The sequence below is a fragment of the Janthinobacterium sp. GW821-FHT03C10 genome, from assembly GCF_059420865.1.
Window position 1 is genome coordinate 909,929 of the sequence record NZ_JBWKUN010000001.1, and the last position, 55,158, is coordinate 965,086.

Consider the following 55,158-nt stretch of genomic DNA (forward strand, 5'->3'; position numbering starts at 1 on the left):
CGCGTGGATGCCATGCAGGGCGCGGCGGTACGGCTCGTCGACGCGGTGCGGCGACGCGTCGGCCGAACGCTCGGCCAGCGCGCGCAGCGGCTCGCTGCAGGCATTGAGGATTTGCGCCAGCGACAGTTGCGAAGCGAGCTTGCGCAATTCGCCGAGGTAAAAATCGAGCACCTTGTCCGCCTGCGTCTGCAGGGTGCTGCGCAGGATGTCGGCCGTGACGAAGGGATTACCGTCGCGGTCGCCGCCTATCCAGCTGCCGACCTTCATAAAATTGGGCAATTCCGCATCTTCCCAGCGGGCATCGCGCTGGGCCAGCATCGTTTCCAGCGAGGAATACAATTTCGGCAGTTCGCGCAAGATCGTGTGGTCGTAGAACGACAGGCCATTGGCCACTTCATCCATGACGGACAGCTTGCTCGTGCGCAACAAACGCGTTTGCCACAGGGTGACGATGCCGCGGCCCAGAGCTTCTTCGTTCTGCTCCGCCTCTTCCGGCGTCATTTGCACGCGGTCGCGCTCGCTCAACAGGCGCGCGATGGCCATCTGGCAATTCTGGATGCTCTTGCGCTGCACTTCCGTCGGATGGGCCGTGAACACGGGGCTGACAAACGCATCTTCAAAGAAAGTTTCCAGCGCATCGGCCTTGCCCGCGTCAAACACATTGCCGACGGCATGGCTGAGACTGCCCTGGCGCGGCGGCGAACCGGCGATCAAGTGGGCGCGCGTGCGGCGGATGTGGTGTTGATCTTCCGCAATGTTGGCCAGCAGCGAGAAATAGCTGAAAGCGCGCGTCAATTGCGTGGTTTCTTCCTGCGACAGCGCTTGCAGCGCATCGGACAGCTGCGCGCGCGCTGCTTCATCATTGTCGCGGCGGAAACGGATGGCCAACTGGCGCACATGTTCGATGCGCTCGAAGGCGGGGTCGCCCAGATGGTTGCGGATGGCGTCGCCCAGCAGACGGCCCAGCTGGCGGATATCGCTGCTCAGCAGCTCGTCTTTCACTTCATTCATTTGCATGGTATTCATTTCCTGGGGCGGCCACGGCGGCACCGCACAGATTGCGTAGTACGCGCTCCCCGGCCCGGGAAACGCCCATCATCCGATTTTTGTAGTAAATTTACCTTATTGCTTCACCATCCTCTTGATTTTCATCAATAAAATCCATGCCCAAAGGGCTCGGCAGGGGCTTGCGAGCTGTTTGCCATGGCAACAATATGAAAATTTACTACGCATTTAGGCGAAAGGCAATCAACTTTTGTCTTTCGAGGCTGAAAAGTGACGGCGCAACACACAGGGCCCGCGCTCTCCTGTATGCTGCGGATGAAACAAGGATGTAATCCACATCTTATGAACGATGCCCATGCGACTGACTGCCTATACCGACTACACCCTGCGCACCCTGATGTACCTGGGCGTGCACCGCGACCGCCTCGTCACCATCCAGGACATCGCCGACCTGCATGCGATTTCGAAAAACCACCTGATGAAGGTGGTGCACCAGCTGGGCCTGTCGGGCATCGTGGAAACCGTGCGTGGACGCAACGGCGGCCTGCGCCTGGCGCGCGACCCGGCCGAGATCAATATCGGCACGGTGGTACGCGAGACGGAAAGCGATTTCTTCATGGCCGAGTGCTTCAACAAGGAAAACAATACCTGCCCGCTGACGCCCGATTGCCTGCTGAAAGCCAAGCTGGGCCAGGCCACGGCCGCCTTCCTGGCCGTGCTCGACACGGTGACCCTGGCATCGATACTCGAAGCGGCGCCGGGCGCACCGGCGCTGGCGACCGGCGTGATTCCCCTGCGCGTGGCAAAGTAAGGGTCAAGTAAGCGCGCCAAAAACAACAATGCCCGGCGAACCGGGCATTGTTTGCTGCAGCAACTACCAAAACATCAATGCGCGCTGGCGCCTGCCGCGCCGATGCCCGTTTCCGAACGCATTTGCTGCGCTTCATAGCCTGCACGGTCGATGTGCGCGCGCGGGCTCTTGTCGAGCACCGAGAACAGCCAGATGCCGACGAAGCCCGCCGTCATCGAGAACAGCGCCGGCGAAGCGTACGGGAACAACGCTTCGCCATGACCGAGCACGTCGACCCACACGGACTTCGACACCACCGTCAGCGCCACGGCCGTGGTCAAGCCCAGGAAACCGCCGATGGTGGCGCCCCGCGTGGTGCAGTCTTTCCACAGCACCGACATGAACAGCACGGGGAAGTTGGCCGAGGCGGCAATGGCGAAGGCCAGCGAGACCATGAAGGCGATATTCTGCTTCTCGAACGCAATACCCAGCACCACGGCGATGATGCCCAGCACGATGGTCGTCACGCGCGACACCTTCAACTCGTTGGCGCCCGTGGCCTTGCCCTTCTTGATGACGGTGGCATACAGGTCGTGCGACACGGCCGACGCGCCCGACAGGGTCAAACCGGCCACGACGGCCAGGATGGTGGCGAACGCGACCGCCGACATGAAGCCGAGGAAGACGTTGCCGCCCACGGCCTTGGCCAGGTGCACGGCCGCCATGTTGTTACCGCCTAACAATTTACCGGCAGCGTCCTTGAACTCGGGATTGGTGCTCACCAGCACGATGGCGCCAAAGCCGATGATGAAGGTCAGAATGTAGAAATAGGCGATCCAGGTGGTGGCCCAGAACACGGATTTGCGCGCTTCCTTGGCGCTCGGCACCGTGAAGAAACGCATCAGGATGTGCGGCAAGCCGGCCGTGCCGAACATCAGGGCCATGCCGAAGGAAATGGCCGAGATCGGGTCCTTGATGAAGGAACCGGGGCCCATGATCGCTTCCTTGGTGGCGTGCACGTCCACCGACTTGGCGAACAGCGCTTCCGGACTGAAGTTGAATTGCGCCAGCACGGCCACGGCCATGAAGGTGGCGCCGCCCAGCAGCATCACGGCCTTGATGATCTGCACCCAGGTGGTGGCCGTCATGCCGCCGAACAGCACGTAGATCATCATCAAGGTACCGACCAGGACGACGGCGATCCAGTATTCGAGGCCGAACAGCAGCTTGATCAGCTGGCCCGCGCCCACCATCTGCGCGATCAGGTAAAACGCCACGACGACGAGAGTACCGGAGGCCGAGAAAATGCGGATCGGCGCCTGCTTGAAGCGGTAGGCGGCCACGTCGGCAAAGGTGTAGCGGCCCAGGTTGCGCAGGCGCTCGGCCATCAAAAAGGTGATGACGGGCCAGCCGACGAGAAAACCGATGGCATAGATCAGACCATCGTAGCCGTTCAAAAAAACGGCGGCGGAAATGCCGAGAAACGATGCGGCCGACATATAGTCGCCCGCGATGGCCAGGCCATTCTGGAAGCCCGTGATGCCGCCGCCGGCCGTGTAGAAATCGGAAGCCGACTTGGTCTTCTTGGCCGCCCACTTGGTGACGAACAGGGTAAAGATGACGAAGACGGCGAACATGATGATGGCCGTCCAGTTGGTGGGCTGCTTGACCGCCTGGCCCAGGTCGGCGCCGGCTGCGAACGCGGCATTGCTGGCCCCCAGCAAGGCCAGCGCGCTCAGGCTGGCCACGCCGCGCAGCGCATGCTTGGCGGCGCTCATGCCTGCACCCGTGCCTGGATGGCGCTGGTCAGGTCGTCGAATTGCTTGTTGGCGCGGCGCACGTAGATGCCCGTGATGACCACGGTAAACACGATGACGAACAGGCCGATCGGCATGCCCCATGTCATCACGCCCGCGCCCGTTTTGGCGGCAAGAAATTCCTTGTCGAAGGCGATGAGCAGGATGTAGCCGTAATACACCAGCATCATCAGGCCCGTCAGAGCCCAGCCGAAGCGCGAGCGCACCTTGACCAGCTGATGGTAGCTGGGATCGCGCTTGATTTGTTGCACCAGATCGTCATGCATGTGTTGCCTCCGTTATATGTAAAAACCTGCTCTTTTATTGTCGAGCTTGCATTCACGATACGGTGCGAGGCTTACCCGCCCCTTACGGCGGCGTTTTTTTCTCGCCGGAGCAACACCAGGCCGACAAGGTCAGTTCAGCGCGGCAGCCGGTCCGAAGAATTCATGGTGCGTCTGCCGTTCCGGCACGCCCAGTTCGCGCAGGTATCGCTTGACGGCCCGCATGAACGGCTGCGGCCCCAGGAAATAGGCATCGACGTCGCGCGATTCAGGCAGCCAGTGACCGAGCCGCTCTTTATCCAGCAAGCCGACGGCGTCCGGGGCGTCTTGCTCACCTGCATGTTCCGCGTAGCAGTAATAGCGCTGCAGCTGCGGGTGCCGCGCGGCCAGTTCGTCGATCTGCGCGCGGAACGCATGCACGCCGTGGTGGCGCGCCGCGTGGATGAAATGCACGGGACGCTTGCCGCGCAGGGCCGCCGTCAGCATGGCCAGGGTCGGCGTGATGCCCACGCCGCCGCTGATCAGCACCAGCGGCTTGTCGCTCTCGGTCAGCACGAAGTCGCCCGAGGGCGGCGTCAGCTGCACCGTGTCGCCCGCCTGCACGTGGTCATGGAAGAAATTCGACACCTTGCCGCCCTCTTCGCGCTTGACGCTGATGCGGTAGGTCTGTCCATTGCTGGCGGCCGACAAGGAGTACTGGCGGCGCATGGGCACGCCGTCGACCGTGACCAGCACGCCGATGTACTGGCCTGGCGCAAAGTCGAGCACGGGCTGGCCGTCGGCGGGCGCCAGCAGGAAGGACGTGATCTCGCCGCTTTCCACCGTCTTGCCGCGCACGGTGAAGTCGCGCGCGCCGCTCCAGCCGCCCGGCGCGGCCGCTTGCGCCTTGTAGATGCGCCCTTCCTCGCCGGCCAGGATGTCGGCCAGCTGGCCGTAGGCCGCGCCCCAGGCGCCGATGACGGCGTCGCTGGCGACCTCTTCGCCCAGGACTTCGCGGATCGCCTGCAGCAGGCTGGCGCCCACCAGCGGATAGTGCTCGGCGCGGATCTGCAGGGCCACGTGCTTGTTGACGATGGTGGCCACCAGGTCGCCCAGCGCTTCCAGCTGGTCGATATGCTTGGCGTACATCAGCACGCCATTGGCCAGCGCGCGCTGCTGGTCGCCGCTGTGCTGGTGCGCCTGGTTAAAGTACGGCAGCACCTCGGGATGGTCGCGGAACAGATTCTTGTAGAAATGGCGCGTCAGCGCTTCGCCGCCCTGCTCGAGGATGGGGACGGTGGCCGTGATGATGGCGCGTTGTTCTGGGGTCAGCATGTAAAACTCCTGTATCTATTAGTAAGCGGTTTCAGGCCAGTGTTTCAACGGCCGGGTATAACTCGTGGTCTTCGCGGCGCATGCGCTGGAACAGCGCGTGCAGCACGGTATTGGCTTCGCTGCGGAAGGCTTCCGGCTCGGCGGCCAGGCGCACGGGCGTATTCCAGCGGCCGGCGAAATCGAGGTAGGCGCCGGCGATGCCGTGCATCTCGTGTTCGTACCGGCGGCCCAGCTGGGCCACCCTGGCCACGCCGGACGCCTGCGCGGCCGGATACAGGTAGCGCTGCTCGACGGCCAGGTGCAGCTTGATCAAGCCGCTCATGGCGACGATCTGTTCGGCGATGGCCTGCGCCTGCGCGGCGACACCGCCGCGCGCCAGCCGGCGCAAGTCATCGATGGCGGCCAGGATGGCCAGGTGCTGCTGTTTGAATTTGTCGATATTCATGGCGTGATTCTCTTGTTGAGTGCTGCCAGTGTAGCGGAATCCGCTTAAACATGCAAATAATCTACATCTTTAATGGTCCAGGTGAAGACGTCAATGTTTCCGGCAGGAATGTGCATCGACATGCGCCACTATGTGCGGCACAGAACACAAGCCACGGCCATGTCTGCCTATAATTTATTCATCTCAGCGCGGGCCCGTTTGCGGCCGTGCCGCACCCTCCACTCCAGCGAAGGATCAGTATGAACATCAAGACGGGCATGGGCCAGGCGCAGCAACTGGCCGGCATCATCAACGAGCACCACACGGAACTGCTGGACGGCTGGATGGCCGGCCTGATCGCCCGCCTGGTGCGGCGCGACAAGATCGCCGAAAACGAGCTGCGCCAGCAGGCATCGCAATTTTTGCCGCTGCTGGCGGGCGCGCTGGAAAGCGGCGACTCGTTCGACATTGAAGGCGGCGCCTGGGACGACACGCGCCAGCTGCTCGCCGAAATATCGCAGTCGCGCGTGCGCCAGGGCTATTCGCCGATCGACACGGCCAGCTTCATGTTCGCCCTCAAGGAACCGCTGTTCGCCTACCTGCGCAAGGCAATCACGGCGCAGCCGGAGCAGCTGGGCGACGCCATCGTCAGCACCAGCAAATTGTTCGACGAGCTGGGCCTGCTGACCATCGCCATCTACCAGAAGGCGCGCGAACAGGTGATCTTGCGCCAGCAGCAGGAATTGCTGGAACTGTCCACGCCCGTGGTGCAGCTGTGGCAAAACGTGCTGGCCCTGCCCCTGATCGGCACCCTCGACAGCGCCCGCACGCAAGTGGTGATGGAAAGCCTGCTGCAAAAGATCGTCGACACGGGCGCCCTGATCGCCATCATCGACATCACGGGCGTGCCCACCGTCGACACGCTGGTGGCGCAGCACCTGCTGAAAACCATCGCCGCGGCGCGCCTGATGGGCGCCGACTGCATCATCAGCGGCATCCGCCCGCAGATCGCGCAAACCATCGTGCACCTGGGCGTCAACCTGGAAGACGTGATGACCAAGGCCACCCTGGCCGACGCCTTCGTCGTGGCCCTGAAGCGCACGGGTTCCAGCATCACCTACCAGCAGCAACAACACTGAGGCGCCTATGGAAAGAATCCCCATTTTACGCATGGGCCGGCTGCTGCTGGTGACGATCCAGGTGGACATGCATGACCGCCTGGCGATGACCCTGCAGGACGACCTGACCTCCCGCATCGTGACGGACCGCGCCACGGGCGTGCTGATCGACATTTCCGCGCTCGACATCGTCGACTCCTTCATCGGCCGCATGATCAGCAACACGGCGGCGATGGCGAAAATCCTCGACGCCCGCACCGTCGTCGTCGGCATGCAGCCGGCCGTCGCCATCACATTGGTGGAACTGGGGCTGACCCTGGAAGGCGTGAGCACGGCGCTCAACGTGGAGCGGGGCATCAAGCTGCTGGAACGGAGCGGCGCATGACGGGGGTGCCGTGCTAGGCGCGCAGGCACAGGAGCGGGCGCAGGCCGGTGTGCAGCAGATCCTGCCCCTGCACAGCGACGAAGACGTCGTGCGCTTGCGCAAGCAGGTGCGCGACAGCATGGTCGCCATGGGTTTTGGCCTGATCGAACAGACCAAGATCATCACGGCGGCCAGCGAACTGGCGCGCAACACCCTGCGCTACGGCGGCGGCGGCGAAGCGCGCATCGCGCGCGTCTGCGATGGCGCGCGCCAGGGACTGGAACTGCGCTTTGTCGACGCGGGACCGGGCATCGACGATATACCCCTGGCGCTGACCGATGGCTACACCAGCGGCGGCGGGCTGGGACTGGGGCTGGGCGGCGCCAAGCGCCTGGCCGACGCATTTCACATCGACACGGCGCCCGGCGCGGGCACCACCGTCACCATCGCGAAATGGAAGCTGTTTTGAACCACCAGGAACCACAGCCTGACATTCTCAGGCAAAGAAGTTTTCCCATCGGCGAACCGAGCGAGATCGCCGCGGCCCGCCGCGCCGGCAACGAACTGGCGCGCCGCATCGGCTTCGACGACGTGCGCACGGGCCAGCTGGCCATCATCATCAGCGAAGCAGCCACCAACATCGTCAAGCATGCGCAGCGCGGCGAGATCCTGCTGCGCAAGGTGCTGCGCGGCGGCACCAGCGGCATCGAGGTGCTGGCCATCGACAACGGTCCCGGCATGTCCAACGTGCGCCAGCACATGCAGGACGGCCATTCCACCACGGGCACCTACGGCGTGGGACTGGGCGCGATACGCCGCCTGGGCCAGGAATTCGACCTGTACACGGCGCCCGGCAAGGGCACGGTGCTGATGGTGGTGGTCTGGGGCCAGCACGCCAGCAGCGCCATTCCCGCCCACCCGAACTGGCGCATCGGCGCCGTGTGCCTGCCGCTGGCCTCGGAACAGGTGTGCGGCGACGCCTGGAACGTCGTGTGCGAAGGCCATGAACTGAGCCTGATGGTGGCCGATGGCCTGGGCCACGGCCCGCTGGCGGCGCGCGCGTCGGAACGCGCCAGCGCCCTGCTGGAACACGACACGCCCGGTTTGCCGCCCCTGCCCGCCCCCTTCATCGAACTGGCCCACGGCGCGCTGCGCACCACGCGCGGCGCGGCGCTGGCCGTGGCGCACATCGACAGCGCGCGCCGCGAACTGCGCTATGCCGGCGTGGGCAACATTGCCGCCTGCGCCTTCGACGCGCAGCAGCGCCGGCATCTGCTGTCGCATAACGGCATCGTCGGCAGCAATCTGCGCAAGGTGCAGGAATTCTGCTATCCGTGGCAGCTGGGCACGACCCTGATCATGCACTCGGACGGCCTGCACACGCGCTGGGACCTGGAACAGTATCCTGGCCTGGCGCAATGCCACCCCAGCCTCATCGCCGCCGTGCTGTACCGCGATTTTTCGCGCGGGCGCGACGACGTCACGGTGGTGGTGCTGCGCGAACATGAGGAACATCAAGCTGTAACGGCAGAAGGGACAGGTGCGGCATGACACAACGCATATTGACGGCCCATATCGGCAGCGAACTCGATGTGGTGGGGGCGCGCCAGCGCGCGCGGCAGATCGCCGCCCTGTGCGGCTTCGGCGTGCAGGACCAGGTGCGCATCGCCACGGCCGTGTCGGAGCTGGCGCGCAACGTCTACAACTACGCGGGCAGCGGCAAGGTGCATTTCGCCATCGATGGCCAGACGGCGCCGCAGGTGCTCAGCATCCGCATCGAGGACCAGGGCCCCGGCATCGCGCAGCTGGACCGGATACTGGCCGGCACCTACCGCTCGCCCACGGGCATGGGCCTGGGCATCCTGGGCGCGCAGCGCCTGATGGACCGCTGCCATATCCACAGCGCGCCCGGCGACGGCACGCAGATCACGCTGCACAAGCTGTTCCCGCGCGACGCGCCCCTGCTCGACGGGCAAAGCATCGGCACGCTGTCCGGCAGCCTGCAGGCGCTGCCATCGGATATCACGCTGGCCGAAGTGCAGCAGCAGAACCGCGAACTCATGAGCACCCTGGCCGAACTGAAGACGCGCCAGGAAGACCTGCTGCAACTGACGCGCGAGCTGGAAGACACCAACCGGGGCGTGGTGGCGCTGTTCGCGGAACTCGATGAAAAAGCCGACCACCTGCGCCGCGCCGACCAGATGAAATCGCGCTTCCTGTCAAACATGAGCCATGAATTCCGCACGCCGCTCAGCTCCATCCGCGCCCTGTCCAAGCTGCTGCTCGACCGCATCGACGGCGAGCTGTCGGAGGAACAGGAAAAGCAGGTGCTGTTCATCCTGCAAAGCGCCGTCAGCCTGAGCGACCTGGTGAACGACCTGCTGGACCTGGCCAAGATCGAGGCGGGCAAGGTCGACGTGCATGCCAACAGCTTCCAGGTGGCCGACCTGTTCAGCGCCCTGCGCGGCATGCTGCGCCCGCTGCTGGTGTCCGATACGCTCACGCTCACCTTCATCGATCCCGATCCGGCGCTGCAGATCCATACGGATGAAGGCAAGCTGTCGCAAATCCTGCGCAACTTCATCTCCAACGCCCTCAAGTTCACCGAGGCCGGGGCCATCGTCGTCAGCGCCACGCCCTTGCCGGAGCAGGACGCCATCCGCTTTTCCGTCTCCGACACGGGCCTGGGCATCGATGCCGAGGACGTGCAGCTGATCTTCGAGGAATTCAGCCAGGTGGAAAACCACATGCAGCGCAAGGTCAAGGGCACGGGCCTGGGCCTGCCCCTGTGCCGCAACCTGGCCACCCTGCTCAATGGCACGGTGTCCGTGGAAAGCACGCCAGGCCACGGTTCGCTGTTTTCCGTCGTCCTGCCCGCCAGCTACCATGCGCCCGAGGGCAGCCTGCCGCCGAGCGCGCCCGCCAACGACAATGGCAACGACCAGCGCATCGGCGTGCTGGTGGTGGAAGACAATCCGCCCGTGCGCCTGCTGTATGAAAAATTCTTGGCCGGCAGCGAATTTCGCGTCGTCCCCGCGCGCAGCGTGCGCGAGGCGCAGGAACGCTGGGAACAGCAGCGCCCCGCCGCCGTCATCCTCGACATCCTGCTGCACGGCGAAACGGCCTGGCACTGGCTGGCCGAGCTGAAAAACGACCCGCTGCGGCGCCAGGTGCCCGTCATCGTCGCCACCGAGATCGACGACGTGCGCAAGGGCCTGGCCCTGGGCGCCGACGCCTATTACGTCAAGCCGCTGTCGCGCCAGCAATTGCTGGCGACCCTGCGCGCGCTGATCGGCAACCAACATCACCGGCAAGAGCCGGTTCCGCCGCAAGGCACAACCACCTGGGACAATGCGCATGCTACCGGATAACAACAGCGATGCTCTGATCCTGAACGTCGATGACAGCGATGGCGCACGCTACGCCAAGTCGCGCATCCTCAAACGCGCCGGCTTCAAGGTCATCGAAGCCTCGAACGGCGGCGACGCGCTGCTGCGCGCCCGCCAGGACCGCCCGAACCTGATCCTGCTCGACGTCAAGCTGCCCGACATCAACGGCCTGGAAGTGTGCCGCCAACTGAAGGGCGGCGCCGAGACGAACACCATTCTGGTGCTGCAGACGTCGGCATCGTGCATCGGCACGGCCGACAAGATCCGCGCACTCGATGGCGGCGCCGACAATTACCTGGTCGAGCCGATCGAGGCCGATGAACTGATCGCCAACGTCAAGGCGCTGCTGCGCCTGGGCCGGGTCGAGCGCGCGCTGCGCGACGTGGACCGCCGCAAGGATGAATTCCTGGCCACCCTGGCCCACGAATTGCGCAATCCGCTGGGCCCCATCCGCACGGCGCTGGCCCTGTTGTGCAAGCTCGATCCCGTCGTGCCGGCCGTGCAGGACAATGCGCGCCGCACCATCGGCCGCCACACGGACCACCTGGTGCGCCTGGTGGACGACCTGCTCGACGTGTCGCGCATTTCGCAGGGCAAGATCTCGCTGCAGTGGGAAAGCGTGAGCCTGCCCAGCGTCATCCGCAGCGCGCTGGAAACGAGTTCGCACAGCATCGAGGCGCGCGGCCATGCGCTCGACGTGCATCTGCCCAAGGAAGAACTGTGGGTCTGCGGCGACGCCGTGCGCCTGTCGCAGATCGTCGCCAACCTGCTGCTCAACGCGGCCAAGTTCACGGCGCCGGGCGGACGCATCGCGATTTCCGCCGCGCGCGAAGACGACAATGTGCGCATTCGCCTGAGCGACAACGGCATCGGCATCGCCGCCGCCAGCATCGACAGCATCTTCGGCCTGTTCGAGCAGAGCGGCCATTCGCCCGACCGGGTGCAGGATGGCCTGGGCATCGGCCTGTCGCTGGTGCGCACCCTGGTGACCTTGCACGGCGGCCAGGTCAGCGTGCACAGCCCCGGCGTGGGGCTGGGCAGCACCTTCGAAGTGATCCTGCCCCTCGACGCCAACGTGCCAGTGCCGGCCGCCGCGCCGGCACCCGAGGCGGCCAGCGGCGGCAGCCAGCGCATCCTCGTCGTCGACGACAACTGCGATGCGGCCGACACCCTGGCCGAGCTGCTGGAAATGTACGGCCACACGGTGCGCACGGCCTACACGGGCGCGCAAGCGACCGAGCGCACGCTGGAATTCAAGCCCGACATCGTCTTTCTCGACATCGGCCTGCCCGACATGAGCGGCTACGACGTGGCCGGCAAACTGCGTCAGCTGCCGATACCGCAGCAATTCCAGCTCGTGGCGCTGACCGGCTATGGCCAGGAACACGACCGCCAGGCGGCCCTGCAGGCCGGGTTCAACGAGCACTTCGCCAAGCCTGTCGATTTCGGCAAGCTGGCCATGCTGGGGCTGCATATCACGCCATGAGCGGGGTGGCCGGCTGCCTGTTGCCGAGGCGTCGGCTATAATCGGCGGCCGGCGATGGCGCCGCATCGCATCCGCCGCGCCGGGCACCCCACCATTGGAACCATCACATGAAAACCCGCACGCCGCTGCTGCGCATCACCATGATACTGGGCGCCCTGCATGCCCTGCTGGGCTGGCTGCTGCTGCCAGCGCTGCCCGTCGGCCTGGCCGGCTGGTTGCTGGGCGGGCTGCTCCTGCTGGCGTCGACCATGCTCATGCCGATGACCATCTTCGCCCGCGCCGTCACCAACGATGCGCGCCTGGCCGACCGTTTGAGCTGGGCCGGCTCGCTGTGCATGGGCTTTTTTTCCTCGCTGTTCGTGCTCACCGTGCTGCGCGAACTGCTGATGCTGGTTCCCGCCGCCCGCCCGCATGCGCAGGCCTCCGCCGTGGCGGCGCTCGCCCTGGCGCTGCTGGCCACCGTCCTTGGCTTCGTCAACGCCCGCCGTGTGGCGCGCGTGCGCGAAGTGACGGTGCCGATCGCCGGCCTGCCGGCCGCCCTGCAGGGTTACAGCATCGTGCAGCTGAGCGACATCCACGTGGGTGCCACCATCAAGCGCGCCTACGTGGACGCCATCGTCGCGCGCGCCAACGGCCTGCAGGCGGACCTCATCGCCATCACCGGCGACGTGGTCGACGGCACGGTGGCGCAACTGGGCAGCCATACGGCGCCGCTGGGCGAGCTTCGGGCGCGCCACGGCGTCTTCCTCGTCACGGGTAACCACGAATACTATTCGGGCGCCGCGCCGTGGGTGGCGGAATTCCGCCGCCTGGGCTTGCGCGTGCTGATGAACGAACATGCGGTGCTCGAACACGACGGCGCGCGCCTGACGCTGGCCGGCGTCACCGACTTCAATGCGGCAGCCTTCGATCCGGATCAACGCAGCGACCCGCAGGGCGCCATCGCCGGCGCGCCGGCCGATATCCCCCGCATCCTGCTGGCGCACCAGCCGCGCAGCGCGCCCGAGGCGGAAGCGGCCGGCTACGACCTGCAATTGTCGGGCCACACGCACGGGGGACAATTCTGGCCATGGAATCTGTTCGTGCCGCTGCAGCAGCCTTACGTGGCGGGCCTGCACCAGCGCGGCCGCCTGTGGATTTATGTCAGCCGCGGTACCGGTTACTGGGGTCCGCCCAAGCGCATCGGCGCGCCGGCGGAGATTACGAGATTAAGGCTGGTGGCGGCCTAGCCGCTAATCGGCCCAACTGGCCATCCACGCCTCGTAACGCGCCACCACCGCCGGCGGATTCAAACTCGCCAGCGCGCCTTCCACCGGCTCGCTGTCGCTGACCTCGAACAGCAGCACGGCTTGATCGCGCTGCGCGCCCGTGCCGAAACAGCCTTCGGTGTCGAGCTGCGCCAGCGCCGCGATGCAGGCATCGAACACGCCGGCGCGGAAGGTGGCGAATGCGACGTCGAACGGCAAGCCGCGGTGCGCCTGCAGCAGCAAGCGGTAGGCGCTGTCGAAGTAGGCGCCGCCCTCGTCAAACGCCCACTCGGCCGGGTTCCACAGCATCTCTTCGCCGTATTCCGAGGCGGCCAGCGCTTCGCGGCTGTTCGCCATGGGGCCGATGGTCATGGCGCTGTCGTCGCTCACCAGCGCGAAGGCGTCGATGTGCTGCTCGGGATGCGCACGGCGCACGGCATCGACAGCCAGGCGCGCGGCGTGCGCCACCAGGGTTTGCAGCTGCGCGAAATCGAATACGGCCGGATCGATGAGGCTCGTGCGCGCCAGCGCGTAGCCATCGGCCAGCGCCGCCTGGCACCGAGCGGCGTACGCGGCATGCGCCTCGGCTTCGCTGGCGTAGTGCGTGCGCGTCTCTGCGCCCCAGGTCATGGCCGCGCCGCTGGCCGTCCAGACGGTCGAACCGAATACGCGCGCTTCCTGGAAGTGGGCCGGCTGATCGCCGTCAAAGGTGTAAAACAGACTGTAGTTATCAGGCATGAGAATTTTTCTTTGTTTAATCGGGCCGCATCTGCGCGGCGAAATCGCGCTGGCGGAACTGCTCCAGCAAAAAGTCGACGAAGACGCGCGTCTTTGCGGGCAGCAGCTTCTTGCTCGCATAGTACACGGACAGGGGGCCGGAATCGGCATGCCAGCCGGGCAGCAGGCGGATCAACGCGCCGCTGCGCAAGTGGGGCAGCGCGTGCGGCATGGGCAGCAGCGCCACGCCGACGCCCATGATGGCTGCCTGCGCCATCGCGTCCGGGTCGTCGAAGATGGCGCGCGGCCGGCATTCGGCCACGCCTTCGCCGCCCGAGCCGTCGCGCAGTATCCAGCTGCGCAATCTGCCGCTGCCGGCCGAGCGGCGCGCCACGCCGTCGAGTTGCGCCAGGTCCGAAGGATGGGCGGGCATGCGTTTCCCTCGCATGAAGGCGGGCGACGCCGTGGCGACGACGAGGGCGTGGCCCAGTTCACGGGCCACCACGCCGGGCGTCAGCTCGATGCCGCCGCCGATGGCCACATCAAAGCCCTCGCCGATCAAGTCCACTTGCCGGTTGTCGAAATGGCAGTCGGGGATGACGCCCGGATAGCGCGCGATGAACTCGCCCAGCAAGGGCACCACGTAGCTGCGCCCGAACGACGGCGCCATGCTGATTTTCAGTATACCGGCCGGCTGGCCGCCCTCTTCCGCCACGCCGGCGATCGCCTCGCGCAAGGTGGACAGGGCGCCGGCTATCTGCTGCAGGAAGCGCTCGCCCCCTTCCGTCAGGGTCAGGCGGCGCGTGCTGCGCTGGAACAGCCGCAATCCCAGGCTCGCTTCCAGCCGCGCCACGTTCTTGCTGACGGCCGCCGGCGTCAGCCCCAGGCGGCGCGCGGCCGCCGAAAAGCTGCCCAGTTCGGCGGACAGCACAAACGATTGCAAATGATTGAGGGCGTCCATGCGCCTATTCTACCCGCTCATTTGATCGTTTTAGTTGAAAGTGATTGTAGCAATTCATGGCTAGCGCGGCAGGAATGAAGCATGGATACTGAATTCCTCGACTCCTCACACAGAAAGCCCATCATGCAAACCCAAAGCAACCATACCCAGTCACTGCAGAACAAGATCGCCTTTGTGACGGGCGGCTCGCGCGGCATCGGCGCGGCCATCGTGCGCCGCCTGGCCAGCCAGGGCGCCAATGTCGTCTTCACCTATCAAAGTTCGGCCGCCGAAGCGCAGGCGCTGGCGGCCAAGGTGGAAGCGGCCGGCGGCAAGGCGCTGGGCGTGCAGGCCGATGCGGCCGACGCCGCGGCCCTGACGGCGGCCATCGCCAAGGTGGCGGCGCAGTTTGGCCGTATCGATATCCTCGTCAACAACGCGGGCGTGTTCCTGCCCGGCGCCATCGATGATTTTTCGCTGGCGGACTTCGACAAGACGATTGCCGTCAACGTGCGCGCCGTGTTCGTGGCCATCAAGGCGGCCGTGGCGCACATGCCAACGGGCGGGCGCATCATCAACATCGGCAGCACGAATGCGCACCGCATGCCGTTCGGCGGCGCGGCCGCCTACGCGATGAGCAAATCGGCGCTGAGCGGCCTGACGCAAGGCCTGTCGCGCGATCTGGGTCCGCGCGGCATCACCATCAACAACGTGGAACCTGGCCCCGTCGCCACCGACATGAACCCGCCCACGGGCGACTTCGCCGACCTGATGCACGGCCTGATGGCACTGCCCCGCCACGGCACGGCCGATGAAATCGCCGGCATGGTGGCCTACCTGGCCAGCGACGAAGCGGCCTTCGTCACGGGCGCGGGGCTGAAGATCGACGGCGGTTTTGCCGCCTGATCCAGCCCGAACATCAGCGAACGGTGCGCCGCCACGCCCGCCATGGCGCCATCGGCCACCGCGAACGCCACGCTGCCGGCCATGCGGCCCGCGTCGCCGCAGCAAAAGACGCCGGGCACGCTGCTGGCCTTTTGCTCGTCGGTGCTCACGAACGGGCCCATGGCACCCTCTTCCAGCGCGCAGCCCAATTCGCCGGCCAGGGAACTGGCCAGGCGGGTGCGGGTGGCCACGAACAGGCCGGCCATCGCATGGCGGCTGCCGTCGGCCATGACCACGTCGGCTACGCCGTCGATCCGCGCCACGGGCGTGCGCACCAGCTTGACGCCGCGCGCGGCCAGTTGCGCCAGCTGCGCCGCATCGGGTTCGAACGCGCCATTCAGGAAGAAGGTGACCGTGCCCCAGTCGGGCAGCATCAGCGCATGGTGCATGGACAGGGGCCCCGTGGCCAGCACGCCGATGGCGCCCTGCTGCAGTTCATAGCCGTGGCAATAGGGGCAGTGAAAGACGCTGCCGCCCCAGCGCTGGGACAAGCCATCGACGGGCGGCAGCTCGTCGATCACGCCGGTGGCCAGCACCAGGCGGCGGCCGTGAACGACATTGCCGTCCGCCAGGGTCACGTCGAAGCCATCGTCATCACGGCTGGCCGCCGCCTGCACGGCCGTGCCGTCCAGCCAGGTGACGGTGGCATACGCCAGCAGCTGCGCCTTGCCCTCGGCGGCGATGGCGGCCGTCCCGCTGCCGTCCTGGGTCAGGAAACCGTGGGAATGGCTGGCGTAGCGGTTGCGGCGCTGGCCGCCGTCGATCACCAGCACGCGGCGGCGGGCGCGCGCCAGTTGCGTGGCGGCGGACAGGCCGGCGTAACTGCCGCCGACGATGATGGCGTCGAACGGAATGCCGGGCGATTCAGGAATGGGCATGCAGTGCTCCTCGATGTATGGCGTATTCTTGGCTGAAACGGTCGGCCAGGTCGGCCAGGGTGACGGCGCCGAAGCGCCGGATCAGCAGCGCCTCGGCTTCGTCGAAGGCGCCGGCCAGCGACTGGTTGACCACCTGCTCCACCAGACAGCCCGGCTGGTCGACGCGGTTGCCCATGGCGAAGATGGTGGGCGAACCGACGGCCACGTAGATGTCTTGCAGGGTCACGCGGTGCAGATCGCAGACGATGCGCCAGCCGCCGCCATGGCCCTTGACCGAGGCCACGTAGCCGCGTTCGCGCAAGCCGGCCATCACGCGCCGCACCAGCACGGGGTTGGTGTCCAGGCAGCCGGAGAGTTCCCCGGACGTCATCGGGCGTCCCGCGTGGGCCATGTGCAGCAGCACATGGAGGATCGATGATAGTTTGCTGTCGCGTCTCATGTAACTCATGATAGTACATAATTTCCGCATATGCAAACGAGTTGCAATTGAGGGGCAAAAAAAAGGGCCAGACTTTCCAGTCTGGCCCCGGCCTTTGCTGCGGTTGGACGCTTACGCCGCCTTGCGACGCCGTCCCCGCCACCACAGCAGCAAGGCCAGCAGCACCAGCACGCCGACGATGATGCCGGCGCGGGCCAGACCGATCAGGTTCGACGGTGCGCCGCCGTTGCGCAGGGTCGTCACCTGCTGCGCCGTCACCTTGACGTCAGGGTTGCCATACATCTTCTGCACGTAATTGCCGAGGGTGACGATCTGCTCGTCCGACAGGGTCTGGCGGAAGGCGGGCATCAGGTGTCCCGCAGTATGATTACCCTTGCCATCCTGCCGCTCCACCCCATCGAGGATCGCCATCACCAGATTGTTGCTGTTGCTGCGGCCCGTCACCGAGTTGTGGAACAAAGGCGGCAAGCTGCCGTCGAAACTGCCCTCGCCCCTGGCCTGGTGGCAGCTGGCGCACTGCGCATCGTACAGCTGCGCACCCGACATCCTGTTCAGGTTTTGCGGCAGCGGCACGCCGCGGATCGCATTGAGCTCATCGCCCGCCTGGCCCCATTGCGTCACCGGTTTCGTATCCGCCTTGTCGCGGATGGCGGGCACGCTCTTGATGTAGTGCGCGATGGCGCTCAGGTCTGCGTCGCTCAGGTGCTTCAGGCTATGGTCGATGGCTTCGGCCATAGGTCCGGCAGCCTGCCCCCGGTGCGCGGCGCGGCCCGTGCGCAGGTAATCGACCAGGTCTTGCTGGCTCCAGCTGCCGATGCCGCTGTTGGCGTCCGAGGTGATGTTCGGCGCAAACCAGGTACCCAGATCAAAGCCGCCCAGCTGTTTCGACAGCTGCTCGGCCATCAGCGCGTTGCGCGGCGTGTGGCAGGTGCTGCAGTGGGCCAGCCCTTGCGCCAGGTAGGCGCCGCGGTTCCACTCCATGCTCTTGGCCGCATCAGCCACGAACGGCTTCTTGTCGAGGAAGAGCCAATTCCAGCCCGCCATCGACAGGCGGATGTTGAACGGGAACGGCAAGTCCGTCTGTGTTGCCGGCGCCGTGTCCACCGCCAACACGCCATGCATGAAGTAGGCGTACAGGGCGGCCGTGTCGTCATCCGTCACCTTGGCGTAGGCCGTGTAGGGCATGGCCGGGTACAGGTGCGCGCCGTCGGCCCGCACGCCATGGCGCACGGCGTCGGAAAACTGCCTGAGCGTGTAGTTGCCGATGCCGTGCGTTGTCGACGGCGTGATGTTGGTGGCGACAATGGCCCCCAGCGGCGTGGCCAGGGCCAGTCCGCCCGCCATCGGCTTGCCGCCAGGGACGCTGTGGCAAGCGATGCAGTCGCCCGCCGTCGCCAGGTAGCGGCCACGTTCGATGGCCTGCACGTCGGCGCCAGGGGCGTTCGCCGCCAGCACGGGCAAGGCCAGTGCCAGCAAGGCGGCGCCGGCCGCCATTCTGAAGGTCGCCATCATGCCGTTCCTCCCTGCTGTTCGTCGAGGATATGCTTGACGGTGCGCAGCGCCACGGCCAGGCCGTTTTCCGTCGAATTGCAGGTGCCGGACGTGGGCAGCACGCCGGTGCTGCACAGGAACAGGTTGGCATGATCAAACGTGCGGCCCCACTGGTCGCACACGGCCTTGGCCGGATCGGAACCCATCGACAGGGTGCCGCAGATGTGCTGGTTGTTGGCGAACACGCCTTCCTTGCTGTGGCGCAGATTGGTGCCGCCCATCAGCCTGGCGATCTGCTCGAAATCCTGCTTCGAGCGCTCGTGGCCCCGTTTCGTGTACTCGTCGATCGCATAATGCGCCTGCGGCTTGGGAATGCCCATGGCATCCTTCTCGCTGCTGAGGGCAATGCGGTTTTCCGGGTTCGGCAGCACTTCCAGCACGTTTTTCAGGCTCATTTCGCGCGCCGAGCGGAAACGCAGCTGCTGTTCGAATTCGGCGCCAAACACGCCCTTGCCGATCAACTCCCTGGTCGCGCCATCGACGCGCGAGATGTTCGTGAAATCCAGGCGGTATGGCGAATGCTGGCTGCGGAAGTCGCCGTCGCGCATGGTGTTGATGGAATTGGGACTTTGCGGACCCCGGCCCAGCCACAGGTCTTCATCGGCGTCGAAGGTGATCGAGGTGCTCGGGTGGTCCATCAGGTTGCGGCCCACCATGTCGCTGCTGTTGGCCAGGCCGTTCGGGTACTTGTCCGTGGCGGAAACGAGCAGCAAACGGGGACTTTCGATGCCGTTGGCGGCCAGAATGAAGGTCTTGGCCGTGACCCGGTGACTTTTTTTATCCACGTCGTAGTACAAGGCGGCCGTGATGCGGCCCTGCGCGTCGTGTTCCAGCTTGTAGACATTGGCGTTGCAGACGATCCTGACGCCCGCGTCTTCCGCCTGCTGCGCGGCGATGCCGCCGTGGTATTGCGCGTCGATGGGGCAGATCGGCTGGCAGCTGTTGTTGCCGCAGCAGGCCGGACGGCCATCGTAGCTGACGCTGTTGCGCGCCACCGTATTGCCGACCACCTTGAATGACGGGTCGAGGCGCTCGCGGATGCGGCGCATGGCGTACGGCTCCGTCACGGAGTCCATCGGGAATGGCTGCCTGCGCGGCGAACCCGTGTTCTCCGCGCCCGAGACGCCCATGATCTCTTCCGCTTCCTGGTAGAACGGCTCCAGGTCTTCATAGCTGATGGGCCAGTCGACGCCCACGCCATACAAGGTGTGGATGCGGAAATCGTTCGGCACGTTGCGCCACGCCTGCGCGGCCCAATGCCACGAGGTGCCGCCGAACTGGCGGATGTATTCGGCCGGATACGGATACGGCCCCGCCTGCACCAGGTAGCCGTTATCCTTCGGCTGGTAGATCGGGTGCGGCGCCGTGGCCACCGACGGATACGGCGACATCCAGTCGCTGCGGCGCGTCGTGTTGCGGAAACGGGCGACGATTTCGCCGCGCGACACGCGCGGACCCGCTTCCAGGATCAGCACCGAGGCGCCCGCCAGCGCCAGCTTGCGCGCGGCCAAAGAGCCTATGATGCCGGAGCCGATGACGAGGTAATCGGCAGAGAGTGCTTCAGCCATGATGGCTCCTTAAATTGGTTTTCTGGCCCAGCTGCCGTAGGCGCCGTAGGAATACGTGGGGGGTTTGAGGACGTCGGCCACGACGGCCGCGTTCAGCGCCTGCTCGTAGGCGACGCAGACGGCCGCTTCGCCCGTGCCGACGATGCCCAGGTACCAGGCGCTGGCGATCTGGCGCGGCAAGGCCGCCAGCGGCGACTGGGCCGGGTCGAGCGCATCGAGCGCTTCCTGCAGGCCGGCCGCCTGCAAGCCCTGCGCATTGATCAGGGCCAGCAGCGCGCGCACATTCGCGGGGAAGGCGGCGTCCTGCGCTACCAGCGCGTCATACAGGCGCCGGGCCAGCACGGGGTCGAGCACCTGGCGCCCGACCAGCATGGCCGACACGCCCAGGAAGGCGCCCTGCTCCGCACTGGCGACCGGTTCGGCCAGCGCCCAGGGAATCAGCGCCGCGGCCGAAGCCGACAGCAAGCCGGCCAGCACCATGCGGCGGCCGGGATTCAGGGGGCCGCGGCCCTCCTTGTTGTGTGTAGCGTCCAATTGAAGCTCCCGTGAGTTCAGCAACCGTTCAGAAAGAATGCTTGAGACCGACCATCACCACCGTCTGGCCGCCGTTCGACGACGGCGTGCCGTTTTGCGAATCGCCGACCGAGGCGACGGCGTCGACGATGGCGCCGTTCTGGCCCAGGGTCTGGCCGCGCGCCAGCTGGCGCGCTTCGATCAGGTAGATCGCCGTGCGCTTGGACAGCGCATAATTCTGTTCGAACGACAGCTGGCGGTAGCGCGCGCGGTCCGACACGCCGTTGGCGCGGCTGGCGTAGGTGTCGCTGTAGCCGGCGCTCAGGAACCACTGCGGCGTCCACTGGTAGCTGGCGATCAGGCCGGCCGTGTTGAAGATGGCCGTGTCGCGGAACGTGGAATGGCTGCCCGCCTGGTATTGCACGTTGCTGGCGTTGGCGCCCACCATCCACTTGCCCATGGTGTAGCGGGCGCTGGCGGCGATGAATTCGATGCTGTCGGCCGAGGCGTAGCCCTGGTTGATGGCCGAGATGCCGAAGCTGGCCGAAGCCTTGTCGCTCCAGCCAGTACCGTTCTCGCCATTTTTCAGTTTCAGGTAGCCGAGCGCGAATTCCGCCGGCGAGGTGCTGTACTTGACGGCGGCGCTGAAGCTGCTGCCCGCGGCATTGCCGTCGGCCGCTTCGCCGAAGCCGTATTGCGCGCTCGCTTGCAGGCCGCGCCACGCTGGCATGCTGTAGGTCAGGGAATTGCTGATGCGCACGGTCGTATCGAGGCCGTCGATATCGCCCGGGTGTGCGCCGGTGGCGCCCGTCAAGACGTTGCTCGATGCCAGCGAACCCACGAGCAGGTAGTACGGCGTGTACTGGCGCCCGGCCGTCAGGCTGCCGTAGGCGTGTGATTGCAAGCCCACGTAAGCCTGGCGGTTGAACAGGGCGCTGGCCGAACTTTGCGCGCCCGTATCGCTTTCAAAGCCGTTTTCCAGCAGAAACAGCGCCTTCAGGTCGCCGCCCAGGTCTTCCACGCCCTGGAAACCGATTTTGCTGGCGGACAAGTTACCGCTGCGCATGTAGGTGTTCGAATTGCCGCCCTGGTTGCTCGCGTACGCGGTGGCCGCGTCGACCACGCCGTAGATGGTGACATTGCTTTGGGCGCAAACGTTTGCGCCGATGAGCGTGGAGACGGCCAGCGCCGCGGCGCGCATGCATGGTGTGTTCATTTTTTTTCCTGACTTTCCTGTTTTATCTGGCGAAATACGGGCGTGGCGCCGCGCTGCAGCCCCTCCATTGAGAAGGGCATCCGCTGTTCTTCTTGATCTGGATCAAGTGAGGCAAATTATACGCTTATTTACTCACATGTAAGTGATTGACTGTAAGGCGTAGTCTTATAGCAAAACTGACAGCGGCGCGGGCACAAGCCCGGCAGGATGCGGCAATGCGTGGAACGGGCATGGCAAAAGCGGCGGCGGCGCGTGTCGAAAAACACGCGCCCGATGGATGCTCAGGCAAGGAAAAGTTCGGAGTTCAGCGCAGGATGGCGGGCGCCACCGGCAGGGTTTCGAGGGCAATAAACGCTTCCAGCGCGCGGCGCATGTCTTCGAACACCTGCTTGCCGTACGCCGCTTCCAGGTGGGCATATTGCAGGTCGATCAGCTTGCCCATCTGCAGCAGCAGGCTGGCGCCCGCTTCCGACAGGTGCACCTTGCGGCGGCGCTGGTCGCCTTCGAACTTGCTGCGTCCGATCAGGCCGATCTCTTCCATGCGCGCCAGGATGCCGCTCATGCTGGGGCTGGAAATCTGGCAGATCTCGCACAGCTCGCGCGGTTCCAGGGTGGGGCTTTCGTTCAGCGCACGCATGATGCGCCACTGCTGCTCCGTCACGCCGAAGTGATTGAGGATGGGGCGAAAATGCTGGAGCAGGCTGTCGCGCGCCTTCAGCAGCAGTTGCGGCATGTTCGGATAACGGATCGGTAGCTGCAAGCGGAACTCCCTGGGTGGCCGGCAAATGAGCGTCATTATACGGCCGGCCCAGGGCCAACGGCGGACTGGCAACGATGTATTTTTCGCTACGTCCGCCCTGCCCCACGCCCATCTCCCCGCCCGTCTCCCCGCCCCTCTGCCTCCTCGTGCGCATGCCGCTGCACGGACCACAGCACGCCCGCTGTCAGCAAGACCATCGCGCTCCACTCCAGCGGGCGCGGCATGCGCTGCGCGTAGACGAAACCGTACAGCAGCGCGAACAGGGTCTCCGACAGGATCAGCTGGCCCGACAAGGTGACCGGCACCCGGCGCGACGCCAGGTTCCACAGGTAGTTGCCGATCACGGAAGCGCCCAGCGCCAGCAGCAGGCACACAAGCCAGAAGCGGGGCCAGTCGCGCGCAGGACTGCCATCGACGCCGCCCGCCGGCTGCAGCGCCAGCATCACGGCGCCCACGACCAGCGCGATGACGCCGCTGGCCAGGCCATACAGCATGGCCCACTCCGCGGCGCTGACATGCGCATGGCGCTTGAGGAAACGGGCATTGTCGAGCGCATACCAGGTCCAGCACGCGAGCGCGCCGATGGCGCACAACACGCCGGCCAGCTTGTGCGCCAGGCTGGCGCCGTCCGCGCCCGCGCCGCCTGCATGGCTGAAGATATCGACATTGATGCAGGCGATGCCCGCGGCCACCACCAGCAGCGGCAGGGCCAGGCGGCGCAAGGGCGGCGCGCCGTGGTCCTTGTGGCCTAACAGCGTCACGCTCAGGGGCAGCAAACCGATGATCAGCGACGTGGGCGCCACGCCGGCCAGTTTGACGCCATACGCCAGCAGCAGGTAATACACGACATTGCCCGCCAGCGCCTGGCGCAGCATGGCCAGCCAGTCGCCGCGCCGCAGCCGCCGCAGCAGGGGCAAGAGGCGCGGCAGCATCAGGCCGGCCGCCAGCGCGCCGTAACAGAGGTAGCGGCCCACCATCAGCTCGGCCGGAGAAAAATCCGGCAGCAAGACGGGCACAATGAAAACGGCGCCCCAGAAGGCGCCGGCCAGCAAACCAGATACGATCCCACGCCACATGCAGCCACACCCGCGTCATCACTCGAGGACGCCAGTATAGGGTATGCGGCGCGGCGTCGCCCGCCGTCAGCCCCTGGCTTTTCTCTGCCCGGGGATGAAGTGTTCGCGCACGGCCTTGGCCAGCAAGTCCGGCGGCAGCAAGCCCTGTCCCAGCAGGAAGTTGTTGAAGGCCAGGCGGTCGAATTGGTCTCCCAGCGCCAGCTCCGTTTCCGCGCGCAGCTGCAGGATGCGCGTATAGCCGTAGAAATAACTGCCCGCCTGGCCCGGCATGTTGAAGGTGTAGCGGTCCAGCTCCTGGCGCGCCATCGGTTTCGACAGCATCACTTCGTCCGTCAGGATGCGTCCCGCCTCTTCGCGCGTGACTTGCCCCAGGTTCAGCATCGGATCGAGCATGGCGCGCGCCGCGCGCAGCATGCGGAACTGCAGCGCGATGAACTGGCCCTCGGCCGGCTCGTACGGGATCATTTCCGCTTCCGCGTACAGCGCCCAGCCTTCCACGTTGACGCTGTTGAACGCATACAGGCTGCGCGCCTGCGATACGCCCCGCTCCACCATGGCGCTGAACTGCAGTTCGTGGCCGGGGCGGCCCTCGTGCGCGCTCAGGGTCCAGGCCGCGCCCGCGAAGTTGAAATCGTCATACGCCTCGCCCTTGCCGCTGGCGGCCGGATTGCTGACGGGCAGGACGAACTGGCCGTGCTCTCCCGTATTGCCGATCAGCGGAGGCGGACGCATATGCGGCGCCGGCTGGGCCGCCGATTCGGCATCCGATGCCAGGCGCATGGTCATGGCGCGCTGCGGCACGTCGACGACGCGCTGCGCGCGGATGCGTTCTTCCAGCTGGGTATTGACGCCCTTGTAGTGCGCTTCGAGCTGCGCGTTCGGGATGGAATCGCTCTTCAGCGCGCGCATCACCTGGCGGTAGTCCGTGCCGTCGACGCCCTTCAAGGCCAGCCTGGCTGCCACCACGGGCGCCAGCGCCTGCATGGCGGCGCGCGTTTCCAGGTAGGCCACCTGCGCCCGCTCGACCAGCGCGCGCGGCTCGATGTCGATGCCTACCTGTTTCAGGCGAAACGCGTACAGCTCGGGCGCCATGCGGAAATCCGTGCGCGACAGGGGCAGCACCACCTGCTTTTCCCACGCCGCATATTCGTTCAGCTGCTGCTCCATGGCGGCCAGCGCGGGTTCGGCGCCTGCGATCTTCATGTCGGCGAACAGCTTGCGGATGCCGGCGATATACGTCGGCACGTTTTCCAGCGACTGCTCCACCTGCAGGCGCACGGGACCGGCCAGGCCGGGCGTGCCGATCTTTTCCGTGAAGCGCGCCTTCGCCTGCTGCGTGATCGGCGTGCTGCCCGGAAACTGGCCTACATAGCGCTGCAGGCGCTCCAGCGCCTTGGCACGGCGCGCGGCCGGACGCTGTTCCTGCAGCAGGCTTTGCATGCTGCCAAAGACCATCTGCGGCACGTCGATCCACGGCAAGGCGTACCTGGCTTCCAGCTCGGTGCCGGCAATTTCCTGGTCGACGGCGCCGATCAGGATTTCCAGGTCCTGGCGTATGCGTTCGTCGCGTTCCAGTTCCAGCTTTTGCTGCAATTGCGCGCGCGCCTTCCGCATGGCCGCCACCTGGCGCCCGGTGATGTCCGGCCCCAGGTCGGCGGCCAGGCCGTCGTACTGGGCCAGGCCCCTGTCGGAAGCGTCTTCGGGCGAGAACTGCGCCTGCGCCGCCAGCACGATGGCCGCGTTGCGGTTGCTGGCCTCGACCCAGGCGGACGACGCGGAAGCCGCTGCGGAAACGACGGGGTCGGCCGCCATGGCGGGCATGGCCAGCGCGGCTGCAAGCGCGGCGGCAAGTACGGTCTGCTGCAATTTCGGCGTGACGGACATCGGGGGATTCCTTCAAAGGTGAGCGATGAGCGAAGCGGCGAGTATCGGCCAGCCTCGCAGGCCTGTCAATTCACCCCGTTCAGGACGGGCAGGTTCCACGGCGTGACGATCTGGATGGCGGACAGTGACGGCGATTGCGCCAGGGCCGGCAGCGCGCCCTGCGCCCGCAGGATTTCCTGGCACGCGCGGCGCATGTCCTGGCCCAGGTCGTGGTGCAGCACGGCCTGGATGGCGCCCGACTTGAGCAGCGCCACGTTGTCCGCATCGAGGTCGTGGCCGATGAAGACCTGGCATGGGCGCCTCGCTCGCGCAAAGGCCTGCACGATGGCGGCATTGCCGCCGCCGATGGAATACACGGCGGCGATGGCCGGATGATCTGCCAGGGCTAGACGCACCAGCGCCCCCGTGGCGCCGTCGATGCCGTGGCCCTCGCTCACTTCGACGATGGACAAGTGGCGGTGCCGTTCGCGCAGCGCGCGGCGAAAGCCGATCTCGCGCTCTTCCTCGCCATGAAAGCGGTTGCTGCTCAGGGTCACCAGCACCTGCTGCTTTTTCCGGCTGCCCAGCCACTGGCCGACCAGGCAGGCGGCCGTCTCCCCCGCCGCGCGGTTATCCATGCCCACGTAGCCGCGGCGCGCGGAGCCTGGCAAGTCCGTCACCAGGGTCACGACGGGAATGCCGGCCGCCGCCAGCCGGTCCACCGCCTCGGCCACCGGCGGCAAGTCCGGCGCTTTCAGCAGCACGCCGTGGCTGCCGTTCTTGCGGATGCGTTCGAGCAGTTCGACGATGCCGTCCACGTCCAGGGTTTCATGCAGGTGAAAGCGCGAACGCAGCACAGCCGGATGCAAGGACGGCAGCTCCGCCTCCAGCGCAGCGCGCACGGCGTCCGTGAAGCGGCGCGGCGCCACCATCAGCACGTCGAGCATGAATTTTCTGCCGGCCAGGCCCACCTGCGTGCTTTGCCGCGCCAGTTCGTCGAGCGCCTGCATCACGCGGCGCACGGTATTGGCGTGGACGCCGCCGCGCTGCTTGATCACGCGGTCGACCGTGGCCACGCTGACGCCGGCCTGCAGCGCCACGACCTTGACGGGGAAAGGATGCGTCATGCCATATCCGATTTAGATTGAGGGTTTTTTGATGGATTTCTTGATGAAAAATGCGGATTTTCATCTCTATACTGATTCTACAACTTAAACAACGGAGACACCGCATGCCCACCACAGACGCCGGCGCAGCGCCGCCCAGCCCCTTCTGGCTGGCATCAGAAAACTGCGATCTGCAAGACTTCATCGCCACCGTCAGCCAACGCACGGCGCCGGCCGACTATCCCCACGCCGCCGCGGTGGAAGAAAACATTCTCGTCTACGACTGCGACCGGGTGCGCGCGCTGGCCGGCAAGCCGGTGGCGTTGCGCGCGCTGCAGGCCGAATGGGGCCAGGCGCTGATGGACGGTCCCGGCGTCATCGTGCTGCAACGCGCCGTCGCCGACATGGAATGCCTGGAACAGGTGAACCGCGTGTTTCAGGCGCTGATCGTCGAACAGCACGCGAGCGGCCAGGCGGCTGGCGACCATTTTGCCAAGGCCGGTGCGAATGACCGCATCTGGAATGCCCAGCAAAAGCTGTGTCTGCGCGCGCCGGAAGCGTTCGCGCGCTATTACGCCAACCCCGTCTTCGCGTGGATTGCCGAGGCCTGGCTGGGTCCCGCCTACCAGATGACGGCGCAAGTGAACGTCGTCAACCCGGGCGGAGCGGCCCAGGCGCCGCACCGCGACTACCACCTGGGCTTCCAGAACGCGGCCAGCTGCGCCGCCTATCCCGCGCCCGTGCACCAGATGTCGGCCCTCTTGACCTTGCAGGGCGCCGTCGCCCATTGCGACATGCCGCTGGCATCCGGTCCCACCCTGTACCTGCCCGGGTCGCAGCGCTACCGCGCCGGTTTTCTCGCCTGGCAGCAGCGGCCGTTCCGCGACTATTTCGCCCGGCATTGCGTGCAGCTGCCCCTATCCAAAGGCGATGCCGTGTTCTTCAACCCCGCGCTGTTCCATGCGGCCGGGCATAACCGCTCGCCCGACATCCGCCGCATGGCCAACCTGCTGCAAGTGTCGTCGCCGTTCGGGCGCGCCATGGAAGCGCTGGACCGCCGCGCCATGAGCGCCGCCCTGTATCCGGCCCTGCAGGCGCTGCGTGCCAGGGGCGCTCTGGATGATGCTGGCGCGCGCCACGCGGTGGCTGCCTGCGCCGAAGGCTATGCCTTCCCCAGCAATCTCGACCGCGACCAGCCCATCGCCGGGATGGCGCCGCCCACGCAGCAGCAGATCATGCACGCAGCGCTGGAGCAGGACTGGCCAGCCGCGCGCTTTATCGATGCCCTGGACAGCCACGCATGGCGCCAGCAAGCCTGACCCCTTACCGCGATACACTCGGAGACTCCGTATGCAAGACATCCACATCGGCCTGATCGGCGCCGGCTACATGGGCAAGGCCCACACCATCGCCTACAAGGCCGTGCGCAGCATTTTTCACACGGCGCTGAACCCCGTGTGCGCCTGCATCGCCACCAGCAGCGAAGAAGGCGCCGCCCGCAGCGCGCAGGAGCTGGGCTGGCAGCGTTCCACGGGCGACTGGCGCGCGCTGATCAACGATCCCGCCATCGACGCCGTCATCGTCGCCACGCCGCCGGCCACGCACAAGGACATCGTGCTGGCGGCGCTGGCCCTGGGCAAACCCGTATTCTGCGAAAAGCCGCTGGGTATGACGGCCGCCGAATCCCTGATGCTGGCGCAGGCGGCGGAAAGCGCGGGCGTGGCCAACATGGTCGGCTATAACTACATCCGCACGCCCGCCAGCCAGCTGGCGCGGCAGATCATCGCATCGGGTGAAATCGGCGAAATCATCCATGTCGCCGCCGAACACGTGGAAGACTATCTGCACGACCCGCGCGCACCGGCATCCTGGCGCACGCGCGAGGCGACGGCGACGCGCGCCGGTGCGCTGGCCGACGTGGGCTCGCACCTGCTCAACCTGGCCCTGCGCCTGGGCGGTCCCGTCGACGCGCTGGTGGCCGACATGAACACCGTGCACGCGCAGCGGCAAGGCCCGCACGGCATGGAAGCGGTGGAAAACGACGACCAGGGGAATGTGATGCTGCGCTTTGCCAGCGGCGCGCTCGGCGCCCTCACCTTCAGCCGCGTGGCGGCCGGGCGCAAGATGGGTTACACCTACCGCATCACGGGGACCAAAGGCGCGATCGCCTTCGACCAGGAAGACCAGAATGCGCTGTGGCTGTACGATGCCGGTCGCCCGGCGCAGCGCCAGGGTTTCCAGCGCCTGCTGATGGGGCCAGCCCACCCCGACTACCTGGCGTTCAGCCAGGGCGCGGGGCACGGCACGGGGTACAACGAGCAGATCGTCATCGAAGCGCGCGATTTTCTGCAGGCCATCGCCAGCGGCCAGCCGGTCTGGCCCACCTTCCGCGACGGCTACGAGGTGGACCGGCTGATCGATGCCGCGCTGCGCTCCGTGCAAGAGCGCAGCTGGATTACCCTGCGCTGAACACCTATCAAAACCTACTGCGCGTCGTGATTTACGGCCTCCGATGCTCACTGTACCTTCGTACAGTTGCGCTTCTCGACCGCAACTCACTTCCGCTCGCTACGGTTTTGTTAGGCGTTGTTAGTAAGCCAGGCCGTAACCGAACTTGTACAGCGGATGGGCCGTGTCATACGGCACGTCCGATTTCTGCACCTGCACTTCGGCCATCGACGACGGCAGCTCGAACGGCAGCTTGCCTTGCGGCTTGGCCTTGCCCGTCAGGACATCGAACAGCGCGCCGTCGCTGACGCCGAAGTTGGCGAGGATGGCGCTGGCCTTGTCCTGCACGTTGCCGAGGATGGCCGGACGGTCCAGGTACACGGTGACCACCGTCTTCGGCGCGTATTTCGCCGCGTTCTTGATCGCCTCGTAGTCGGCATTGCCATCGACGTAATCGAGGCGGCCCTCGTGCTGCATGCTGCCGAAGATGTAGTTCGGGTGCAGGGTTTCATACGGTGCGGCCACGCGCAGCAGGGCCACGTCCGCTTCCTGCGGCGTGGCGACCACCGTGTAGCCATACTGTTTCGCCACGGCCGCATCGATGCCGTACAGGTAGACCTTCTTGACGGTGGCGGCCAGCGGCAGAACCTTGTCCTTGTTTTCCAACAGGACCAGCGAGCGGCGCTGGGCCTCCAGGCCCGCCTCGACGAATTCCGCCTTGCCCACCGTGCTGGCCGCCTTGGCCGCATCGACGAACGGATGCTCGAACAGGCCCTGCTTGAATTTCTGGATCAGGATGCGCCGCGCCGAGGCGTTGATGCGCGCCTCCGTCAACTGGCCCCGCTGCACGGCTTGCGTCAGATACGGCGCTTCCGTCACGCCCCCAAACTGGTCCATCCCCGCCGTCACGGCCTTCACGTAACGCTCGGCCTTGGTGGCGTCTTCCATGCCCCACGGGGTGCCGAAACCGATGAAGGAAGGCGCCACGCCAGGCGCCGTGCCGTTGCGGCAATTGGCGTCGCAGTCCGACGTGATGCCCCAGTCGGACAGGATCACTCCCTCGAAGCCGTATTTGCCGCGCAGCAGATCCGTCAGCATGGTCTTGCTGAAGCCGGCCGCCACTTGCTCCAGGGTGATGCCGTCGATGGTGATATTGCCGTCCGGCAGAGCGTAGGTCGGCATGACGGAAGCCGCCTTGGCCGTGAACGCCCCTTCGAACGGCTTGACGTGGTAGGTAAAATTGTTGCCCGGGTAGGTCATGTAGCGGCCATAGTAATTGTGGCCGTCGAAGCCCTCCTTCGTGGCGCCGTAGCCGACCCAGTGCTTGACGACGGCCACCACGCTGCCGTCATGCAAGCCCGTATTGCCGTCCTGGAAACCTTCGATATAGTGCTGCACCATGCGCTTGGCCAGGTCCGCGTCTTCGCCGAAAGTGCCGTTGATGCGCGACCAGCGCGGCTCGGTGGCCAGGTCCGCCTGCGGCGACAGCGCCTGCGTGATGCCGACGGCCAGGTATTCCTGGCGCGCGATGTCGCCGAAGCGGCGCACCAGCGCATCGTCGCCGATGGCGGCCAGGCCCAGGGTTTCCGGCCACTGCGAGAAACCCTTGGTACCGGCGCTGGCGCCCACCGTGTACTGGAAATGGTGGCGCGGGTCCGTGCTGATGGAGACGGGAATGCCGTGGCGCGACGTTTCGCTCAAGGCCTGCACCTTGTTGTACTGGGCCGCCATATTGGCCGTGTCGCCCGCCATGCGGGTAATGAAGGTGTTGACGTATTGCTTGACGATCAGGTCTTGCAAGGCCGCCAGGTCATATGCGCCACCCAGGCCGATGCCGGAAGGGTCGGATACGGTGGGCGCCGTGCCGTGCATCATCAGGCCCGCCTTTTCATCGAGGCTCATGCGCGACAGCAGGTCGTCGGCGCGCGCCTCGGCCGGCAGGCGCCAGTCTTCGTACGGGTCGATCTTGCCGTTGCGGTTCATGTCCTTGAAGGTATAGCCGTCGACATTCAACTGGGTGTAGCTGGTGGCGCCGAACACGGGCTGCGTGTATCCCTCGCTGCCGGTATCGCTGTTGCCGCAGGCGGCCAGGGCAAGCGTGGCGACGCAGCCGGCGACCACGCGGGCCATCGGTTTCAAAGTGCAATTCATCATTATCTCCAAGACTGTTTTTGTAGGTATCAAGGCGCGGCAGCAAGACCGGCCGAAAACAATATAGCGTGAGAATGCGTGAGTTTCTTGACCGCGCAGCACGCGTTTTATACCCGCGAGAACAATTTTTGGTTAGATGGCACAACAACCAACAATCTCCTACAAAGTGCTAATATTTGTGAAAAATTACTACAACAAGCAAGATAAGCAGGAGACAGCCTTGCACAAACCCGACACGCGCACGGTTTCGAACCGCATCGCGCAGCAATGCGCGCGCGCCATGCAGGCCGACGGCCACGACCCCGCCGACTTTTTCCGCCAGACGGGCATCACGCCGGCGCAGCTGGACGAGCCGGGCGGGCGCATCAACGCCGAGCGGCACCGCCGCATGACGGCCTACGCCCAGCAGCTGCCGCAGCACCGGGCCATACTCGACCTCGACGTGACGCACTGGTTCGCGCATTACTCGGGCATCGCCCACGTCTGCTTCAACCGCCCCACCCTGCGCAGCGCGCTGCACGAGCTGCTGCACTTGCGGGGCCTGATCGGCGAATTCGACTTCATGCTGATGAGCGAAAACGGCACGCGCATCGAGATCGAATACCTGTCCGAGTTCTGCCCGGCGGGCGGCGCCATGCAGGCGTTGGCCAATTTCCGCATGCTGTCGCTGGTGGCGCGCGCCTATGACGATGGCGCGGCCACCGCCTTCCATGCCGGTTTCCAGGGCAAGGCGCCGTGGTTCGCGCCGGCCATTGCCGAGTGCTTCGGCGCCGCCGTCACCTTCGGCCAGGCGCGCAATACCCTGACCTTCGACGCGCCGGCGCTGGACCGTCCCTTCACCCAGTTCAACGCCATGCTGGCGCCGCACGCGCTGCGGCACGCGCAGGGACAGTTGCAGCAGCTGCAGGGGGCGCAGCTGTTTTCGGCCCGCGTGGAGCAGGCCATCATCGATTTGCTGGGCCGGCAAGGCGCCGGGGATGCCGACGGCGGCGCGCTGCTGCCGGCCCTGTGCGACGGCCTGGCGATGAACCGCTGGACCTTGCAGCGCCAGCTGCAGCAGGAGCAGACCTCGTTCCGCGCGCTGGAACTGCGCGCGAAGAGCCGCGAATCGCGCCGCCTGCTGCGCGAAACGAGCCTGAGCGTGGTGGAAATCGGCGAGCGCCTGGGCTTTTCCTCGCAAAGCGCGTTCACCCGCTTCTTCAAGACCCAGTTCGCGCTGCCGCCGGCGCGCTACCGGCAGGATGCGACGGGAGTTTAACAAGTCCGAAACCCAGGCTCCCCGGGCCAAGCGAGCCTGAAAAATGTCGAGGGCAAGGCGCAGCGACGCAGACAGTACGCCAGTACGGCAAGGAAGCCGCAACGCCGCCATCGGCATTTTCTCAGGCCCGCGTCTCCGGCCCGCTATTCAAGCTATACAGCCTGCGGCCGTATTCTGAACCAGATCGCATACATGGCCGGCAGGAACACCAAGGTCAGCACCGTGCCGGCAAACGTGCCGCCGATCAGGGTATAGGCCAAGGTGCCCCAGAAGACCGAATGGGTCAGCGGAATAAAGGCCAGGATGGCCGCCAGCGCCGTGAGGATCACGGGACGCGCGCGCTGCACGGTCGCTTCGACCACGGCGTCGAACGGCGCCAGGCCGGCCGCCTCGTTCTGGTGGATCTGGCCGATCAGGATCAGGGTATTGCGCATCAGAATGCCCGACAGCGCGATCAGGCCGACCAGCGCATTGATGCCGAACGGCTGCTGGAACAGCAGCAAGGTGGGCACCACGCCGATCAGGCCCAACGGGCTGGTCAGGAACACCATCACCATCGCCGAGATCGAGCGCACCTGCAGGATGATCATCAGCAAGGTCAATGCCAGCATGATGGGGAACAGCGGCAGCATCGCTTGCGTTGCCTTGGCCGATTCCTCGATCGAGCCGGCCTGCTCGATGCGGTAGCCGGCCGGCAGCCTGTCGATGATGGGCCGCAGCTGCGCCGTGACGGCGCCCGACACGTCGGGCGGCTGCATGCCGTCGGCGATGTCGCCGCGCACGGTGATCGTCGGCTGGCGGTCGCGCCGGCGCATCACGGGTTCTTCCCAGCGCACCTCGACGCTGCCCACCTGCGACAGCGCGATGCGTTCGCCGTTCGCGCCGGCCAGGGTCAGGTCGGCGATGCGCGCCGGGTCCAGCCGCACGTCGCCAGCCGCGCGCGCCACCACCTGCACCGTGCGGATATCTTCGCGCACGGCGGTGACGGGCACGCCGCTGAGCAGGAACTGCAGCTGCTGCGCCACGGCGGCCGACGTCAGGCCCATCGCCTGCAAGCGCTCCTGCTGCAGGCTGAAATGCAGGGTGGGCGTGCGCGTGCCCCAGTCGGTATTGACGGTACGCATCATCGGACTGGCCTGCATCACGCGCCGCACCTCGCCGGCGATGCCGCGCAACACTTCGGGATCGGGGCCGCTGACCCGGTAGGCGACGGGAAACGGCGAATACGGGCCGAACACCAGTTGCGTGACGCGCACGCGCGCCTCCGGCGCCAGGCCGGCGGCAACGGCCACGCGCAAGCGCCGCTTGAGGCTGTCGCGCGCCTGCTGGCTATCGGTGCGCACGACGATCTTGGCAAACGAAGGATCGGGCAATTCCGGCCCCATCGCCAGATAAAAGCGCGGCGCGCCCTGGCCCACATAGGCCGTGACGATCTTCGCTTCGGGCTGGCGCGCCAGCCAGGCTTCCACTTTCGCCGCCGCGCCGCTGGTCTGTCCGATCGCGCTGCCGTAGGGCAGCTGCACCTCGATCAGCACTTCAGGGCGGTCCGAGATCGGGAAGAACTGCTTCTTGACGACTGCCATGCCCAGCACGGCCAGCACGAACAGGCCGATCACGGTGCAGAACACCAGCCATTTGCGGGCGATCACGCGCCCCAGCAGGCGGCGAAAGCGGTGGTAGCGCGGCGTGCCGTACAGCGCGTCATGGCCGCCGGCGACCTTTTTCAGCTCGGGCAGCAGCTTGACGCCCAGGTAGGGCGTAAACACCACCGCCACCACCCACGACGCGATCAGCGCGATGCCGACGATCCAGAACATATTGCTCGTGTATTCGCCGGCGCTGGAGCGGGCAAAGCCGTTGGGCATGAAGCCGACGGCCGTCACCAGGGTGCCGGCCAGCATGGGCGCGGCCGTATGGCTCCAGGCATAGGCGGAGGCGGCGATACGGCTGTAGCCCTCCTCCATTTTCACGACCATCATTTCGATGGCGATGATGGCGTCGTCCACCAGCAGGCCGAGGCCCAGGATCAGGGAGCCGAGGGTGATGCGGTCGAAGTTCTTGCCCGTCGCCGCCATCACGATGAATACCACGGCCAGGGTCAGCGGCACGGCGGCGGCCACCACGATGCCGACGCGCCAGCCCATGCTGATAAAGCACACCAGCATCACCACCAGCAGCGCGGCGAGAAACTTGAGCATGAATTCGTCGACGGCCGCGCTGATATTGACGGACTGGTCGGTGACCTTGGCCAGGCTCATGCCCAGCGGCATGGCGGCACCGATGGCCGTCACCTCCCCGTCCAGCGCCTTGCCCAGGTCCAGCCCGTTCCAGCCGTCGCGCATGACCACGCCCAGCAGCAGCGCCGGCTCGCCGCCGTTGCGCACCATGAAGCTGGCCGGGTCTACCTGGCCACGGCGTACGGTGGCGATATCGGACAGGAGCAAGGTACGCCCCTGCGCCACCACGGGCGTATCGCGGATCTTTTGCAGCGCGTCGAGCGCACCGTCGAGGCGGATGGACACCTGCGGCCCGCGCGTTTCGACCGAGCCGGCCGGCGTGAGGACATTCTGGCCGTGCAGCGCCGCGAACACGTCCTGCGCCCGCACGCCCAGGGTAGCCAGACGTTCCTGCGACAACTCCACGTAGATGCGTTCGGCCTGCTCGCCGATGATATTGACCTTTTTGACACCCGGCACGTGCAGCAGCCGCTGGCGCAAGGTTTCCGCCTCGCGCACCAGCAGGCGCTGCGGCTCGCCTTTGGCTTTCAGCGCATACAGGGCAAAGGTGACGTCGGCGTATTCGTCATTGATCATGGGACCGATCACGCCGGCCGGCAGATTGGCCGCCTCGTCGCCGGCCTTCTTGCGCGCCTGGTAGAACTCGGCCTGCACCTGGTCGGGCGGCGTGCTGTCGAGCAGGGTCAGGGTGGTCAACGCCAGGCCGGGCGTGGTGTAGGTCTCGGCGCGCTCGTACCAGCGCAGTTCCTGCAGGCGCTTTTCGATCTTGTCGGCCACCTGATCCTGCATTTCGCGCGCGCTGGCGCCAGGCCAGGCGGTGACGATGGTCATCACCTTGACCGTGAAGGCCGGGTCTTCGGCGCGCCCCAGCTTGAAGAACGACAGCAGGCCGGCCAGCGAAATGAGACAGATCAGGAACAGGGTGACGGAACGCTCGCGCACGGCCAGCGCCGACAGGTTGAAGCCCGCCGCGCTCATGGATGCGCTCCCGCGCCGGCGGCCGCTGGTGCCGGTTCGACCCTGACCCGCTCTCCCTGGTGCAGCAGATGGGCGCCCAGCGCGACGATGCGTTCACCCGCCTTCAGACCGCTGACGTCGGCGCCGTCGTCGTGCAGCCCCTGCACCTTCACGGGCCGCCAGGCCACTTGCGCCGGCGCACCGGCGATCACCCACACGCCCGGCCCCTTGCCCGCATCGTGCAGGGCCGCCAGCGGCACTTGCACGGTGCCGCTGGCGGCAAGCGCGCCGGGCAGGCGCAGGGTGACGGTGGCGCCCAGCGGCGCGTTTGAGAGCGCCGCGTCGAGCACATAGCGCGCCTCGAAGGTACGCGTTTGCCGGTCCGCCGTCTGCGCCAGCTGGCGCAAGGTGGCCGGCACGCTGGCGCCCGGCCTGCCGAACAGGATGGCCTGGCCCGTGGAGCCGAGCGCGGGACGCACGGTTTCCGGCAGCTGGATCGCCGCTTCGCGCCGGCCGTCATGGGCCAGGCGCACCACCACCTGCCCGGCCGCGACCACCTGGCCCGGTTCGGCCAGGGTGTCCATCACGACGCCGTCGGCGTCGGCCAGCAGCAGCGCGTACTGCAGCGCATTGCGCGCCACCCCGGCCAGGGCTTCGGACGCCTTTAACTGGGCGCCGGCCGCGTCAGCCGCCGCCTTTACCTGATCGTAGTTCGATGCCGAGATGGCGCCGGTGCCGCGCAAGTCGCGGTAGCGCGCTTCCTCGTCCGCCGCCTGGCGCGCGCGGGCGCGGTCGGCCGTGACGGACTCCTGCCGCGCCTGCGCCAGCAGTTGCAGGTCGTCGGCGTCGAGGCGCATCAATGGCTGGCCAAGGCGCACGGCCTGGCCGGCGTCGACCAGCCGTTCGCGCACCTTGCCGGCCACGCGAAAACCGAGGTCGCTTTGCACGCGCGGCGCGACCACGCCCGTGAAGCTGCGCGTGCCCGCTTCGGCCCCCTGCACCGGGATGGCGCGCACCAGCGGCACGGCGGTGCGCGGATCGGCCTGCGCCTTGTCGGCGCAGGCACTCATGGCCAGGGGCAAAGTGGAGATGACTACAGATGAAGCGAGGCGGCGCCAGCGCATAAGAATCCCATGAATGAGTGATCAGGATTCTCATTCTGGTACCAGTGACCAAATAAGTCAACAGTCACAAATTAATGCAAAGCTATGGCGACAGGCTGCGCAACACCAGGCTGGACAGTTGCAGCACCGCCGTTTCGCTGCTGTCGACGCTGTGTTGCAGCAGCAAGGGATTGACGTAGGGACGCATCACCAGGTAGATCGCGCTGGCCGTCTCGTCGAGCGGCGTCTTACGCTCGAAATCGCCCGTCTTGCGCCCCTGCTGCAAGATATCCTGCAGCAAGGCGCCCATCGCCAGCTCGTAGGCTTGCACGGCAGGCCAGCGCCCGGTGGCGGCCGAGGCGGCGATGTCGTACAGCTTGCGGTCCTGGAAGAACAGCCGCAAGCTGGCCTCGACGCTGGTCCGGAACATGCGCCGCAGCTGCTCAGGCGGCTGGCCGGCCGCCGCCACTGCGTCTTTCACCTCGGTTTCAATCTGGCGCAGGCAGCTGGCGCAGATATGCTCGCCGATGGCTTGCTTGGATTCGAAGAATTTATAGATATAGGCCTTGGAAAAGCCGATCGCCCTGGCCAGGTCGGAGACCGTCGTCTTTTCATAGCCGTAGCGGCTGAAGTAATCGGTGGCGGCGGCAACGATCTGGTCGCGCACGTCGTGGCCGGCCGGGCCGCGCGCAGGGCTTGGTGTGTCGGGTGTGGTGGAATTCATGGCGACAGCTTAACGCGCCGCGACGGAATACACAATAAGTGACCAATATGTATTATAGTCACTCATTATTCTCTTTTGAACTGGAAGACCACCATGCCACTGCCACGCCTGCGCCTCCCCTTTCTGCTGATCGCCGCCGGCCTGGCCGCCACCGGCTGCACTGCTGGCCTGGACTACCGCCGGCCCGAACTGCCGCAAGCGGCGCAGTATCTGCACCAGGCGGCGCTCGGCGCGCGCCAGGATGCTGACGCTGCCGAACTGCGGCAGTGGTGGACGGCCTTCGGCGATCCGCGCCTGACCCATCTGGTAACGGTGGCGCTGGCGCAAAACCTCGACCTGGAACAGGCGCAGGCCAGGGTCAGGCAGGCGCGCGCCGCCACCGGTGCGGCCGACGCCGCGCTGCTGCCGTCGGCCAGCATTGGCGGCCAGGCGGCGCGCGCCTACCAGTCGGTGCAAACGCCGCTGGGCCGGGTCCTGAACGCCACGCCAGGCCATGAGCGCGCCGGCAGCGCGCGCGAATTGAACCTGCAAGCGTCGTGGGAACTCGACGTGTTCGGCGGCCTGCGCCGCGAACGTGAAGCGGCGCGCGCCGATTACGAAGCCAGCGAGGCTGGATGGGCCGCAACGCGGCTGGCCGTGGCGGCGCAAACGGCGGACCTCTACTTGTCCATCCAGGGCCTGCAGGCGCGGCTCGACCTGGCGCGCCTGCAGGTCGACACCGACGCGGCGCTGCTGGAACTCGCCACCCTGTTATACGACAAGGGATTGGCGAACGAGCCGGCGCTGCGGCAGGCCGAAGCATCGCTGGCGCAGGCGCGCGCCGTCGTCCCCGGCCTGGTCACGGCGCGCGAGGTGGCGCTGCATGCGCTCGACGTGATGCTGGGCGCGGCGCCCGGCACCCATGGCCAGGAACTGCCCGCCAGCGGCATCATCGCGGTCGCGCCACGCATCAGGGCCGGCGGCTCGCCGGGCGACCTGCTGCGGCGCCGGCCCGACCTGATCGTGGCCGAGCGGCGCCTGGCCGCGGCGAGCGCGCGCACCGGCGCGGCCGTTGCCGAGTACTACCCAAAATTCAATTTTGGCGCCCTATTTGGCAGCGCCACGGCCGGTGGCACCCTGTTCGGCAGCGGCTCCGGCCAGGCCGCCGGCATGCTGGGCCTGCGCTGGCGCCTGTTCGATTTCGGCCGCATCGATGCGCAGATCGAGGCTTCGCGTGGCCAGGAAGCCGAACTGCTGGCGGCCTACCGGCTCGCTGTGCTGCATGCTGCCGAAGACGTGGAAAACGCCTGCTCGGCCCTGCTGCGCCATGAAGAACAGGCCACTTTACTGGCGCATGGCGTAGAGGCGCTTGAGCGCGCCCGCGCCGCTTCGCTGGCAGCCTACGAGAAAGGCGCTGCCAGCCGGCTTGATGTACTGCAGGCCGATACAAGGCTGCTGCGTGCAAGGGACGCGCGCGCACAGGCGCAAACGGCGTCAGCGCGCGCGGCAGTCGCCGCCTACCGGGCGCTGGGCGGCGGCTGGCAGGCGCCGCAGGCCGGGGCCGCGGCGGTCGCCGCCAGGTAAATGTGAGGGCGGCCCGAGCCACGGCCGCCGTGCCCTCGGTGTTCCACCGCCGTTTGATGCGGGTGGTGGAACAGTATTGCCAATTGAGTAATTTTTCCCCATACTGCCAGGCCTTGCCTTTCATTGCCGTCCACTATGCTTATCAGCCTGCGCGCCGTCACCGTCGACAATTTCGACCTTATCAGCGAACTGCCCCTGTTGCCGCAGCAACGCGACTACCTGGCCAGCAACGACTATTCCATCGCGCAAGCGAGTTTCCATCCCGGCATCCTGCATACGCGCGCCGTGTATGGCGACGAGGAGGTGATCGGCTTTCTGATGTTCGTCTCGCCCGACGCCGACGACCCGCCCGGCCACTACCAGATCTGGCGCTTCATGATCGACCACCGGCGCCAGGGGCAAGGCCATGGCCGCGCCGCCCTCGCCCTGGCGCTGGCGGAAATCCGCGCCCGCCCGGATGCGCGCAGCATCGAAATCTGCTACAAGCCCGGCAATGCCAACGCGAAACAGTTCTATGCCAGCATGGGTTTCGTGGAAAAAGGCATGGATGCGGATAACAATGACATGCTGGCCGTCATTCATCTAGCTTAACTGGGCTGGCCTGACTGCCTGGCGCCGCGCCCGCATCGGCCCTGGCATCGAACGCCAGCCGCGCCGCATCGATGGCGTCGCGGTGGCCGTAGGCCCAGGCGCCCAGCGCGCTGATGGGGATCAATAGCGAACGCCCCAGGTCCGTCAGCGCATAGTCGACGCGCGGCGGCACGGTGGGAAACACGGTGCGCGTGACGAGACCGTCGCGCTCCAGGCCGCGCAGGGTCAAGGTCAGCATGCGCTGCGAGATGCCGCCGATCAGGCGGCGCATCTCGTTGAAGCGCTTGGTGCCATTGCCCAGCAACATCACCACCATCACGCTCCATTTGTCGCCCACGCGGGTCAGGATATCCGTGATCGGGCGGCACGAGTCCGCCACGCCCGCATGGCCGCCCTGGTCGCGCATGCGCTTTTCCAGCTCGGCCCCGCGCGCGGCCACCTCGCCCATAGTCACATCCGTGTGCCCCAGTGTGGAAAAAGTGCCTTCTTGTGCGTTCATTTGATAGTCACTATATTTAACCCGGTTACAAAAACATACCACCCGATCATACCATCCAAGAAGGCAACCATGAACATCCTGCATATCGATTCCAGCGTCCTTGGCGAGCATTCCGTCAGCCGCCAGCTGAGCGCCGCCATCGTGGCCCGCCTGCAAGCGGCCGCGCCCGGCGCCACCGTCCACTACCGCGACCTGACTGCTCAGCCCTTGCCGCAATTTACGGCCGCACCCGGCGCCGCCGAGGGCAAAATCCTTGCCGCCGCGCTGGAGCAAGTGCTGGCCGCCGACGTCATCGTCATCGGCGCGCCCATGTACAACTTCGCCATCCCCAGCCAGCTCAAATCGTGGCTCGATGCGTTGGCCGTGCCCGGCAAGACCTTCCAGTACGGCGCCAATGGCCCGGAAGGCTTGCTGGGAGCCAAGCGCGTGATCATCGCCTCGACGCGCGGCGGCTACTATGGCGCCGACACGCCGATGGCCGCCCTGGAACACCAGGAAAGCCATCTGCGCGCCTTCCTCGGCTTCCTCGGCATCCAGCAGATCGAGATCGTGCGCGCCGAAGGCGTCAAGGTCAGCGACGCCGCCAGGGCGCAGGCCTTGACGGCGGCTTTCGAGCAGATCGGCGCGCTGCAGGCGGCGTAGGTTCAGCTTGATTATCTGGCTGCGGCGGAAACTGTTTCAGCGCAGCCAGGCTGGGCATGGCGGACAAGAAAGGGCAAACTGCGCTAAGCTGCACCCGCCCCACCACTTTACAAGGACCACCATGACCCTGATCGTCGTCGCCACCATCGATGCCCAAGCCCAACATATCGACGCCGTGCGCGCCGCCCTGGAAGCCGTCGTGCCGCCGAGCCGCGCGGAAAGCGACTGCCTGCGCTACGAGTTGCACCTCGACAACAAGATTCCCACGCGCTTCATCATGCTGGAAGAATGGACGGACAACGCGGCCCTGACGGCGCACTACGCGACGCCCCACTTCCACGCACTCGTGGCCGCCACCGAAGGCAAGGTCGTCAAGATCGACGTGGCGGAATTGAGCAAGCTGAAGTAACAAGCGGCGCGCTGCGCAAGCGCGCGGCCATCTTGGCAAGTTGCCATCTATAATATGGCAACTTTTCTTTATGGCCATCATGACGACTCTTTCCTCGATACGCGGCGCCGCAGCGGCAGCCGCCTTGACACTCTGCGCTGGCGCCTTGGCGCAAGCGCCCATGCCCAATCTCGTGGGCGAATACAACCTGCTCTCGTCGAAGACCGTGCCGCCCAGCAACTGGGGCTATTCCAAGGCCCGTGTTTCAATCAAACAACTCGACGACCATCACTTGCTGATCCTGCTCGCCTGCGAATGGAAACGCGAGCCGAAGGCCGTCTGCGGCGACTATTTCTATGCCCAGTGGCGTGACGACGGCCTGTACCTGCAGGACATGAACACGTTTGCCATGCGCCTGTACTTCGATCCCGCCACGCGCAAGCTCACCATCATTTCGCGCGGCGCCGACGCCAAGCAAAGTGTGCGCCACGAAGTGTTCGGCACGACGACGGAGCCGCTGGTCGATAGCGCCCTCGTGCGGCGCATGAAGCGCGAGCAATCGAATGCCGACAGCAAGGAAAACCGGCGCGTGTTCGGCCCCTACACCAAGTGGACCTACCAGGAAAACCGCATCGAATTCCAGCGCCAGGACTTGACGGCGCGATAATGCGGAGACTGATCCAGCCCCTGCGGCGCCAGTTGCTGCGCCTGGCCGGCGCCCTGCTGTGCTCGCCCGTGCTCGCGTGCGCCGCCGACAACGAACTGCCCCGCGCCGTACGCCAGCGCATCCTGGCCACCCTGGATTCTCCGCTGCCCAAGGTGTTCAATGTGCACCATCTGGCGCTGATACGGCGTTTCAGCATCGGCTGGTCGCCCGTGGAAAACGGCGCCCCCATGCTCAATCCGGCCTACCCGCTGGGCAAGGGCGACACCCTGGAACTGGCCATGCAGGCCATTGCCAGCCAGGATGCGGCGCTGGCCGCGCAGCGGCTGATGGAAGCGGCGCAGCTGCTGCCGCATTTCGTGCAAATGGCGAATCTGAAACCGGGCAGCTATGCCAACGGCAAGGCGTCGTTCACGTTTACCACGCGCCACCTGCAACTGCTGCGCCAGCAGTCGTGGCTATCGCTGGAGATGCTGGGCATGGGCGCGCCCGGGGATTATCTGGCCGAAGGCTACTGGCCTACCCCGTCCGTCGACGGCAAGCGGCCCTACGGCAATTTTACGAATTACCCGGTGGAAATGGCGCAAGCGCTGGGCCTGCCCCTGCACCGCCAGGCCGACGGCAGCCTGACCATCACACCCACGTTGCGCACGGAACTGGAAGCGCTGCACCAGCAGACCATGCCCGCGCTGCAAGTGTTCGTGCGGGAAGCGGGCTTGCGGCGCAATACCGTCTAGCCGTATCGCCTGCCCCATTGCCCTGCCTTACAGCGCATCAAGCCTGTCCAGCATGGCGGCCGCCTGCTGGCGGAAAGCGGCGATTGTTTCCTCGTCCATCTTCTCCAGCTGGCGATACGCCATGCCGATGCGGGGATTGCGTTCCAGCGTGGCCGCATTGCGGTGGAAGAAATCCCAGTACAGGGCATTGAACGGGCAGGCGCGCTCGCCGATGCGCGCCTTCTTGTCGTAATGGCAGCCCTTGCAGTAATCGCCCATGCGGTCGATATACGCGGCGCTGGAGACATACGGCTTGGTGGCCAGCAGGCCGCCATCGGCGAACTGGCTCATGCCGACGGTATTGGGCAGCTCCACCCATTCGAAGGCGTCGATGTAGATGCCCAGGTACCAGCCATGCACTTCGGCGGGGTCGAGGCCGGCCAGCAGCGCGAAGTTGCCGATCAGCATCAATCGCTGGATGTGATGCGCATGGGCCTGCTCCAGCGACTGCGTGATCGCCTGCGACAAACAATGCATCTTCGTCTTGCCGTCCCAGAACCAGGATGGCAGCGGACGCGCATGGCCAAAGAAATTCTTCTCGGCATAGCCGGGCATCTGCGCCCAGTAGACGCCGCGCACATATTCGCGCCAGCCAAGGATCTGGCGGATGAAGCCCTCGACCGCGGCCAATGGGGCATGGCCGGCGTGATAGGCGGCCTGCGCCCTGGCGACGACTTCGCGCGGGTTGAGCATTTTCACGTTCAGCGCGAACGACAGCAGGGAATGGAACAGGCGCCATGCCTTGCTGCTCATGGCATCCTGGAAATCGCCAAAATGCGGCAAGGCCCGCTCGATGAAGGCATCGAGCTGCTGCAGCGCCTCGTCCCGGTTCAGCGCCCACGCCAGCCGATCCGCATGGGGCGCGCCGAAGCTTTTCACGCCGGCGGCGGCGATGCTTTCCCATAGACGGGTATGGTCATGCACGGTGCGCGGGTCTTGCGGCTCGGCGGGCGTGCCGCGCCAGGGCTTGCGGTTATCGTGATCGAAATTCCACTGGCCGCCGACGGGTTTTTTCGCGTCTTCCATCAACACCTGATGCGTGCCGCGCATCTGGCGGTAGAAAAACTCCATCAGCCACTGCTTGCGCCCGGCGAAAATATCGGCCGCCTCGTTGCGGGCCGTATAGAAATGCTCGCTGTCGACCATCAGCCACGGGACCGCCGAGCGTCGCCCGGCCTCATACAACTGCTGGTCGAGGCGCCACTCGTCGGGCGCCTGGTACTCGACGGCGCCGGCGTCATGCTGGCGGATCAGCGCTTCGATATTCTCCGCGATCGAACGCGTGCTTTCCGCGTCGCCGATGGCGATGTAATGCACGGTGTGGCCATCCTCGCGCAGCTGGCGCGCCAGGTCGCGCATGGCCGCGAAGATGGCCAGGATTTTCTGCGCATGGTGCAGCACATAATCGGTTTCTTGCCGCACTTCCATCAAGACGTAGATGGTGGCGTCGTCGACGTCGGTAAACCAGCGGTGCTGGGCATTGAGCTGGTCACCGAGGATCAGGCGCAAGGTGGGCTTGGGTGACATCATTGTTCTGTATTAATTAGCATCGTGGCCGCTAGCCTTGCGGCATTGGCTGCGGCGCCGGGACAGGCGCGGGAGCCGGTTCCGGCACCGCCTTGCCATGCGCTTCCTGCCCGCCCTCTTCCGCCGGCACGGCCAGCGGCGCGGGCGGCGCGCCTTCCTGCAGCAAATCGCCCGGCTCTTCCACCGGCTCGTCCTGCGGTTCCTCGACCGGTTCCACGTGGCGCAGCGGCGGTGGCGGCTTGCCGCCGGGGAAGATGGCGTCGCGCGCGATTTTTCCCGTGTCGAGCGCCGTCTTGAAGAAGTCGCCCACCACCAGCACGGCGTTGTGGCCGCCCTGGCCCCAGTAGTTGCTGCGCATGGTGACGCGCGCATCGTTGAAACCCACCCAGGCGCCGCCGACGAGTTCCGGATGCATCAGGATGAACCAGCCGTCCGCATTGTTTTGCGTCGTGCCGCTCTTGCCGGCCACGTCGGAACGGATGCCGAAGCGGCTGCGGATGGCCGTGCCCGTGCCGCGGTCGATCACGCCGCGCATCATGTCCGTCAAGGTGGCGGCCGATGCCGCCTGCATGGCGCGCTTGGGCTTGTCTTCGCCGAAACGGGCAATGGTCTTGCCTTCGCGGTCCGTGATGTGCGTGACGACGAAGGGCAAACGGGCCTCGCCCTGGGCCGCGATGCTGGCGTAGGCGTTGACCATTTCCAATAAGGTGACGGGACTGGTACCCAGCGCCAAGGACGGCACTTTTTCCAGCTTGCTGTCGCGGATGCCCAGCGCGCGCGCCAGCTTGATGATCGGCGGCAAGCCCACGTCCTGCATCACCTGCGCCGTGATGGTGTTTTTCGAGTACACGAGGCCGTCGCGCATGGTCATGTCGCGCCCCGTCGTGCCGCTCATGTCCGTCGGGCGCCATTTCGTGCCGTCTGCCGCCTTGATATCCATGACTTCATCGCGGTAGACGTGTTCCGGGCTGAGGCCCTTTTCCAGCGCGGCGCCATACACGATGGGCTTGAAGGTGGAGCCGGGCTGGCGCGCCGCCTGCGACACGTGGTCGAACTGTTCACGCGCAAAGTCGCGGCTGCCCACCCAGGCGCGCACGGCGCCCGTGGCCGGATCCATGGCCGCAAAGCCCGCTTCCAGCCGCGTCTTCGACTTGCGCAGGGCCGCCATGAAGGCGCGGTCGCCCTTCAGCTGCGCCAGCGCCTCGTCCGGCGTGCCGCCGGCCGCCGTCAGCTTGCGGTAGTCGGCGGACTCGCGCACGAAGGCGTCGAGCAGGGCCGGATGCGATTTCCAGAAATAATCGAACGGCACGCTGCCGCCCTGCATGCCCGCGTACATGCCCGTCGAGGTGGAGGACGGCACGCCCGCGCGGCTCCATTCCACGTCGGCAATCGCCTGCAAGGCATTCGCCTGGCGCTCGACGGCGCGCTCGGCCGCCTGCTGCAAGTCGTAGTCCAGCGTGGTGTGCACCACCAGGGCGTCCAGTTCCAGGTTGTAGTCGTTCTCGTCGGCCCAGTCGATCAGCCACTTGCGCACATACGCCGTGAAATGGCTGTCCGACTGCGCCCGCTCGCTCTGGCGCTCGAAATGCAGGCGCAACGGTCGCTTGATCAACTGCTTGTAGCGCGCCTCGTCGATGACCTCATGCTTGCGCATCTGGCCCAGGACCACATTGCGCCGCTGCAAGGAACGTTCGGGATTACCGACGGGATTGTAGTAATTCGTGCCCTTGAGCATGCCGACCAGGGTGGCGCTTTCCAGGATATCGAGGCGCGCAGCGGGCTTGTCGAAATACGTGCGGGCCGCCATTTCGATGCCGTAGGTGTTGTACAGAAAGGGCACCGTGTTCAGGTAGGCTTCGAGGATTTCCGTCTTGCTGTAGGTGGCCTCGATCTTCAGGGCCGTGATCAATTCCTTCAGCTTGCGGTTCAGGTTGCGCGAGCGGCCAATTTCCTCGGGGAACATATTGCGCGCCAGCTGCTGCGTGATGGTGGAACCACCCTGGGGGTTGCCCCCTGCCGTATGCAGGATGGCACCGGCCGTGCGGGTGAAGTCGATGCCGTGGTGTGCGTAGAAACGGTGGTCTTCCGTCGAGATCAGCGCGCTGATCACGTTCGGCGAAATCTGCTTTAACGTGACCCGTTCCTGCAAGCCCTGGTCGAAGCGGGCCAGTTCCTTGCCATCGGCGCTGACCATGGTGCTGGGCGCGGCCGCGCGCGCCTGGCGCAAGTCGTGGATGCTCGGCGTCAGGGGGATCAGCAGCAGCATGTAGGCGATCGTCAGCGCCAGCAGGGCCAGGAACGACCACAAGGCCAGCACCAGCGCGCGCCGCACGGGCGGCAAGGTCATCAGGTGCGCATGGCCGCGCCGGTACAGCGCCACCGCCTTGACCCATGCCACTCCCGCCACACGCACCGTCTGCGCGCGCGCCCGCATGAACGCCTGCCGTGCTTTTTCCTGAAACTGCTCCATGCCTGATGCCATGCTTGTAACCTTGTCTGATGCCGGATTATCCGTTTCAGCAAGTATATAGGGCGGGCAACAAAGCGGGCCGGAATTTACGCCAAGCAAGCATCGAGGCGCGCCAGGGTGACGCCGACATACGCGCCCACGCAGCGCCCGTCATGCGTCGTAAACGGGTTTTCCAGTTGCAGCAAGCCGCAATCGCAGACGACGGGGTCGACCTGGGTGACGACGCCGAGCGCCAGGTAGCGCCAGCCATCGAGGCGCAGCAGGCGTTTTTCCCGGCCGGGATTGGCGCTGAAAATCGCGTCCCAGTCGTCGATCTCGCTGGCCATGGGCCACAGTTCGAGCTGGACTTGCGTGCCGGCGGCCAGTTGCCCGCCACCGAACTCGTCCATCACGTGCAGGCGCTGGCCGCCCACCTCGATGACGGCTTCCAGGTACTCGCCCTCGGTCGCGATGAAAGTGGCGGCGACGATGCTGGCCGTCACTTCTGCGCCTGCTCCAGCAGGGCCGGCAATTCCTTCAGCATGGCCTCGCGCGTGCGCAAGCCCGCGGACTGCTGCCCCTTCTGCTCGTCCTGCACCAGGCGCGCGAAGACGATGCTGCGCCCGCCCTTGCTGGCCCAGCCCACGAACCAGCCGTAGCCATGCGCTTCGTCAAAGCTGCCGTCCGCCTTGCGCGGGAAAGCGGCGCCCGTCTTGCCATGCACTTGCCAGCCGTCCACATCGGCCAGGCGCGTCAGACGCCGCGTCTGTTCCATCGCCTGTTTCGTGACGGGCAATTGATCGTTGACCAGCTTGCGCAGGAAGCCCAGCTGTTCCAAAGGCGAGATCTTCAGCGAAGAGCTGATCCACGAGCGTTCCAGGCTATTGTCCTTGCCGGGGTCGCCCGAGACGTCCGCATTGCCATAGCGCAAAGCCTTGGCATATTTCTGGAAACGCTCGGCGCCCAGCGCCTGCGTGATCTGCTGCGAATACCAGACGACGGAATACTGCATCCAGCGCGACGGGTCCGTATCCTGGCGCCACGCTTCGCCGCCCCAGTCCACATAGCCCTGGCGGAATGGCAAGCTGGGCTTGTGCTCGTCCTTGAGGAAACCGGCGTCATAGCCCATCAGGCTGAGCGCGATCTTGAACGTGGAGGCGGGGGTGACGCGGTCGATGCAATTACCCTCCTGCAGCAGGACGGCACCCGTTTTGGCGTCGGCCATGGCGGTGCAGATGGTGGCGGCGTGGGCTTGCGAGGCGGCCAAGACGGCGCCTGTCAGGCCGAGGATGAACTGGAAGAATGCACGGTATTTCATGGGCCTCCGGGGCTGAGGGAGAATGACAAAGCGAAATTGTACCGGGCGGCGCGGCGCGATGCCAGCGCTGATGCAGCGCATGCGCATTAGCGCCCCGCCGGCGCGCCCGGCTGGCGTTCCCGCTTCAAATGTTCCTCTTCCAGCTCGTCCATGCCCAGCTTTTCCTCGTCGATCAGCGCGTGCTCGCGCCGCTCGCGCTCCAGTTCCTCTTCCAGGCTGTCTTCGCCCGGCTCCTGCGTGATGTTCTCCGGCATGCGGTCTTCCTCCACGGTGGTTGAGTGAAAAGCTCAGGCAAGCTGGCCCGCCTGCGCCACGGCATCGTGCGGATGCAGGCTTTCCATATGCCGTACGGTAACACGCGCCTGCGCATAATGCGACGCCAGCGCCGCCTGCACGCGGCGGGCCGCGTCTTCCACATACATCAGGTTAGCACCATTCAAGCGTGCAAACGCCTGCTCGTCGGCCCGTTTCACGGCCGTCTGCAAGGGCGTCGCCAGCGCCGCTTCCACCCGGTCGATCAGGGGAAACAGGTCCAGTTCGGCGTCCTGCGCCACCTGCACGGTGACCGTGGCCGTGCTGCGCTGGCTGTGCGGCGTGGCCAGGCTCGCGTGTTCCCGCAGCCAGTCGCGGGCGGCCACGCCGTCGATGCCGCCCGCGCCGAACTGCGCCGCGAAGGCGTCGGCCAGCAATTGCCGCGCCAGCGCCGCCGAACACGGACAAGTCGACGAATAGCCGATCTCCACCGTCAGGGACAGGGCAAAGCCCTGCGGAGCAACACTGGCTTGCAGGCGCACGGGATACGATTTCCAGCCCGACAGCCCCGCCGTCAGCAGCGCCGGCTGGCGCCGCAGCAGGGGAAACGCCAGCGCGATGCGCGCCTGCGTGCTGCCGCAATCGGCGTGACTGCCGACCATGCGCCGCAGCACGGCGGCCAGCGCGCCCGCATCGAGCGGCTGCGCGGCGGCAAAGGCATCGAGCAGCAGATACAGGCGCGACATGTGGATGCCCTTGACTGCCGGATCGGGCAGATCGACTTGCACGTCGGCCCACGCATGCACTTGCTGCGCCTGCCCGCCCTCTTCCAGCCACAGCGGCAAGGCGATGCCCTGCATGCCGACCCATTCCAATGGCAAGGGGTGACCCAGATGGGGACCGGCCGCCACATCGGGCAGGGGTGTGGAAAGAGAATCGCGCTTCATGGTCAAGGCTCCATATGCAAACAAGTTGCATATCATGGAGAAAAAGCGCCGCATTTGCAAGTATCTTGCATTAAAGAGACGCAATGATTTAACTTGACTCGCTAACACATGTCAGATAATGTTGACACATGACAGATACAAATACTCCCAGCCCCACCGGCGACCGCTTGCTGGCGATGCTGGCGGCGCTCGACAATCCGCACCGGCTGCGCATCATCGCGGCGCTGGCCAGCGGCGGGCGCAACTACATCAGCCAGCTGGCGCGCGACCTGGGCATCAGCCGGCCTCTGCTGCATTTGCACCTGCAAAAGCTGGAACACGCGGGCCTCGTCACCAGCCAGCTGGAACTGTCGCATGACGGCAAGGCCCTCAATTACTTTGAAGCCAGTCCATTTGAATTGCTGCTGACGCCGGCCAGCATCGCCGCGGCGGCGTCCACGCTCACCCCCAACCCGGATCAATCCTGAACTGTAGAGGTCATCATGTCTGAAAATATCTTTTTCGCCGCCTTCTTCTTCCCCTGCACGGCCGCCGTCATCATCTTCGCCCTCAAATATACGTCCGGCATCGTGCAGGCGCGCGCCCGGCTGGCGCAGGACGGCGCCTACCAGGAACTGGCCAGGTCCATGGCCGCCACGCAGGCGGAAACGGCAGTTTCGCTGGCCGCGCTGAACGCTTCCGTGGCGCAGATCCAGGCGCGCCTGGGCAGACTGGAGACGATACTCAAAGAAGTCGAGTAAACCGTTTCATCGCCCACCACGACCAGGAGATCGCACCATGAATACCGTATCGACCGCCCGTCTGTATGCGCTGCGCGCCATGTATCTGCTGGTTGTCCTGGGACTGGGCAGCGTGCTGTGGCCCGGCATCGTCACGCCGCACGCGCCGTGGGAACTGGCGCGGGGCACCGTCAACTGCATGCTGGCCGCGTTTTCGCTGCTATGTCTGCTGGGCTTGCGCTATCCGCTGCAGATGCTGCCCCTGCTGCTGTGGGAGGCGCTGTGGAAGACCATCTGGCTGCTGCTCGTGCCGCTGCCGCAATGGCTGAACGGCCAGATCGATCACGCCACCGCGGCAACCGCGTTTGAATGCGCGTTCGTGGTGCTGGTCTACCTGGCCATTCCGTGGCGCCATGTGCATGCGCACTACATCCTCAAGCCGGCCACGCCGTGGCGCCAGCTCAGGCAGCCTTGCGAAACGTCAAATTGATGCGTTGCGCGCCCAGCAGCGCGTGTTCGCCCTCCTTCAGGGGCGCCACGCCGTGGAAGCGCAGGCGGTCGGCGCCGCCCCACGCCACCACGTCGCCGTGCAGCAGCGCGATGCGCGCCGCCTTGTCGCTGCGCTCGGCGCCGCCGAACAAAAAGGTGGCGGGCAAACCCAGCGAGACGGAAACGATGGGCGCGCTGAAATCGCATTCGTCGCGGTCCTGGTGCAGGGCCATGCGCGCGCCGGGCGCATAGCGGTTGATCAGGCAGGCGTCGGGAACAAAGCCCGGATAGCCGGCCGCCAGCGCCGCCTCCCGCGCCAGGCGCAGGAACACGGGCGGCATCGGCGGCCAAGGCAAACCGCTGGCCGGATCGAGGCGCGCATAGCGGTAGCCGCGCCCATCCGTGACCCAGCCCAGGGGGCCGCAATTGCTCATGGCAACGGACATGCGCAAGCCGCCCGGCGTGGCCATGTGGCGCAGGGGCGCCGCCAGCACGATGGCGTCCAGCGCCGGCATCAGCTCGGGCAGATACGGCAGCGAAAAACCGCGCAGCAGGACCGACGCGCGCGAGCCGGGCACCAGCGGCGCCGGGCTGGCCGGGGCCTGCTCTTCATCGGCAAACAGGGACAGGTTCATGCCGGCTATTTTAGCCGCGCCACACAAAAAACGCCCGTGGTGCGTTACAGTAGCGCTTCCAGCCACTACCGCCCTCCTCCACGATGGATCATTACGCCGATTTGCTGCACACCCTGGCGCAACAGGAAGAATCCCTGCAGTTCGAACGCTTCGACAACGACGCCGCGCTGGCCGTGGGCCTGTGGATCGTCGAAGAAGTGCGCAAGCGGGGCAAGGCCGTCACCGTCGACATCACGCGCAACGGCCAGGTCCTGTTCCACCACGCCATGACGGGCGCCACGGCGGACCAGGCGGACTGGATACGCCGCAAGAACAACACGGTGCAGCGCTTTTGCCGCAGCTCCTACTACATGGGCATTTCGTATAAAAGCCGCGGCAGCACCTTCGAAGACGTGAAATACCTCGATGACATCGAGTACGCGGGCCATGGCGGCGCTTTCCCCCTGCTGATACGCGGCGTGGGGCTGGTCGGCACGGTCACCGTGTCCGGCCTCGCGCAGGCGGACGATCACGCGCTGGTGGTGGCGGCCCTGCAGGCGCAGCTGGACAAATAGTCAACCGCCCACTGCATGGCGCAAGGCGGCGCGCGCCAGCAAGCGCGTGGAATCGAGCGTCGGCAGCGGCGAATTGGCGTCGCCGATGATCAGCGGGATTTCCGTGCAGCCGAGGATGACGGCGTCGCAGCCCTGCTCGCGCAAGCCGGCGATGACGGCCTGGAAGCGCGCCACGCTGCCCGGCTTGATCACGCCCGGCACCAGCTCCTCCATGATGATGCGGTTGATTTCGCTGCGCTCGTCCTCTCCCGGGCGCACGCAATCGATGCCGCGCGCAGCCAGCCGGTCCGGATACACGGCGCTGTCGACCAGCCAGCGCGTGCCCGTCAAGCCGACGCGCCGGTAGCCGCGCGTGGCCGCCTCGCTGGCCACCACGTCGGCGATATGCAGCCAGGGCAGCGGCGAACGGGGCGCCGCCAGCTCGAATGCCTGGTGGATGGTGTTGTCGGGACAGATCAGGAAATCGGCGCCGGCCGCCGCCAGCTTGTGCGCCGACACCAGCATCAGTTCAGCCACGCCGGCCAGGTCGCTCCCGTTCAGGCATTCCACATAGCGCGCCAGCGGCGGCGTGTGCAGCGTCACTTCCGGATGTGCATACGCCCCCAGCGCATGCGCGCCCTCTTCGCAGATCGTGCGGTAGCACAGGGCCGCCCCTTCGGCGGAACAGCCGACGATGCCGATATGTTTGCTCATGATCGTCCTCCTGGATCAGATGCGCTGGCCGCCGTCGATGGGAATTTCCGCCCCCGTGATGTACGAGGCGCGCTCGCTGCACAGGAACTCCACCAGATCCGCCACTTCGGCCGTCGTGCCCAGGCGGCGCAGGGGGATTTGCGTGTCGACGATGTGCGAGGTGCCCGGCGACAGAATCGCCGTGTCGATCTCGCCGGGCGCGATGGCATTCACGCGCACGTTCAGCGGCGCCATGTCGTTGGCCATTTCGCGCGTCAGCGAGGCCAGCGCCGCCTTCGAGCTGGCGTAGGCGGAGCCGGCGAACGGGTGCACGCGGTAGCCGGCGATCGAGCACAGGTTCACGACGGCGCCGTGCGCGTTCGACAGTTCCTGCGCAAAGCCGCGCGTCAGGGCCAGCGGCGCAAAGAAGTTCGTGTTGTACATCTCCTGCCAGGTCTGCATGTCGGTGGTCAGCGAATTGACGCGCGAACCGCCCGGCCCCTTCGGCGACACGCCCGCGTTGTTCACCAGCGCGTGCAGCTTCGAGTCGCCCAGCATGGGGCGCAGGGTGTCGACCATCTGCCCGATCTGGCTCAGGTCCGACAAATCCATGCACACATGCGTGTTGTGCTCCTGGCTGCGCGGGCAGCCGCCCGGTATCGGGCTGCGCGAGACGGTGATCACGCGCCAGCCCAGGCTGCGGAAGCGCTCGGCCACGGCATGGCCGATGCCGCGGCTGGCGCCCGTGACGATGGCGGTTTTCTGTTCAGTATTATGCGTGTTCTGCGTCATGTGCTTCCTCGTTCTGTACTTTTCCTTGTTCTGTTGCGCCGGCGTGGATGCGCTCCTGGCGCATCACATACGCCAGCATCTGCGTGCCGCCGTCGAGGATGTCCTGTTCGATGGCGCGCCGCGCGGCCGCGCTGTCGCGCTGGCGCAGCGCGGCGATGATGGCGTGGTGGTGGCCAACGCGCATGTCGGGCGAAAAGCTGGCGTAGCCGGCGGCGATCAGGGGCGCCGTCTGCATCCACAGGTGGTCGACGAAGCGTTTTAACGTCGGCATGCCGGCCGCCTGCGCCAGGCCCAGGTGAAACGCCTGGTTGCATTGCAGGGCCGCCGGCAGGTCGTGCCGCGCAATCGCCTCTTCGTTCGCCTGCAGCAGGCGTTCCAGGTCGGCCAGGCTGGCCGCGTCGATGCGCTGCGCCGCCTCGAACGCGCCCAGCCCTTCCAGTTCCAGGCGCAGCGCGCGGATTTCCAGGTAGCGCGCCACGCTGAGCACGGGCACGCGGAAGTCGCGCGGCGAGCGCAGCACCAGCGCCTCTTCCTGCACCAGCTGCAGCATGGCGTCGCGCACGGGCGTGACGCTGGTACCGAGCTGCAGCGCCAGCTCGCGGATGCGCAGCCGGTCGTTCGGCTGGTAGCGCCCGGCCGCCAGCGCCTCGCGCAGCATCGCATACACGGACTTGCCCAGGTTGACGTGCAACAGGCTGCCCAGGGAATGGTTCATAGGTGTTTTTCAACTGTGTCAAATTATGATGCATCATATATCAACACGAAAAACAGTGTTTTTCCAGGCGTGCGCCGCAGACAGGAAGCCGCGCAAGGCCGTACAATCAGCCGCCACCGTATCGAAAGGAGCGCACTTGAACTGGGATTATCCGCACGCCCACACCCTGCCCGTCACGCCGGAAGCGGCCGACATCGACGGACTGCAGCACACCAACAACGCCGTCTACGTGCGCTGGTGCGAGCATATCGCCTGGCACCACTCGGCCACCCTGGGGCTGGACCTGGACGATTACCGGCGCCTGGACCGTGCCATGGCGATACGCCGCGGCGAATACGACTACCTGCTGCCGACGCGGGCCGGCGAAGCGCTGACCCTGGCCACCTGGCTGTGCGCCAGCGACGGGCGCTCCAGCATGGAACGGCGCTTCCAGCTGGTCCGCGACAGCGACGGCGCCACCGTCGTGCGCGCACGCTGGGATTTGATCTGCATCGAATTGAGCAGCGGCCGCGCGCGCCGCCTGCCGCCCGAGTTCCTGGCCGTGTACGAACCGGCCATCGTCGCGGCCGGCGCGCCGCGCGGGCAGGACTAGGCCGCCGTTTTGCGCGCCGTTCCGCGAAGATGCGGGGCTTTTCTTGCGCCTCCGCAGTGCAACATGCATTTCGCTCCTGCTTTGCCCGTGCATGCTTTAGAATCAGCGACCTCAGCCCCGTAAAAACAGGATAAAACATATGACGGCAGTCGGGAACACCGAACCACAAGAGCTCAAGCGCGGCCTGAAAAGCCGCCACATCCAGCTCATCGCCCTGGGCGGCGCCATCGGCACCGGCCTGTTTCTGGGCATCGCGCAAACCATCAAGATGGCCGGCCCGTCCGTGCTGCTCGGCTATGGCATCGCCGGCGTCATCGCCTTTTTGATCATGCGCCAGCTGGGCGAGATGGTGGTCGACGAACCCGTCGCCGGCTCCTTCAGCTATTTCGCCGACAAATACTGCGGCCACCTGCCCGGCTTCCTGTCGGGCTGGAATTACTGGGTGCTGTATGTGCTCGTCAGCATGGCTGAGCTGACGGCCGTCGGCATCTACGTGCAGTACTGGTGGCCAGGCGTGCCCACCTGGGTCTCGGCGCTGATCTTCTTTTGCGCCATCAACGCCATCAGCTTACTGAATGTCAAGGCGTTTGGCGAAATGGAATTCTGGTTCGCCATCATCAAGGTGGTCGCCATCATCGGCATGATCGTCTTCGGCGCGTATCTGCTCGCTTCCGGCGACGCGGGACCGCAAGCCTCCATCGCCAACC

56 protein-coding genes (2 of these 56 only partly in view) are annotated in these 55,158 nt (G+C 66.0%); 24 read left to right on the forward strand and 32 right to left on the reverse strand.

The genetic code is table 11. From position 1 onward, the window contains the following. On the reverse strand, nucleotides 1–1,017 hold the beginning of the coding sequence (ppc, locus tag AC07VH_RS03855) for a phosphoenolpyruvate carboxylase (RefSeq protein WP_494786840.1). 1,749 nt of this gene lie to the left of the window's left edge; 1,017 of the gene's 2,766 nt are visible here — the first part of the coding sequence; it begins with the start codon at nucleotides 1,015–1,017; the stop codon falls past the left edge of the window. 343 nt (nucleotides 1,018–1,360) lie between these two features. Between ppc and AC07VH_RS03860 the strand changes: the two genes are divergently transcribed. Then, nucleotides 1,361–1,816 (forward strand): RrF2 family transcriptional regulator, encoded by a 456-nt coding sequence (locus tag AC07VH_RS03860; protein ID WP_494786841.1) that lies wholly within the window; start codon nucleotides 1,361–1,363, stop codon nucleotides 1,814–1,816. A gap of 74 nt (nucleotides 1,817–1,890) precedes the next feature. Here the strand turns inward: AC07VH_RS03860 and AC07VH_RS03865 are convergent, their stop codons facing one another. The 4 genes from AC07VH_RS03865 to AC07VH_RS03880 form a co-directional block, all read right to left on the reverse strand. Then, entirely contained in the window at nucleotides 1,891–3,573 is a 1,683-nt protein-coding gene (locus AC07VH_RS03865; RefSeq protein ID WP_494786842.1) for a cation acetate symporter, read from the reverse strand. After that, nucleotides 3,570–3,878, reverse strand: coding sequence for a DUF485 domain-containing protein (locus tag AC07VH_RS03870; protein ID WP_086139238.1), 309 nt, complete (start codon nucleotides 3,876–3,878; stop codon nucleotides 3,570–3,572). The genes AC07VH_RS03865 and AC07VH_RS03870 overlap by 4 nt, the downstream gene beginning before the upstream one ends. Nucleotides 3,879–4,007: 129 nt before the next feature. Then, nucleotides 4,008–5,189: an NO-inducible flavohemoprotein gene (gene hmpA / locus AC07VH_RS03875; protein WP_494786843.1), complete on the reverse strand. Its 1,182-nt coding sequence runs from the start codon at nucleotides 5,187–5,189 to the stop codon at nucleotides 4,008–4,010. Between the two features lie 31 nt (nucleotides 5,190–5,220). Further along, nucleotides 5,221–5,634, reverse strand: a complete 414-nt coding sequence (locus tag AC07VH_RS03880; RefSeq protein ID WP_475414955.1) for a hemerythrin domain-containing protein — start codon at nucleotides 5,632–5,634, stop codon at nucleotides 5,221–5,223. 239 nt (nucleotides 5,635–5,873) lie between these two features. Between AC07VH_RS03880 and AC07VH_RS03885 the strand changes: the two genes are divergently transcribed. The 7 genes from AC07VH_RS03885 (at nucleotide 5,874) to AC07VH_RS03915 (ending at nucleotide 13,199) form a co-directional block, all read left to right on the forward strand. Next, nucleotides 5,874–6,752 (forward strand): STAS domain-containing protein, encoded by an 879-nt coding sequence (locus AC07VH_RS03885; RefSeq protein ID WP_475414954.1) that lies wholly within the window; start codon nucleotides 5,874–5,876, stop codon nucleotides 6,750–6,752. Between the two features lie 7 nt (nucleotides 6,753–6,759). After that, nucleotides 6,760–7,116 (forward strand): STAS domain-containing protein, encoded by a 357-nt coding sequence (locus AC07VH_RS03890; protein ID WP_489627111.1) that lies wholly within the window; start codon nucleotides 6,760–6,762, stop codon nucleotides 7,114–7,116. A 10-nt stretch (nucleotides 7,117–7,126) separates the two neighbouring features. Beyond that, nucleotides 7,127–7,564 (forward strand): ATP-binding protein, encoded by a 438-nt coding sequence (locus AC07VH_RS03895; RefSeq protein WP_305059390.1) that lies wholly within the window; start codon nucleotides 7,127–7,129, stop codon nucleotides 7,562–7,564. After that, nucleotides 7,561–8,646 carry an ATP-binding SpoIIE family protein phosphatase gene (locus AC07VH_RS03900; RefSeq protein WP_494786844.1) on the forward strand — a complete coding sequence of 362 codons (1,086 nt, stop codon included), beginning with the start codon at nucleotides 7,561–7,563 and terminating at the stop codon, nucleotides 8,644–8,646. The genes AC07VH_RS03895 and AC07VH_RS03900 overlap by 4 nt, the downstream gene beginning before the upstream one ends. Further along, nucleotides 8,643–10,466: an ATP-binding protein gene (locus AC07VH_RS03905; protein WP_494786845.1), complete on the forward strand. Its 1,824-nt coding sequence runs from the start codon at nucleotides 8,643–8,645 to the stop codon at nucleotides 10,464–10,466. The genes AC07VH_RS03900 and AC07VH_RS03905 overlap by 4 nt, the downstream gene beginning before the upstream one ends. Beyond that, the gene (locus AC07VH_RS03910; protein ID WP_494786846.1) at nucleotides 10,453–11,970 is read left to right on the forward strand and encodes an ATP-binding response regulator; all 1,518 of its coding nucleotides are present in this window, start codon (nucleotides 10,453–10,455) and stop codon (nucleotides 11,968–11,970) included. The genes AC07VH_RS03905 and AC07VH_RS03910 overlap by 14 nt, the downstream gene beginning before the upstream one ends. A gap of 107 nt (nucleotides 11,971–12,077) precedes the next feature. Next, complete coding sequence (locus AC07VH_RS03915; protein WP_494786847.1) at nucleotides 12,078–13,199, forward strand: metallophosphoesterase; 1,122 nt, start codon at nucleotides 12,078–12,080, stop codon at nucleotides 13,197–13,199. A gap of 3 nt (nucleotides 13,200–13,202) precedes the next feature. Here the strand turns inward: AC07VH_RS03915 and AC07VH_RS03920 are convergent, their stop codons facing one another. Both AC07VH_RS03920 and AC07VH_RS03925 read right to left on the reverse strand, forming a co-directional pair. Beyond that, the gene (locus AC07VH_RS03920) at nucleotides 13,203–13,955 is read right to left on the reverse strand and encodes a DUF4303 domain-containing protein (protein WP_494786848.1); all 753 of its coding nucleotides are present in this window, start codon (nucleotides 13,953–13,955) and stop codon (nucleotides 13,203–13,205) included. Nucleotides 13,956–13,971: 16 nt separating this feature from the next. Then, the gene (locus tag AC07VH_RS03925; RefSeq protein ID WP_489627105.1) at nucleotides 13,972–14,895 is read right to left on the reverse strand and encodes a LysR family transcriptional regulator; all 924 of its coding nucleotides are present in this window, start codon (nucleotides 14,893–14,895) and stop codon (nucleotides 13,972–13,974) included. A 123-nt stretch (nucleotides 14,896–15,018) separates the two neighbouring features. On the opposite strand from AC07VH_RS03925, the gene AC07VH_RS03930 reads away from it, so the two are divergent. After that, nucleotides 15,019–15,780, forward strand: coding sequence for an SDR family oxidoreductase (locus tag AC07VH_RS03930; RefSeq protein WP_494786849.1), 762 nt, complete (start codon nucleotides 15,019–15,021; stop codon nucleotides 15,778–15,780). On the opposite strand, the gene AC07VH_RS03935 is transcribed toward AC07VH_RS03930, so the two are convergent. The 10 genes from AC07VH_RS03935 to AC07VH_RS03980 form a co-directional block, all read right to left on the reverse strand. Beyond that, entirely contained in the window at nucleotides 15,708–16,697 is a 990-nt protein-coding gene (locus AC07VH_RS03935; RefSeq protein WP_494786850.1) for an NAD(P)/FAD-dependent oxidoreductase, read from the reverse strand. The two genes, AC07VH_RS03930 and AC07VH_RS03935, sit on opposite strands and share 73 nt — an antisense overlap. After that, complete coding sequence (locus AC07VH_RS03940; RefSeq protein ID WP_494787114.1) at nucleotides 16,684–17,136, reverse strand: RrF2 family transcriptional regulator; 453 nt, start codon at nucleotides 17,134–17,136, stop codon at nucleotides 16,684–16,686. Before AC07VH_RS03940 ends, AC07VH_RS03935 begins: the two co-directional genes overlap by 14 nt. Nucleotides 17,137–17,247: 111 nt before the next feature. Next, a complete protein-coding gene (locus AC07VH_RS03945) occupies nucleotides 17,248–18,648 on the reverse strand; it encodes a c-type cytochrome (protein WP_494786851.1) in 1,401 nt (466 codons plus the stop codon). Continuing rightward, nucleotides 18,645–20,255 carry a GMC family oxidoreductase gene (locus tag AC07VH_RS03950; RefSeq protein ID WP_494786852.1) on the reverse strand — a complete coding sequence of 537 codons (1,611 nt, stop codon included), beginning with the start codon at nucleotides 20,253–20,255 and terminating at the stop codon, nucleotides 18,645–18,647. Before AC07VH_RS03950 ends, AC07VH_RS03945 begins: the two co-directional genes overlap by 4 nt. Before the next feature lie 9 nt (nucleotides 20,256–20,264). After that, a complete protein-coding gene (locus AC07VH_RS03955; RefSeq protein ID WP_494786853.1) occupies nucleotides 20,265–20,789 on the reverse strand; it encodes a sugar dehydrogenase complex small subunit in 525 nt (174 codons plus the stop codon). 28 nt (nucleotides 20,790–20,817) lie between these two features. Next, nucleotides 20,818–21,984, reverse strand: a complete 1,167-nt coding sequence (locus AC07VH_RS03960; protein ID WP_494786854.1) for a porin — start codon at nucleotides 21,982–21,984, stop codon at nucleotides 20,818–20,820. A 304-nt stretch (nucleotides 21,985–22,288) separates the two neighbouring features. After that, on the reverse strand, nucleotides 22,289–22,744 hold the full coding sequence (gene hpaR / locus AC07VH_RS03965; protein ID WP_230492117.1) for a homoprotocatechuate degradation operon regulator HpaR: 456 nt from the start codon (nucleotides 22,742–22,744) through the stop codon (nucleotides 22,289–22,291). Nucleotides 22,745–22,830: 86 nt separating this feature from the next. After that, nucleotides 22,831–23,820, reverse strand: coding sequence for a DMT family transporter (locus AC07VH_RS03970; protein WP_494786855.1), 990 nt, complete (start codon nucleotides 23,818–23,820; stop codon nucleotides 22,831–22,833). Nucleotides 23,821–23,886: 66 nt separating this feature from the next. Continuing rightward, nucleotides 23,887–25,704, reverse strand: a complete 1,818-nt coding sequence (locus tag AC07VH_RS03975; protein ID WP_494786856.1) for a DUF885 domain-containing protein — start codon at nucleotides 25,702–25,704, stop codon at nucleotides 23,887–23,889. Nucleotides 25,705–25,769: 65 nt separating this feature from the next. Next, nucleotides 25,770–26,810 (reverse strand): LacI family DNA-binding transcriptional regulator, encoded by a 1,041-nt coding sequence (locus AC07VH_RS03980; RefSeq protein WP_494786857.1) that lies wholly within the window; start codon nucleotides 26,808–26,810, stop codon nucleotides 25,770–25,772. 104 nt (nucleotides 26,811–26,914) lie between these two features. On the opposite strand from AC07VH_RS03980, the gene AC07VH_RS03985 reads away from it, so the two are divergent. After that, on the forward strand, nucleotides 26,915–28,108 hold the full coding sequence (locus AC07VH_RS03985) for a phytanoyl-CoA dioxygenase family protein (RefSeq protein ID WP_494786858.1): 1,194 nt from the start codon (nucleotides 26,915–26,917) through the stop codon (nucleotides 28,106–28,108). A 31-nt stretch (nucleotides 28,109–28,139) separates the two neighbouring features. Then, nucleotides 28,140–29,258: a Gfo/Idh/MocA family protein gene (locus tag AC07VH_RS03990; protein ID WP_494786859.1), complete on the forward strand. Its 1,119-nt coding sequence runs from the start codon at nucleotides 28,140–28,142 to the stop codon at nucleotides 29,256–29,258. 120 nt (nucleotides 29,259–29,378) lie between these two features. Here AC07VH_RS03990 and AC07VH_RS03995 read toward each other — a convergent pair whose 3' ends face one another. Further along, nucleotides 29,379–31,391, reverse strand: coding sequence for a glycoside hydrolase family 3 protein (locus AC07VH_RS03995; protein WP_494786860.1), 2,013 nt, complete (start codon nucleotides 31,389–31,391; stop codon nucleotides 29,379–29,381). 217 nt (nucleotides 31,392–31,608) lie between these two features. On the opposite strand from AC07VH_RS03995, the gene AC07VH_RS04000 reads away from it, so the two are divergent. After that, on the forward strand, nucleotides 31,609–32,646 hold the full coding sequence (locus tag AC07VH_RS04000) for a helix-turn-helix transcriptional regulator (RefSeq protein ID WP_494786861.1): 1,038 nt from the start codon (nucleotides 31,609–31,611) through the stop codon (nucleotides 32,644–32,646). Nucleotides 32,647–32,798: 152 nt separating this feature from the next. Here the strand turns inward: AC07VH_RS04000 and AC07VH_RS04005 are convergent, their stop codons facing one another. From AC07VH_RS04005 to AC07VH_RS04015, 3 genes are all read right to left on the reverse strand, one after another. Next, nucleotides 32,799–35,861, reverse strand: coding sequence for an efflux RND transporter permease subunit (locus AC07VH_RS04005; protein ID WP_494786862.1), 3,063 nt, complete (start codon nucleotides 35,859–35,861; stop codon nucleotides 32,799–32,801). Then, complete coding sequence (locus AC07VH_RS04010) at nucleotides 35,858–36,964, reverse strand: efflux RND transporter periplasmic adaptor subunit (RefSeq protein WP_494786863.1); 1,107 nt, start codon at nucleotides 36,962–36,964, stop codon at nucleotides 35,858–35,860. Before AC07VH_RS04010 ends, AC07VH_RS04005 begins: the two co-directional genes overlap by 4 nt. An 82-nt stretch (nucleotides 36,965–37,046) precedes the next feature. After that, nucleotides 37,047–37,667: a TetR/AcrR family transcriptional regulator gene (locus AC07VH_RS04015; protein WP_494786864.1), complete on the reverse strand. Its 621-nt coding sequence runs from the start codon at nucleotides 37,665–37,667 to the stop codon at nucleotides 37,047–37,049. 93 nt (nucleotides 37,668–37,760) lie between these two features. Here AC07VH_RS04015 and AC07VH_RS04020 point away from each other — a divergent pair, with 93 nt between their 5' ends. Next, complete coding sequence (locus AC07VH_RS04020) at nucleotides 37,761–39,230, forward strand: efflux transporter outer membrane subunit (RefSeq protein WP_494786865.1); 1,470 nt, start codon at nucleotides 37,761–37,763, stop codon at nucleotides 39,228–39,230. Between the two features lie 135 nt (nucleotides 39,231–39,365). Beyond that, nucleotides 39,366–39,821, forward strand: coding sequence for a GNAT family N-acetyltransferase (locus AC07VH_RS04025; protein ID WP_494786866.1), 456 nt, complete (start codon nucleotides 39,366–39,368; stop codon nucleotides 39,819–39,821). Here the strand turns inward: AC07VH_RS04025 and AC07VH_RS04030 are convergent. After that, nucleotides 39,805–40,227, reverse strand: a complete 423-nt coding sequence (locus AC07VH_RS04030) for a winged helix-turn-helix transcriptional regulator (RefSeq protein ID WP_494787115.1) — start codon at nucleotides 40,225–40,227, stop codon at nucleotides 39,805–39,807. The two genes, AC07VH_RS04025 and AC07VH_RS04030, sit on opposite strands and share 17 nt — an antisense overlap. A 162-nt stretch (nucleotides 40,228–40,389) precedes the next feature. Here AC07VH_RS04030 and AC07VH_RS04035 point away from each other — a divergent pair, with 162 nt between their 5' ends. The 4 genes from AC07VH_RS04035 to AC07VH_RS04050 all read left to right on the forward strand — a co-directional run bounded on the left by AC07VH_RS04035 (nucleotide 40,390) and on the right by AC07VH_RS04050 (nucleotide 42,751). Continuing rightward, the gene (locus tag AC07VH_RS04035; protein ID WP_494786867.1) at nucleotides 40,390–40,962 is read left to right on the forward strand and encodes an FMN-dependent NADH-azoreductase; all 573 of its coding nucleotides are present in this window, start codon (nucleotides 40,390–40,392) and stop codon (nucleotides 40,960–40,962) included. Between the two features lie 121 nt (nucleotides 40,963–41,083). Further along, a complete protein-coding gene (locus tag AC07VH_RS04040; RefSeq protein ID WP_494786868.1) occupies nucleotides 41,084–41,371 on the forward strand; it encodes a putative quinol monooxygenase in 288 nt (95 codons plus the stop codon). Between the two features lie 79 nt (nucleotides 41,372–41,450). Next, nucleotides 41,451–42,017 carry a hypothetical protein gene (locus AC07VH_RS04045; protein ID WP_494786869.1) on the forward strand — a complete coding sequence of 189 codons (567 nt, stop codon included), beginning with the start codon at nucleotides 41,451–41,453 and terminating at the stop codon, nucleotides 42,015–42,017. Further along, on the forward strand, nucleotides 42,017–42,751 hold the full coding sequence (locus tag AC07VH_RS04050; RefSeq protein WP_494786870.1) for a hypothetical protein: 735 nt from the start codon (nucleotides 42,017–42,019) through the stop codon (nucleotides 42,749–42,751). Before AC07VH_RS04045 ends, AC07VH_RS04050 begins: the two co-directional genes overlap by 1 nt. A gap of 27 nt (nucleotides 42,752–42,778) precedes the next feature. Here the strand turns inward: AC07VH_RS04050 and AC07VH_RS04055 are convergent, their stop codons facing one another. The 6 genes from AC07VH_RS04055 to folE2 form a co-directional block, all read right to left on the reverse strand. Further along, nucleotides 42,779–44,320 (reverse strand): cryptochrome/photolyase family protein, encoded by a 1,542-nt coding sequence (locus AC07VH_RS04055; protein ID WP_494786871.1) that lies wholly within the window; start codon nucleotides 44,318–44,320, stop codon nucleotides 42,779–42,781. A gap of 28 nt (nucleotides 44,321–44,348) precedes the next feature. Continuing rightward, complete coding sequence (locus tag AC07VH_RS04060) at nucleotides 44,349–46,799, reverse strand: penicillin-binding protein 1A (protein WP_494786872.1); 2,451 nt, start codon at nucleotides 46,797–46,799, stop codon at nucleotides 44,349–44,351. A 74-nt stretch (nucleotides 46,800–46,873) separates the two neighbouring features. Then, nucleotides 46,874–47,269 carry a hypothetical protein gene (locus tag AC07VH_RS04065; RefSeq protein WP_494786873.1) on the reverse strand — a complete coding sequence of 132 codons (396 nt, stop codon included), beginning with the start codon at nucleotides 47,267–47,269 and terminating at the stop codon, nucleotides 46,874–46,876. After that, the gene (gene blaOXA / locus AC07VH_RS04070; protein WP_489627081.1) at nucleotides 47,266–48,084 is read right to left on the reverse strand and encodes a class D beta-lactamase; all 819 of its coding nucleotides are present in this window, start codon (nucleotides 48,082–48,084) and stop codon (nucleotides 47,266–47,268) included. Before blaOXA ends, AC07VH_RS04065 begins: the two co-directional genes overlap by 4 nt. Nucleotides 48,085–48,170: 86 nt before the next feature. Beyond that, on the reverse strand, nucleotides 48,171–48,338 hold the full coding sequence (locus AC07VH_RS04075; RefSeq protein ID WP_175445233.1) for a hypothetical protein: 168 nt from the start codon (nucleotides 48,336–48,338) through the stop codon (nucleotides 48,171–48,173). Between the two features lie 33 nt (nucleotides 48,339–48,371). Next, on the reverse strand, nucleotides 48,372–49,283 hold the full coding sequence (gene folE2 / locus AC07VH_RS04080; protein ID WP_494786874.1) for a GTP cyclohydrolase FolE2: 912 nt from the start codon (nucleotides 49,281–49,283) through the stop codon (nucleotides 48,372–48,374). A 128-nt stretch (nucleotides 49,284–49,411) separates the two neighbouring features. Here folE2 and AC07VH_RS04085 point away from each other — a divergent pair, with 128 nt between their 5' ends. The 3 genes from AC07VH_RS04085 to AC07VH_RS04095 are packed head-to-tail and all read left to right on the forward strand — an operon-like array spanning nucleotide 49,412 to nucleotide 50,492. Next, on the forward strand, nucleotides 49,412–49,750 hold the full coding sequence (locus tag AC07VH_RS04085) for an ArsR/SmtB family transcription factor (protein ID WP_475414916.1): 339 nt from the start codon (nucleotides 49,412–49,414) through the stop codon (nucleotides 49,748–49,750). A gap of 15 nt (nucleotides 49,751–49,765) precedes the next feature. Continuing rightward, entirely contained in the window at nucleotides 49,766–50,023 is a 258-nt protein-coding gene (locus AC07VH_RS04090) for a hypothetical protein (RefSeq protein WP_475414915.1), read from the forward strand. Nucleotides 50,024–50,060: 37 nt separating this feature from the next. Next, nucleotides 50,061–50,492 (forward strand): hypothetical protein, encoded by a 432-nt coding sequence (locus AC07VH_RS04095; protein ID WP_489627078.1) that lies wholly within the window; start codon nucleotides 50,061–50,063, stop codon nucleotides 50,490–50,492. Here the strand turns inward: AC07VH_RS04095 and alkB are convergent. Further along, nucleotides 50,464–51,126: a DNA oxidative demethylase AlkB gene (gene alkB, locus AC07VH_RS04100; RefSeq protein WP_494786875.1), complete on the reverse strand. Its 663-nt coding sequence runs from the start codon at nucleotides 51,124–51,126 to the stop codon at nucleotides 50,464–50,466. The two genes, AC07VH_RS04095 and alkB, sit on opposite strands and share 29 nt — an antisense overlap. Nucleotides 51,127–51,209: 83 nt before the next feature. Here alkB and AC07VH_RS04105 point away from each other — a divergent pair, with 83 nt between their 5' ends. Next, on the forward strand, nucleotides 51,210–51,680 hold the full coding sequence (locus tag AC07VH_RS04105; protein WP_494786876.1) for a heme-degrading domain-containing protein: 471 nt from the start codon (nucleotides 51,210–51,212) through the stop codon (nucleotides 51,678–51,680). Here AC07VH_RS04105 and AC07VH_RS04110 read toward each other — a convergent pair whose 3' ends face one another. The 3 genes from AC07VH_RS04110 to AC07VH_RS04120 are packed head-to-tail and all read right to left on the reverse strand — an operon-like array spanning nucleotide 51,681 to nucleotide 53,859. Next, nucleotides 51,681–52,373: an aspartate/glutamate racemase family protein gene (locus tag AC07VH_RS04110; protein ID WP_494786877.1), complete on the reverse strand. Its 693-nt coding sequence runs from the start codon at nucleotides 52,371–52,373 to the stop codon at nucleotides 51,681–51,683. It abuts the gene before it with no gap. 15 nt (nucleotides 52,374–52,388) lie between these two features. After that, nucleotides 52,389–53,144, reverse strand: a complete 756-nt coding sequence (locus tag AC07VH_RS04115) for an SDR family NAD(P)-dependent oxidoreductase (RefSeq protein WP_475414910.1) — start codon at nucleotides 53,142–53,144, stop codon at nucleotides 52,389–52,391. Beyond that, nucleotides 53,125–53,859: a GntR family transcriptional regulator gene (locus AC07VH_RS04120; protein WP_494786878.1), complete on the reverse strand. Its 735-nt coding sequence runs from the start codon at nucleotides 53,857–53,859 to the stop codon at nucleotides 53,125–53,127. Before AC07VH_RS04120 ends, AC07VH_RS04115 begins: the two co-directional genes overlap by 20 nt. A 136-nt stretch (nucleotides 53,860–53,995) precedes the next feature. Between AC07VH_RS04120 and AC07VH_RS04125 the strand changes: the two genes are divergently transcribed. Further along, nucleotides 53,996–54,451, forward strand: coding sequence for an acyl-CoA thioesterase (locus AC07VH_RS04125; RefSeq protein ID WP_494786879.1), 456 nt, complete (start codon nucleotides 53,996–53,998; stop codon nucleotides 54,449–54,451). Nucleotides 54,452–54,590: 139 nt separating this feature from the next. Next, nucleotides 54,591–55,158, forward strand: the 5' end (the start) of a protein-coding gene (locus tag AC07VH_RS04130) for an amino acid permease (protein WP_475414907.1). 797 nt of this gene lie beyond the right edge of the window; 568 of the gene's 1,365 nt are visible here — the first part of the coding sequence; the start codon lies at nucleotides 54,591–54,593; its stop codon lies off the right edge, out of view.

Bases quoted from the DNA above. Each gene is read 5' to 3' on its own strand.
- AC07VH_RS04050 (WP_494786870.1), top strand. From the start codon at position 42,017: ATGCGGAGACTGATCCAGCCCCTGCGGCGCCAGTTGCTGCGCCTGGCC.
- AC07VH_RS04120 (WP_494786878.1), bottom strand. From the start codon at position 53,859: ATGAACCATTCCCTGGGCAGCCTGTTGCACGTCAACCTGGGCAAGTCC.
- AC07VH_RS03930 (WP_494786849.1), top strand. From the start codon at position 15,019: ATGCAAACCCAAAGCAACCATACCCAGTCACTGCAGAACAAGATCGCC.
- AC07VH_RS04005 (WP_494786862.1), bottom strand. From the start codon at position 35,861: ATGAGCGCGGCGGGCTTCAACCTGTCGGCGCTGGCCGTGCGCGAGCGT.
- AC07VH_RS03975 (WP_494786856.1), bottom strand. From the start codon at position 25,704: ATGTCCGTCACGCCGAAATTGCAGCAGACCGTACTTGCCGCCGCGCTT.
- AC07VH_RS03990 (WP_494786859.1), top strand. From the start codon at position 28,140: ATGCAAGACATCCACATCGGCCTGATCGGCGCCGGCTACATGGGCAAG.
- alkB (WP_494786875.1), bottom strand. From the start codon at position 51,126: ATGAACCTGTCCCTGTTTGCCGATGAAGAGCAGGCCCCGGCCAGCCCG.
- AC07VH_RS04020 (WP_494786865.1), top strand. From the start codon at position 37,761: ATGCCACTGCCACGCCTGCGCCTCCCCTTTCTGCTGATCGCCGCCGGC.
- AC07VH_RS04015 (WP_494786864.1), bottom strand. From the start codon at position 37,667: ATGAATTCCACCACACCCGACACACCAAGCCCTGCGCGCGGCCCGGCC.
- AC07VH_RS03935 (WP_494786850.1), bottom strand. From the start codon at position 16,697: ATGCCCATTCCTGAATCGCCCGGCATTCCGTTCGACGCCATCATCGTC.
- AC07VH_RS04085 (WP_475414916.1), top strand. From the start codon at position 49,412: ATGACAGATACAAATACTCCCAGCCCCACCGGCGACCGCTTGCTGGCG.
- AC07VH_RS03920 (WP_494786848.1), bottom strand. From the start codon at position 13,955: ATGCCTGATAACTACAGTCTGTTTTACACCTTTGACGGCGATCAGCCG.
- AC07VH_RS03910 (WP_494786846.1), top strand. From the start codon at position 10,453: ATGCTACCGGATAACAACAGCGATGCTCTGATCCTGAACGTCGATGAC.
- AC07VH_RS03940 (WP_494787114.1), bottom strand. From the start codon at position 17,136: ATGAGACGCGACAGCAAACTATCATCGATCCTCCATGTGCTGCTGCAC.
- AC07VH_RS03905 (WP_494786845.1), top strand. From the start codon at position 8,643: ATGACACAACGCATATTGACGGCCCATATCGGCAGCGAACTCGATGTG.
- AC07VH_RS03980 (WP_494786857.1), bottom strand. From the start codon at position 26,810: ATGACGCATCCTTTCCCCGTCAAGGTCGTGGCGCTGCAGGCCGGCGTC.
- AC07VH_RS04095 (WP_489627078.1), top strand. From the start codon at position 50,061: ATGAATACCGTATCGACCGCCCGTCTGTATGCGCTGCGCGCCATGTAT.
- AC07VH_RS03995 (WP_494786860.1), bottom strand. From the start codon at position 31,391: ATGATGAATTGCACTTTGAAACCGATGGCCCGCGTGGTCGCCGGCTGC.
- hmpA (WP_494786843.1), bottom strand. From the start codon at position 5,189: ATGCTGACCCCAGAACAACGCGCCATCATCACGGCCACCGTCCCCATC.
- AC07VH_RS03885 (WP_475414954.1), top strand. From the start codon at position 5,874: ATGAACATCAAGACGGGCATGGGCCAGGCGCAGCAACTGGCCGGCATC.
- AC07VH_RS04035 (WP_494786867.1), top strand. From the start codon at position 40,390: ATGAACATCCTGCATATCGATTCCAGCGTCCTTGGCGAGCATTCCGTC.
- AC07VH_RS03865 (WP_494786842.1), bottom strand. From the start codon at position 3,573: ATGAGCGCCGCCAAGCATGCGCTGCGCGGCGTGGCCAGCCTGAGCGCG.
- AC07VH_RS04060 (WP_494786872.1), bottom strand. From the start codon at position 46,799: ATGGCATCAGGCATGGAGCAGTTTCAGGAAAAAGCACGGCAGGCGTTC.
- AC07VH_RS04030 (WP_494787115.1), bottom strand. From the start codon at position 40,227: ATGCGCGACCAGGGCGGCCATGCGGGCGTGGCGGACTCGTGCCGCCCG.
- AC07VH_RS04040 (WP_494786868.1), top strand. From the start codon at position 41,084: ATGACCCTGATCGTCGTCGCCACCATCGATGCCCAAGCCCAACATATC.
- AC07VH_RS04110 (WP_494786877.1), bottom strand. From the start codon at position 52,373: ATGAGCAAACATATCGGCATCGTCGGCTGTTCCGCCGAAGGGGCGGCC.
- AC07VH_RS04105 (WP_494786876.1), top strand. From the start codon at position 51,210: ATGGATCATTACGCCGATTTGCTGCACACCCTGGCGCAACAGGAAGAA.
- AC07VH_RS04115 (WP_475414910.1), bottom strand. From the start codon at position 53,144: ATGACGCAGAACACGCATAATACTGAACAGAAAACCGCCATCGTCACG.
- AC07VH_RS03890 (WP_489627111.1), top strand. From the start codon at position 6,760: ATGGAAAGAATCCCCATTTTACGCATGGGCCGGCTGCTGCTGGTGACG.
- AC07VH_RS03860 (WP_494786841.1), top strand. From the start codon at position 1,361: ATGCGACTGACTGCCTATACCGACTACACCCTGCGCACCCTGATGTAC.
- AC07VH_RS03950 (WP_494786852.1), bottom strand. From the start codon at position 20,255: ATGGCTGAAGCACTCTCTGCCGATTACCTCGTCATCGGCTCCGGCATC.
- blaOXA (WP_489627081.1), bottom strand. From the start codon at position 48,084: ATGAAATACCGTGCATTCTTCCAGTTCATCCTCGGCCTGACAGGCGCC.
- AC07VH_RS03985 (WP_494786858.1), top strand. From the start codon at position 26,915: ATGCCCACCACAGACGCCGGCGCAGCGCCGCCCAGCCCCTTCTGGCTG.
- AC07VH_RS04075 (WP_175445233.1), bottom strand. From the start codon at position 48,338: ATGCCGGAGAACATCACGCAGGAGCCGGGCGAAGACAGCCTGGAAGAG.
- AC07VH_RS04090 (WP_475414915.1), top strand. From the start codon at position 49,766: ATGTCTGAAAATATCTTTTTCGCCGCCTTCTTCTTCCCCTGCACGGCC.
- folE2 (WP_494786874.1), bottom strand. From the start codon at position 49,283: ATGAAGCGCGATTCTCTTTCCACACCCCTGCCCGATGTGGCGGCCGGT.
- AC07VH_RS04010 (WP_494786863.1), bottom strand. From the start codon at position 36,964: ATGCGCTGGCGCCGCCTCGCTTCATCTGTAGTCATCTCCACTTTGCCC.
- AC07VH_RS03870 (WP_086139238.1), bottom strand. From the start codon at position 3,878: ATGCATGACGATCTGGTGCAACAAATCAAGCGCGATCCCAGCTACCAT.
- AC07VH_RS04025 (WP_494786866.1), top strand. From the start codon at position 39,366: ATGCTTATCAGCCTGCGCGCCGTCACCGTCGACAATTTCGACCTTATC.
- AC07VH_RS03915 (WP_494786847.1), top strand. From the start codon at position 12,078: ATGAAAACCCGCACGCCGCTGCTGCGCATCACCATGATACTGGGCGCC.
- AC07VH_RS03945 (WP_494786851.1), bottom strand. From the start codon at position 18,648: ATGATGGCGACCTTCAGAATGGCGGCCGGCGCCGCCTTGCTGGCACTG.
- AC07VH_RS03970 (WP_494786855.1), bottom strand. From the start codon at position 23,820: ATGTGGCGTGGGATCGTATCTGGTTTGCTGGCCGGCGCCTTCTGGGGC.
- AC07VH_RS04055 (WP_494786871.1), bottom strand. From the start codon at position 44,320: ATGATGTCACCCAAGCCCACCTTGCGCCTGATCCTCGGTGACCAGCTC.
- AC07VH_RS04045 (WP_494786869.1), top strand. From the start codon at position 41,451: ATGACGACTCTTTCCTCGATACGCGGCGCCGCAGCGGCAGCCGCCTTG.
- AC07VH_RS03880 (WP_475414955.1), bottom strand. From the start codon at position 5,634: ATGAATATCGACAAATTCAAACAGCAGCACCTGGCCATCCTGGCCGCC.
- AC07VH_RS03960 (WP_494786854.1), bottom strand. From the start codon at position 21,984: ATGAACACACCATGCATGCGCGCCGCGGCGCTGGCCGTCTCCACGCTC.
- AC07VH_RS03925 (WP_489627105.1), bottom strand. From the start codon at position 14,895: ATGGACGCCCTCAATCATTTGCAATCGTTTGTGCTGTCCGCCGAACTG.